The sequence below is a fragment of the Streptomyces sp. NPDC028305 genome (genome assembly GCF_055569495.1).
The window spans coordinates 115,343-173,013 of the sequence record NZ_JBVHTN010000012.1; the positions used below are offsets into that span (position 1 = coordinate 115,343).

The 57,671-nt window shown below is 70.9% G+C and carries 32 protein-coding genes and 1 pseudogene (2 of these 33 running past the window's edge); 10 read left to right on the plus strand and 23 right to left on the minus strand.

Annotated features, from left to right (window positions below; translation table 11 throughout):
* Positions 1 to 297 carry the 5' portion of an adenine phosphoribosyltransferase gene (locus ACZ4WQ_RS42415; RefSeq protein WP_311722335.1) on the minus strand. Its footprint begins 261 nt before the window's first position, so only the first 297 of its 558 coding nucleotides appear in the window; it begins with the start codon at positions 295 to 297; its stop codon lies off the left edge, out of view.
* 456 nt (positions 298 to 753) lie between these two features.
* On the opposite strand from ACZ4WQ_RS42415, the gene ACZ4WQ_RS42420 reads away from it, so the two are divergent.
* Complete coding sequence (locus tag ACZ4WQ_RS42420; protein WP_311721738.1) at positions 754 to 1,278, plus strand: GtrA domain-containing protein; 525 nt, start codon at positions 754 to 756, stop codon at positions 1,276 to 1,278.
* A gap of 22 nt (positions 1,279 to 1,300) precedes the next feature.
* Here the strand turns inward: ACZ4WQ_RS42420 and ACZ4WQ_RS42425 are convergent, their stop codons facing one another.
* Complete coding sequence (locus ACZ4WQ_RS42425) at positions 1,301 to 1,882, minus strand: NIPSNAP family protein (protein WP_398372888.1); 582 nt, start codon at positions 1,880 to 1,882, stop codon at positions 1,301 to 1,303.
* Positions 1,879 to 2,346, minus strand: a complete 468-nt coding sequence (locus ACZ4WQ_RS42430) for a hypothetical protein (RefSeq protein ID WP_311721736.1) — start codon at positions 2,344 to 2,346, stop codon at positions 1,879 to 1,881. Before ACZ4WQ_RS42430 ends, ACZ4WQ_RS42425 begins: the two co-directional genes overlap by 4 nt.
* 56 nt (positions 2,347 to 2,402) lie before the next feature.
* Here ACZ4WQ_RS42430 and ACZ4WQ_RS42435 point away from each other — a divergent pair, with 56 nt between their 5' ends.
* Positions 2,403 to 3,332: a helix-turn-helix transcriptional regulator gene (locus ACZ4WQ_RS42435; protein WP_311721735.1), complete on the plus strand. Its 930-nt coding sequence runs from the start codon at positions 2,403 to 2,405 to the stop codon at positions 3,330 to 3,332.
* A gap of 25 nt (positions 3,333 to 3,357) precedes the next feature.
* Here the strand turns inward: ACZ4WQ_RS42435 and ACZ4WQ_RS42440 are convergent, their stop codons facing one another.
* From ACZ4WQ_RS42440 to ACZ4WQ_RS42450, 3 genes are all read right to left on the minus strand, one after another.
* Positions 3,358 to 4,731: an NtaA/DmoA family FMN-dependent monooxygenase gene (locus ACZ4WQ_RS42440; RefSeq protein WP_398372885.1), complete on the minus strand. Its 1,374-nt coding sequence runs from the start codon at positions 4,729 to 4,731 to the stop codon at positions 3,358 to 3,360.
* Positions 4,732 to 4,752: 21 nt separating this feature from the next.
* Positions 4,753 to 5,955, minus strand: coding sequence for an LLM class flavin-dependent oxidoreductase (locus ACZ4WQ_RS42445; RefSeq protein ID WP_398372883.1), 1,203 nt, complete (start codon positions 5,953 to 5,955; stop codon positions 4,753 to 4,755).
* Positions 5,956 to 6,079: 124 nt separating this feature from the next.
* Positions 6,080 to 6,163, minus strand: a complete 84-nt coding sequence (locus tag ACZ4WQ_RS42450; RefSeq protein WP_385338848.1) for a putative leader peptide — start codon at positions 6,161 to 6,163, stop codon at positions 6,080 to 6,082.
* A gap of 504 nt (positions 6,164 to 6,667) precedes the next feature.
* Here ACZ4WQ_RS42450 and ACZ4WQ_RS42455 point away from each other — a divergent pair.
* On the plus strand, positions 6,668 to 7,876 hold the full coding sequence (locus tag ACZ4WQ_RS42455) for a S8 family peptidase (RefSeq protein ID WP_398372881.1): 1,209 nt from the start codon (positions 6,668 to 6,670) through the stop codon (positions 7,874 to 7,876).
* Between the two features lie 89 nt (positions 7,877 to 7,965).
* Here the strand turns inward: ACZ4WQ_RS42455 and ACZ4WQ_RS42460 are convergent, their stop codons facing one another.
* Together ACZ4WQ_RS42460 and ACZ4WQ_RS42465 are read right to left on the minus strand one after the other, a co-directional pair.
* A complete protein-coding gene (locus ACZ4WQ_RS42460) occupies positions 7,966 to 8,451 on the minus strand; it encodes an RrF2 family transcriptional regulator (RefSeq protein ID WP_398372879.1) in 486 nt (161 codons plus the stop codon).
* A gap of 53 nt (positions 8,452 to 8,504) precedes the next feature.
* Complete coding sequence (locus ACZ4WQ_RS42465) at positions 8,505 to 9,719, minus strand: acyl-CoA dehydrogenase family protein (RefSeq protein WP_398372877.1); 1,215 nt, start codon at positions 9,717 to 9,719, stop codon at positions 8,505 to 8,507.
* A gap of 298 nt (positions 9,720 to 10,017) precedes the next feature.
* Between ACZ4WQ_RS42465 and ACZ4WQ_RS42470 the strand changes: the two genes are divergently transcribed.
* From ACZ4WQ_RS42470 to ACZ4WQ_RS42485, 4 genes and pseudogenes are all read left to right on the plus strand, one after another.
* The gene (locus ACZ4WQ_RS42470) at positions 10,018 to 10,941 is read left to right on the plus strand and encodes an LLM class F420-dependent oxidoreductase (protein ID WP_311721729.1); all 924 of its coding nucleotides are present in this window, start codon (positions 10,018 to 10,020) and stop codon (positions 10,939 to 10,941) included.
* Positions 10,942 to 11,200: 259 nt separating this feature from the next.
* Positions 11,201 to 12,307: pseudogene (locus ACZ4WQ_RS42475) on the plus strand (pectate lyase family protein); the annotation flags it as partial.
* 255 nt (positions 12,308 to 12,562) lie between these two features.
* Positions 12,563 to 13,621 carry a hypothetical protein gene (locus ACZ4WQ_RS42480; protein WP_398372874.1) on the plus strand — a complete coding sequence of 353 codons (1,059 nt, stop codon included), beginning with the start codon at positions 12,563 to 12,565 and terminating at the stop codon, positions 13,619 to 13,621.
* A gap of 51 nt (positions 13,622 to 13,672) precedes the next feature.
* Positions 13,673 to 14,647, plus strand: coding sequence for an acetylxylan esterase (locus ACZ4WQ_RS42485; RefSeq protein WP_385338632.1), 975 nt, complete (start codon positions 13,673 to 13,675; stop codon positions 14,645 to 14,647).
* Between the two features lie 71 nt (positions 14,648 to 14,718).
* On the opposite strand, the gene ACZ4WQ_RS42490 is transcribed toward ACZ4WQ_RS42485, so the two are convergent.
* The 9 genes from ACZ4WQ_RS42490 to ACZ4WQ_RS42530 form a co-directional block, all read right to left on the minus strand.
* Entirely contained in the window at positions 14,719 to 16,410 is a 1,692-nt protein-coding gene (locus ACZ4WQ_RS42490) for a right-handed parallel beta-helix repeat-containing protein (protein ID WP_361181810.1), read from the minus strand.
* Between the two features lie 182 nt (positions 16,411 to 16,592).
* Positions 16,593 to 18,764, minus strand: coding sequence for a glycoside hydrolase family 3 N-terminal domain-containing protein (locus ACZ4WQ_RS42495; RefSeq protein WP_398372871.1), 2,172 nt, complete (start codon positions 18,762 to 18,764; stop codon positions 16,593 to 16,595).
* Positions 18,765 to 18,876: 112 nt separating this feature from the next.
* The gene (locus ACZ4WQ_RS42500) at positions 18,877 to 20,478 is read right to left on the minus strand and encodes an FAD-dependent oxidoreductase (protein WP_398372869.1); all 1,602 of its coding nucleotides are present in this window, start codon (positions 20,476 to 20,478) and stop codon (positions 18,877 to 18,879) included.
* 215 nt (positions 20,479 to 20,693) lie between these two features.
* Positions 20,694 to 21,737, minus strand: a complete 1,044-nt coding sequence (locus ACZ4WQ_RS42505; RefSeq protein WP_311721723.1) for a LacI family DNA-binding transcriptional regulator — start codon at positions 21,735 to 21,737, stop codon at positions 20,694 to 20,696.
* A complete protein-coding gene (locus ACZ4WQ_RS42510; protein ID WP_398373023.1) occupies positions 21,734 to 22,822 on the minus strand; it encodes an ABC transporter ATP-binding protein in 1,089 nt (362 codons plus the stop codon). The genes ACZ4WQ_RS42505 and ACZ4WQ_RS42510 overlap by 4 nt, the downstream gene beginning before the upstream one ends.
* A 50-nt stretch (positions 22,823 to 22,872) precedes the next feature.
* Entirely contained in the window at positions 22,873 to 23,931 is a 1,059-nt protein-coding gene (locus tag ACZ4WQ_RS42515; protein ID WP_398372867.1) for an ABC transporter ATP-binding protein, read from the minus strand.
* Positions 23,932 to 24,004: 73 nt separating this feature from the next.
* Complete coding sequence (locus tag ACZ4WQ_RS42520; protein WP_311721721.1) at positions 24,005 to 24,904, minus strand: ABC transporter permease; 900 nt, start codon at positions 24,902 to 24,904, stop codon at positions 24,005 to 24,007.
* A 6-nt stretch (positions 24,905 to 24,910) separates the two neighbouring features.
* Entirely contained in the window at positions 24,911 to 25,915 is a 1,005-nt protein-coding gene (locus tag ACZ4WQ_RS42525) for an ABC transporter permease (protein WP_361182093.1), read from the minus strand.
* 44 nt (positions 25,916 to 25,959) lie between these two features.
* Positions 25,960 to 27,627: an ABC transporter substrate-binding protein gene (locus tag ACZ4WQ_RS42530; RefSeq protein WP_398372864.1), complete on the minus strand. Its 1,668-nt coding sequence runs from the start codon at positions 27,625 to 27,627 to the stop codon at positions 25,960 to 25,962.
* A gap of 563 nt (positions 27,628 to 28,190) precedes the next feature.
* On the opposite strand from ACZ4WQ_RS42530, the gene ACZ4WQ_RS42535 reads away from it, so the two are divergent.
* From ACZ4WQ_RS42535 to ACZ4WQ_RS42545, 3 genes are read left to right on the plus strand one after another with little or no spacing between them, the layout of a single operon-like run.
* Positions 28,191 to 30,200 carry a beta-galactosidase gene (locus ACZ4WQ_RS42535; RefSeq protein ID WP_398372862.1) on the plus strand — a complete coding sequence of 670 codons (2,010 nt, stop codon included), beginning with the start codon at positions 28,191 to 28,193 and terminating at the stop codon, positions 30,198 to 30,200.
* A gap of 56 nt (positions 30,201 to 30,256) precedes the next feature.
* Entirely contained in the window at positions 30,257 to 32,242 is a 1,986-nt protein-coding gene (locus tag ACZ4WQ_RS42540; protein WP_398372860.1) for a hypothetical protein, read from the plus strand.
* 27 nt (positions 32,243 to 32,269) lie between these two features.
* Entirely contained in the window at positions 32,270 to 32,869 is a 600-nt protein-coding gene (locus ACZ4WQ_RS42545) for a YdcF family protein (RefSeq protein ID WP_398372858.1), read from the plus strand.
* A 25-nt stretch (positions 32,870 to 32,894) separates the two neighbouring features.
* Here the strand turns inward: ACZ4WQ_RS42545 and ACZ4WQ_RS42550 are convergent, their stop codons facing one another.
* The 6 genes from ACZ4WQ_RS42550 to ACZ4WQ_RS42575 form a co-directional block, all read right to left on the minus strand.
* Positions 32,895 to 33,899, minus strand: coding sequence for a HEAT repeat domain-containing protein (locus ACZ4WQ_RS42550; RefSeq protein WP_398372856.1), 1,005 nt, complete (start codon positions 33,897 to 33,899; stop codon positions 32,895 to 32,897).
* Between the two features lie 3 nt (positions 33,900 to 33,902).
* Complete coding sequence (locus ACZ4WQ_RS42555; protein ID WP_398372854.1) at positions 33,903 to 34,550, minus strand: HEAT repeat domain-containing protein; 648 nt, start codon at positions 34,548 to 34,550, stop codon at positions 33,903 to 33,905.
* Between the two features lie 94 nt (positions 34,551 to 34,644).
* Positions 34,645 to 35,991, minus strand: coding sequence for an RICIN domain-containing protein (locus tag ACZ4WQ_RS42560; RefSeq protein WP_398372852.1), 1,347 nt, complete (start codon positions 35,989 to 35,991; stop codon positions 34,645 to 34,647).
* Between the two features lie 48 nt (positions 35,992 to 36,039).
* Positions 36,040 to 39,258: a hypothetical protein gene (locus tag ACZ4WQ_RS42565; RefSeq protein ID WP_398372850.1), complete on the minus strand. Its 3,219-nt coding sequence runs from the start codon at positions 39,256 to 39,258 to the stop codon at positions 36,040 to 36,042.
* A complete protein-coding gene (locus ACZ4WQ_RS42570; RefSeq protein WP_311721711.1) occupies positions 39,255 to 39,962 on the minus strand; it encodes a type VII secretion system-associated protein in 708 nt (235 codons plus the stop codon). The genes ACZ4WQ_RS42565 and ACZ4WQ_RS42570 overlap by 4 nt, the downstream gene beginning before the upstream one ends.
* A 50-nt stretch (positions 39,963 to 40,012) precedes the next feature.
* On the minus strand, positions 40,013 to 57,671 hold the 3' portion of the coding sequence (locus ACZ4WQ_RS42575; protein WP_468022820.1) for a lonely Cys domain-containing protein. Its footprint extends 43,997 nt past the window's final position; only the last 17,659 of its 61,656 coding nucleotides appear in the window; its start codon lies off the right edge, out of view; its stop codon occupies positions 40,013 to 40,015.

The window sequence follows — 57,671 nt, forward strand, 5'->3', positions numbered from 1 at the left end:
CAGAACCGGCCCGGGAAGCTTGCCGGCCTTGCGTGCGGGCACGAAGCCGACGCGCGCCCGCACGGCGACGGGCGCACCGAGGATGAAGCCCCTCGCCTCCACGCCGACGATCTTGGTCGCTCCGAGCCGGACGCACACGTCCGCGAGTAACTCGACGAGATGCCCGAAGGCCACGGGGTCGGCCAGGAGGGGAGTGATGTCCTTGAACACCACGTCCGGGTTCGGATGGCCGGGCACGTCCCGGATCCGCTCGCGCAGCAGAGCGATCGCGGCCTCTTGGTCGGTGGGACTCGTCATCGTCATCACAGGCTCCTCAAAGGAGGGAAGAGCAGGACAGAAGATCGTCTCCGGCAACGGGCGGGCCGATGCCGGAGACGGCGGTGTCAGTGCGATGCGGGTGGGGCGGCGAAGGTCACAACTCTACGGCCCGCACGAAGATCCGGCTGCCAGGGGAAATCGGCCACTTGGCGAGGAAGTTCTCATGGTTCCGGCCGAACGCCGGCGTAGCCACGGTTGTTGGCGTGGGCCAGCGGCGCGCCGACTCGGCGGGTGGCAGGTGCCGCACGTTCGTCGCTGACCTGCACCTTCACGACTTCATCCACCTCGTGGCACCACCGGCGCCACGGATAGTGCCAAATACGGCCCACCATGGCGCCATTCATGTGCCATGATGGCATCACGGCAGCGCACCCCTCGGCCTCACGGGCCGAGGGGTGCGCGTTTCGCGGAGTGAGCCATCAAAGGGGTCGGATCATGGAGACAGCGCAGAGCCAGGAGCAGGCGGCGCCCGGCGCCTTCACCGCCTTCGCCCGCTTCGTGCTCTGTGGCGGTGGGGTGGGGATCGCCTCCAGCTTCGCCGTGGCGGCCCTCGCCTCCTGGGTTCCCTGGGCCCTGGCCAACGCCCTCATCACCGTGGTCTCCACGCTCCTCGCCACCGAGTTGCACGCCCGCTTCACCTTCGGCGCGGGCGGGCGCGCGACCTGGCGCCAGCATGCGCAGTCGACTGGGTCCGCGGCCGCCGCGTACGCGGTGACCTGCGTGGCGATGCTTGGCCTGCACCAGCTGGTGGCGGCGCCTGGCGCGGTGCTCGAGCAGGTGGTCTACCTGTCCGCCTCCGCACTCGCCGGTGTCGCGCGGTTCGCGGTGCTGCGCCTCGTCGTCTTCGCGCGGAACCGCTCGCAGGCCGCGGCCACCATCCACACCGCCCGTCCCGTGCACGCCACCGTGGCCCGCGTCTCGGCCCCGGCCGACCCGGGGGCGCTCTGCTCCGCCGCCTGACGGGGTCGGGCAGACCGGTGCGTCACGACGACGCACGCGGGCTTGCCGACCTCGCCGGCGTCGTCACGGGTTCCAGCCGCAGCCGCTGAATCGGCCACGGTGGCGGCTCGGCCGGGCCGAACCAGACCCGGACGTCCTCCCCGGTGCGGACGGGCAGGAGGGGATAGTCGTTCTCGGCGTGCTCGGTGCGGTGCAGCGCATGGCCCGAGCCCAGGTGCCGGGCGGCATAGGCGTCGAAGGCAGCCGCGTCGGACGGCCGGCAGATCGTCGCGACCACCTCGCGGGTGCCCGGCTCCGCGGCGAAGCACGGCCCACGCAGCAGCAGGACGTCGTCGCTGTCGACCATGGTGGCGTTGGCCTCGTCGCGGAACTTCCGCCAGACCGGGCCGGTGTAGAACGCCTCCAGCGCGCGCCGGCGGTGCACCATGTCGGGGAACGCGCGCAGCCAGACGAAGCGGTCCGGGTCGTCGAGGTCGCGGAAACGGCCGCCGAGAGTGATGCCGACCGCATGCTGGCCGATGACGAACTCGCGCTCGAACAGCTCGATCAGCGTCTCCCGGGCGCCGGGATGCAGGGTGTACTGCCGGAGTTCGACGATGCTCATGCGCCGGCCCGCCCGGTGCGCGTGAAGTCCATGGTCCAGTTGAGCTCCCAGGTTCGGCCGTCGTCGGCGGAGAACTCCTGCTCCCAGCGGGCGGCGTCCGGGCCGAGGCGGTACCAGGTGAAGTGCACCCGGATCGGGCGGCCGTCGTAGGTGTCCTCGCCGTGGAAGTCACCGCGGTCGCCCGTGAAGCTGCCGGTCACGGGGGGATCCAGTCGCCCCGTCCGGCTGTCGGACCAGTGGATCGACCAGCGCTCCGTCTCGCGGTCGAACAGTCGCAGGGTCACGCCCTGGCGGCCGAGGGTGGGGAAGGTGATCTCGTCGATGTTCCCGGCACCCCCGAACAGCGGCCGGACCACCGCGTGACCGGGGAACTCCACCCAGGTGGCGGGGCCCGGGCCGAGCGGTGCGGTGAGACGGCGGTTGGCCACGTCCCAGGAGCCGTGCAGGAAGTCGAAGTCGTCCATGCGCCGCAGGCTAGGGACACTCCCCTGACATCCACTGTCAGTGGATACTGGGCGGCATGCGCGCGAGCCGACTGGTCACCCTGCTTCTGCTGCTCCAGAACCGGGGCCGGATGACGGCCCAGCAGCTGGCCGAGGAACTGGAGGTCTCCGTCCGTACGGTCTACCGGGACGTCGAGGCGCTCGGCGCCGCCGGTATCCCGCTGTACGGCGCCGCCGGACACGCGGGCGGCTACCGGCTGGTCGACGGCTACCGGACCCGCCTCACCGGACTGACCGCGGACGAGGCACAGGCCGCGTTCCTCGCCGCGCTCCCCGGCACCGCCGCCGACCTCGGCCTCGGCGAGGCACTCGCCACCGCCCAGCTCAAACTGCGGGCCGCCCTTCCGGCGGAGCTGCGCGAGCACGCCGGGCGGATCCAGGAACACTTCCTGCTCGACGCCCCCGGCTGGTACGGCGACGCCGACCGTACGCCTCACCTGGCCGCGGTCGCCGCCGCGGTGTGGGCGCGGCGGGCGGTGCTCTTGCGGTACCGGCGCTGGCGCGCGCCGGAGGAGATCGAGCGGCGGGTGGAGCCGTACGGGCTCGTGCTCAAGGCCGGCCGCTGGTACGTGGTCGCCGGCGGGCCGTCCGGAGTCCGCACCTACCGGGTCGACCAGATCGTCGAACTCCACTCCCTGGAAGAGGAGTTCGTCATCCCGGACGGGTTCGACCTGTCCGCGCACTGGAACAGCTACCTGGCCGACTTCCGAGCCCGGCTGCACACCGGGGAGGCTCTGGTACGGCTCACACCGGAGGGAGCCCGCCGCCTCGGCGTGACACCCGCGGGTGACGGATGGACGGAGACCCGGGTGCCCATCGAATCGATCGGCCACGCCCATGGAGAGTTCCTGCGGCTGGGCACCGACGTCGTGGTCGTCGCACCGGCGGAACTCCGCGACCGCATCGCCGAGACGGTACGGACCCTCGCGACCCGCTACGAGGGGTGACCCCGGGCAGAGGGACCTCTTGGCTTCACGACGCCACCCGCTCGCTGCGTACGTCGTCCGGGTGGGCGAGGCCCAGGTGGTCACGCAGGGTCGGGCCCTCGTACTCGGTGCGGAAGACGCCCCTTTCCTGGAGCAGCGGGACGACGTCGTCGGCGAAAGCGTCGAGGCCGCCGGGGGTGATGTGCGGGACGAGGATGAAGCCGTCGGCGGCGTCCGCCTGGACGAAGTCGTCGATGGTCTTCGCGACGGTGGCCGGGGAGCCGACGAAGTTCTGCCGGTTGCCGGTCTCGATGACGAGATCGCGGATGGACCAGTTGTTGGCGGTGGCGAGCTCCCGCCATGCGCGGGCGATGGCCAGCGGATCGCGGTACATGCGCACCTGCGCCCGGCCGCGGGCGATGTGGTGCTCGCCAGGGTCCGGGTCGATGTCGGGGAGCGGGCCGTCGGGGTCGTACGAGGACAGGTCCCGGTTCCAGACGAATTCCAGGTGCTTGATGGCCGTGGCCCCGCTGACCTGTTGGCGGCGCACCTCCTTGGCCAGTTCCTCGGCCTCGGCGTCGGTGTCGCCGAGGACGAAGGTCGCGGCGGGCAGGATCAGAAGCTGGTCGGGGCGGCGGCCGTAGGTGGCCAGCCGGCTCTTGACGTCCGCGTAGAAGGCCTGGCCCTCCTTCAGGGTGGCGTGCCGGCTGAAGATCGCGTCGGCGCTCGAAGCGGCGAACTCGCGGCCCTCGTCGGAGTCGCCCGCCTGGAAGATGACCGGGCGGCCCTGCGGGGAGCGCGGGACGTTGAACCGGCCGTGGATGTCGAAGTGGCGGCCGGTGTGGACGAAGGCCCCGGCCTTCGCGTCCCGCAGGAAGGTGCCGGTGGCCTGGTCGGCGAGGATCTCGTCGCCGTGCCAGGAGTCGAAGAGCTCGCCCGCGGTGGCCAGGAACTCCTTCGCGCGCGAGTAGCGCTCGTCCTGCGGGAGGAAGCCGCCACGGCGGAAGTTCTCGCCGGTGAAGGCGTCCCAGGAGGTGACCACGTTCCAGGCGGAGCGGCCACCCGAGAGGTGGTCGAGGCTCGCGAACTGGCGGGCGACCTCGTAGGGCTCGTTGAAGGTGGAGTTGATGGTGCCGGTCAGGCCGAGATGCTCGGTGACGGCGGCGAGCGCGGCGAGGACGGTGAAGGTGTCGGGGCGGCCGACGACATCCAGGTCGTAGATCTCACCGTCCTGTTCGCGCAGCCGCAGTCCCTCGGCGAGGAACAGGAAGTCGAACTTGGCACGTTCGGCGGTGCGGGCGAAATGGACGAAGGAGCTGAACTCGATGTGGCTGCCGGCCTCGGGGTCGCTCCACACGGTGGTGTTGTTGACGCCGGGGAAGTGGGCTGCCAGGTGGATCTGCTTCAGCGGCTTGCTCATGGTCGTACGTCTCCTTCGTGCTCAGGCGGCGGCGTAGCGGTTGGCGGGGCGGGCCAGGCCCAGCAGTCCGCGCAGGGTGTCGGCCTCGTAGGCGCGGCGGAAGGCGCCCCGGCGCTGGAGTTCGGGGACCAGGCCGCGGGTGATCGCCGCAAGGTCGTGGCCGAGGACGGCGGGACGCAGCCGGAACCCGCTCAGTCCGGCCGACTGCCACTCCTCCAGCAGGTCGGCGAGTTGGGCCGGGGCGCCGGTGAAGATGCGGGCGTCGCCGGTGTACGGGGTTCCGGCGAGGGCGTCGAGGCGTGCGCGCCGGGCCGTCGCGGCGGCCGGGTCGTCGTCGAGGAAGACCACCAGGTCACCGAAGATGTGCAGGGGCTGGTCGGCGCGGCCTGCCGCTTCCTGCTCGGCGCGGATCTCCGCGACGATCGCGCGGGCGTGATCGGCGTCGCGCGGGGTGACGTAGCCGATGTCGGCCTGGCGGGCCAGCAGCCGGTACGGGACGGTCCAGTGGGCGAGGGCGCTGACGACGGGCTGGCCCTGCGGTGGGCGTGGGGTGATGGACGGGCCCTTCACGCTGAAGTGCCTGCCCTCGAAGTCGATGTAGTGCAGCTTGTCGCGGTCGATGAAACGGCCGGTGGCGGCGTCCCGGATCTCCGCGTCGTCCTCCCAGCTGTCCCAGAGCCTGCGGACGACCTCCACGTAGTCGGCGGCCTCGTCGAAGAGGTCGGCCACCACCTCCTGCGCGGCCGGGCTCTCGTAGGCGTCGATGTGGGGGATCGCGCGGCGGCCGAAGTGGGCGGCCTCGTTCGGGCGCGCGGTGATCTGTGCCCGCAGGCCCGCCCGGCCGGTGCTGACGTAGTCGAGGGTGGCGATGGCCTTGGAGATGTGGAAGGGCTCGGTGTGGGTGACCACCGCGGTCGGGACCAGGCCTATGTGCCGCGTCAGCGGGGCGATGCGAGCCGCGAGAAGGACGGCGTCCAGGCGGCCACGGACCTGGTCGGTGCGACCGTCCGGCTCGAGGAGGTGGGAGGACTGTAGGCCGAGGCCGTCTTCGAAGGTCACGAAGTCGAGCAGGCCGCGCTCGGCCTCGGCGACCAGATCGGCCCAGTACCGGGCGGCGAACAGGTCCCGGGGGCGGGCCACCGGCTCGCGCCAGGAGGCGGGGTGCCATCCGGTGCCGTCGAGGGCGACGGCGAGATGCAGTGGGGAAGAGGGCGTCGAGGACACGAGTGGGTGCCTTCCTTGAGGTCCGTACGGGGTCGCCGGCCCTCATGTGAAGAGCGGGGGGCGGCACGGCGGCCGGCGAGCGCGGTGGGAGGGGCCCCGGCCGAAGGCGGGGGGTGGGGGTGGGTCAGGCGCGACAGAGCGCGCCGGCCAGGCGCCGCAGATCGATGTGCGGCCGGGCGGCGCCTCGTGGTGGCGCCTCACACCCCATGCCGTACAGGAGCGCTGCGTTGTGCGGTCTGTGCGCCGCGATGCGCCTGCCGAGGAGAAGGCCGGCCGCGTCCGCCGAGCGGGTGTGCACGCCGGCCGGGGCGGGCGGGACGGTGGCAGTGGCGGTCAGCTACACAGCGCGGTGGCGACACGCATCAGATCGACAGGGCGCCGCTGGGTGAACCGCGAAGAGATCCGCATGTCGGCGACGCTAGCCGCGCCCCGTTTGCACGTCAACAACCGCAGTCGCCAAAGGCGCCTTCCCCATTGTGTGCCCTGTACGTACGCAGGGTTACGCGAGCGTGGCCTCCCGCCACGGCACACCGGTTTCCATGGCGAGTTCATGTCATGCATATGGCATGCCTTGCCGGTGGCTCGCGCCCCGGCAAATCCTCATCAGGCCGGGGGCGCAACCGTGCGCTCCCGGTGAACTGTGCGAGCCCGCACACCCCGTAGAGCGCGCACGCACCACAGCGCGCCACCGATCGAGGAGGAATCCCTCGCGATGGCAGTGATGCGTACCACCAAGCGGCGGATCGCCGCGGCAATCGCCACGGCGGCCGCCGCCGCGTGCATCGGAGCAGGCACCACGCTCCCCGCCCACGCCGCACCGGCCGAAGGCACGGTCCTGCACGCCGGGGCCGCCGACGCGGTCCCCGGCAGCTACATCGTCACCTTGAAGAAGACGGCCGGCCTCAAGGCCGCCTCCGCCCGCGGCAAGGAGGTCATATCCGGCTACGGCGGCGCGGTGGAGCGGACCTTCACCACCGCGCTGAACGGCTACGCCGCCAAGCTCAGCCCCACCGAGGCCAGACGGCTCGCCGCCGACCCGGCCGTGGCCTCCGTCGAACAGGACCGGAGGGTCCACGCCGACGCGACGCAGACAGGCGCCCCCTGGGGCCTGGACCGCGTCGACCAGACCAACCTGCCGCTGAGCGGCACGTACACCTACCCGGACAGCGCCGGCAGCGGTGTGACCGTCTACGTCCTGGACACCGGGGTGCGGATCACCCACTCCCAGATCAGCGGCCGGGCGTCCTACGGCTATGACTTCGTGGACAACGACACCACCGCGCAGGACGGCTACGGCCACGGCACGCACGTCGCCACGACCGTCGCCGGCAGCACCTACGGCGTGGCCAAGAACGCGAAGATCGTGGCGGTACGCGTCCTCGGCAACGACGGGTCCGGCACCACGGCCGGCGTCATCGCGGGCGTGGACTGGATCACCGCCAACCACTCCGGCCCGTCCGTCGCCAACGTATCGCTGGGCGGCGGCGCAAGCACCTCCCTGGACACGGCCGTCAGCAACTCGATCGCCTCCGGTGTGACCTACTCCATCGCCGCCGGCAACTCGGGGGCCAACGCCGCCAACTACTCCCCCGCCCGGGTACCGACCGCCCTCACCGTCGGCGCCACCACCAGCACGGACGCGAGGGCAAGCTACTCCAACTACGGTTCGGTGGTGGACCTGTTCGCGCCGGGCTCGAACATCACGGCCGGCTGGAACACCTCCGACACCGCCACCTACACCGGCTCCGGCACCTCCTTCGCCGCCCCGCATGTGTCCGGCGCCGCGGCGATCTATCTCTCCGGCCACACCACCGCCTCTCCCTCCGAGGTCGGGAGCGCGCTGGTGAACGGCGCCACCCCGGGCGTCCTGTCCGGTATCGGCTCGGGCTCCCCCAACAAGCTGCTCAAGGTCGTCCAGTGACACGCTGACCGCGACGCCGGACACCGGTGATCGCACACTGCCGCCCGCCGGATCCCACCGGCGGGCGGCAGTACGACCGCGGCGGGAGATCAGGGGTCGGTGGACAGGGGCGTCGGCCGGGGGTTCGTCCAGGCCTCGGGGTCCTCGGCAAGGACCAGGACCTCATCGGGCAACGTGGCGGTGGCCACGTCGGCCAGCGTGACCTCGCCCAGAATCTTGCGGATATTGGCGCGTACCGCGACCCACAGCGGGAGCAGCGACTCCGCGGGACCGGTGTAGGAAAGCTGGGGTGGGCGCACGCCCCGCACCGACACCAGCGGTCCGTCGGCCACCCGGATCACGTCGGCGATGGCGATTTCGTCCGCCGGGCGGGCCAGCCGGTAGCCGCCGTTCCCACCGCGCCGGCTGGTCACCAGCCCGCCCCTGCGCAGATCACCCAGGATGCCTTCCAGGAACTTGTGCGGAATGCCCTGCGCCGCCGCGATCGCCTCGGCTTTGAGCGAGGCGTCGTGTCCTGCCGCCGCAAGCTCCAACGCCGCACGCACCGCGTAGTCCGCCCTCGCCGAGATCTGCATGCCGAGATTATCCGCCACTGTCGCGCCCACCCCGCTACCGGCTGCGCACGCCGTCAGGAGGGGATGGTGAACGGAGGGTGCGCACCATTGAGGAAGTAGTCCCCGACCTCGCGGAGTCTGTCGGCGACGGGCTCGCGCAGGGTGTGTGTCCTGGCGTTGCGCCAGAAGCGGTCGAATCCATGCCGCAGGAGGGCGGCACGCGCGCCGATGACGTCCAGGGCACGTCCGGTGATCTCCTGCACGGCCCGGGAGGCGGCGGACTCGGCCACACTCGCGAGTACGGCGATCTCCGCGCACTCGTCGTCGTCGAGGTCTTCGCCCCGCGCGAAGCCACGCCCCAGGGCCTCGACCGCCTGGTCGGCGAGAGCGGACGCGGAACGTGCGGCAACGGTCAGTTCCCCGTACACGCCCAGCACGTACGGGTCCCGCGACGGACCACCAGGCCAGGACTGTTCCGTGGAGAGCTGCCAGGAAGAGTGCACCACCCTGCTGTACTCGCGCACTTCGGCGAGCAGCCCCTCGGCGACGCCGAGACAGAACTGCACGGACACCAGGCGTGCGGTCGGTGCTGCCAAGCCGGCGAAGGGGGTCAGTGCGCCCTCGTCCGCGGAGAGGGAGCCGAGCACGTCGTCTTCCGTGACCGGTACGGAGTCGAACTCCACGCTGCCGCCGGCCGCCAGGCGCTGGCCGAAGGTGTCCTCGTCGTCGACGTACACGACGCCGGGGTGGGCGGGATCGACGAGGACGGCCAGGGGATCACCGCTACCGGACCCAGTGGCGCGGACGACCAGGCGATCGGCGATTCCGACTCCGGTGACACAACTCTGCCGGCCGTCCAGCACATAGCCGTGCGCGGTGGGGGTCAGCCGGGGAGGCGGTCCGCAGGAAACGAGACCGCCTCCCCAGCACCACTGCCTCGCCGCGGACTCCTGCTCGACTCGTGTGGCGAGGGCGGGGCCGGCGAAGAACCGGGCGCTGGAGGAGAGGAAGTAGTGGCAGCCGAGGAGGTAGCCGATCGCCCCGTCGGCCGCCGAGATCGTCCGGACGACCGCGTAGGCCGTACGCCAGTCCGGGCCTCCCGTGCCATGTCCGGCCGGCGCCGGCACCGTGAGCAGCCCTGCCTCGCGCAGCCGCGCAACCTCGTCGAGCGGTGGTTTCCCGGCCTGCTCACGGTCGACCGCGTCCGTGGCCAGATCGTCCGCGATCTCCCGGGCTATGCGCAGCCAGTGGTCGTGTCCGGTCTTCTGGGCAGGTAGTGCGGTGGTCATGGGGGTCTTCCTTGCGGAGCCGAGGAGGATGAGAACCCACCGCGGGCGGTGCCCGGCGGACATGCAGACCATGCTCACCCGCCCTGGCGACCGGCGTCAACATTTCCCTACTAAATCGATAGGAAAACTGGGGAAACTGCGGCGTCTTGGCCGATTTTCACCGGGTGTTCGACGGTGCGAGGCGTACAGCTGCGGCGAACGCGCGGTCGTGGCGGGCACGGCCCCTGTACATATGACTGACAAAAACCTGTCACACACGAACCGGAATGCGGGTTCGGCCGAGCCCGTTCTGACTGGCATGACTATTGGAGTAGCGCTCAACGCCTCCGACGCGCAGAACCAGGTCGACGCCACCGTGCTGCTGGCCCAGGAGGCCGCGGCCGCCGGCCTGCGGTCGGCCTGGTTCGGCCAGACCTTCGGCGCCGACTCACCCCAACTCGCCGCGCTCGTCGGGCGCGCGGTACCCGGACTGCATGTGGGCACCTCCGCGATCCCCGTCTTCGGACGCCACCCGCTGCTCGTCTCCAGCCAGGCCCAGACCGCCCAGGCCGCGACACACGGCCGCTACCACCTGGGCCTGGCCCTGGGCACGAAACTGCTGACGGAGACCGGCTTCGGCCTGCCCTTCGACCGCCCCATCGCTCGCCTGCGTGAATTCATCACCGCACTGCGGCAGTTGACGCAGAACGGCACGGCCGACTTCCACGGTGAGCTGCTCACCGCCACCACCCCGATCCCGGCGCGCGTACCGGGCGCCGAGAGCGGGGTCCCCTTGCTGGTCGCCGCGATGGGGCCGCAGGCGCTCCGGGTCAGCGGTGAGTTGGCGGACGGGATCCTGCCCTATCTGGCGGGGCCGCGCGCCTTGGCGGAACACATCGTTCCCGCTCTCACCGCCGCGGCCGAGGCCGCCGGCCGTCCCGCACCCCGGATCGTGGCCCTGGTGCCCGGCGTGGTCACGGACGATGTGGACGCGGTGCGGGCGAAGGCCACCGAGAGCCTCGCGTTCTACGAACAGATCCCGTCCTACGCGCGGGTCATCGAACGCTCCGGCCACCGGCGTGCTGCCGACGTGGCCGTGATCGGCGACGAGAAGACCGTCGAAGCCGAGGTACGGCGGTACCGCGACGCCGGCGCCACCGAGGTGGTGTTCTCGAGCACCGAGATCGCGGGAGAAGCGGACCGCCGACGCACCTGGGCGCTCCTCGGCGAACTGGCCGGCTGACAGCGCCCGTCGGGCCGCCGGCCTGACGGGCGCCGGCCCGAGGGCCGCCGGCGAACCTCGCCTGCGCAAAGCCTTGCCGTTTCACGGGTACCGCCCTAGCCTCCCGCACGGAAAGCGCTTTCTGTACGTGTGGAAGCACCTGCGGGAACCGCCATTCACCCGGCGCAGGAGCCGCATCCGCGCCTCAATGGCCGTACCGCGAGGGGTGTCCGGCAGGCAGCACATCACCTGCGTTCGACGACGAAAGGGCAGGCCGAGGATGAAACGATCACGAGCAGCGCGGCTCCACGTCGCACTGGCCACGACGGCCCTTGCGGCCGCCGCCGCGACCGGCGCGGTTCTGCCGACGCCAGAGGCGTCGGCCGCGACCGGCAGCGCCACCGGCTACGCCACCCAGAACGGCGGCACCACCGGCGGAGCGGGCGGGCAGACGGTGCGGGCCACCACGGGAACCGCGATCCATGAGGCACTGTGCAACCGGGCCAGCAGCAGCACACCCATCACCATCCAGGTCGAGGGCACCGTCAACCACGGCAACACCAGCAAGGTGTCGGGCGACAGCTGCAACACCGCCGACGACAAGATCGAGCTCAAGGAGATCAGCAACGTCACGATCATCGGGGTCGGCAGCGGAGCCGTCTTCGACCAGCTGGGCATCCACATCCGCAACGCCAGCAACATCATCATCCAGAACGTGACCGTCCGGAACGTCAAGAAGTCGGGCTCCCCCACCTCCAACGGCGGTGACGCCATCGGCATGGAGAGCAACGTCCGCAACGTCTGGGTGGACCACACCACCCTGGAGGCGTCAGGCGGGGAGTCGGAGGGCTACGACGGCCTCTTCGACCTGAAGAACAACACCCAGTACGTCACGCTGTCCTACAGCATCCTGCGCAACTCCGGCCGCGGTGGGCTCGTCGGATCCAGCGAGAGCGACACGTCGAACGGCTACATCACCTACCACCACAACCTGTACCAGAACATCGACTCCCGCACGCCGCTGCTGCGCGGCGGCATCGCCCACATCTACAACAACCACTACGTCGGCCTCAACGAATCCGGTATCAACTCCCGCGCCGGAGCCCGCGCCAAGGTGGACAACAACTACTTCGAGGACTCCAAGGACGTCCTCGGCACCTTCTACACCGACGCGGCCGGCTACTGGCAGGTCAGCGGCAACATCTACGACAACGTGACATGGTCCAGCCCCGGCACCGAGAACAACCCGGCCGGCCCCGACCCGAAGTCCAACACCACCGTCACCATCCCGTACTCCTACAGTCTCGACGCGGCCAGTTGCGTGCCGAGCGTCGTCAGCACGACGGCCGGCGCCAACAAGGGCCTACGAGTCTCGGACGGCAGTTGCTGACGGCAGCTGCTCCCCGTAGCCCCCTGCACCGACGCCGTGCGCGAGGACCTGCCAGGTCCGCAGCGCGCCAACACCGACGATGACGAGGGTCTCTCCGGCTACCTCGAGGACGATCCGCGCCGCCCGGGCACGCTATTTCAGGCAGGGACGAAAGACGTTGCCCTTGCCCCCGCTCCGTCACACAGTGTGCGGGGGCGGCGACGGGCACCACGCTGCCCGGAGTCTTCGAATCACCACAAACCGGAGAGAATGATGAGACGCACACCTGGCAGCGCTCGCGTCCTGTTTTCGGCGGCGCTGATGGCGTCGTTGGTCGGCGCCGTGGCACCCACCGCCGCTGCCGAGCCGAGGGCCTGCGCGTGGACACCGGCCATCCTGCCGCTGCCCGCCGGCGCGCTCACCGGCGACGTGGCCGCGGCTGACGGAAGTGGTGGTTACGCGGGCACGATTTCTTATGGCGCGAATTCCGCACAGGGCGGCCGCGCCGTGCTGTGGAAAAACGGAGAATTCACCGACTACGGCAACCTGGACGATCCCGAATACCAGAACTGGGTCAACGTCGCAGGGGTGAACGACGCCGGGACGGTCGTCGGAGCCGCCTACCGGGAGGCTGACGGACTTCCCGGCGCCGTCCGCTCGCGCAACGGCAAACTGGAGCGCCTGCCCGAACTGCCCGATGCCTATGCTTCGACGGCGGAAGGCGTCAACGACCACGGTGATATCGTCGGCGCCGTCGGGACGGCGGACGGCGACGCGCTGTACTGGCATCCGGTCATCTGGCCCGCCGACAAGCCCGGAACCGTGGTGGAACTGACCGGATCGCCCGACACGGAGGCTATCGCCACCGGCATCGACCAGGACGGCACCGTGCTGGTCGAGGCGGACTTCGACGGCGACCGGGTGCCATATCTGTGGAAGAACGGCGAGGCGCGCCAACTGCCCCTGCCCGACGGAGCTTATGACGTCATCACGCGCGGAATATCGAACGGCCGTGTCATCGGCCAGGTCTCCTACGATTCCGGTGACGACGGGCGAAGCGTACTGTGGGATCGCGACGGACAGCCGCGCGTTGTGGAGCGGGGCGAGGATGTCCGGGGCATCAACCGCGACGGTCAGATCGTCGGTCGCACCGATGATCCGAGCTGGCACGAATTCGGCGTGTGGCAGCTGACGACGCCCGGTTCCACATTGAGCTACGCCCCCGATCGCGGGCTTGAACTCACGGTTTCCAGTGACGACGGCACGATCGCCGGCCAGAGCTGGAAGATTCCCGGTGGCCGGGACGAGCCGACCGTCTGGACCTGCCGCTGAGCGAATTCGTTGGCTGCGCCCATGTTGTCGAGGGTGATCTACGATCACCGTATGCCGCGCTTCGCACACGACTTTCCATTCGATCCGTCCTACGGCCGAGCGCTCGACGAACTGCTGGGGATTGCGGCACCGGCCGCCCCCGCCGACTTCGACAGGTTCTGGCGCGACAGATACGAGGAAGCCCGCCGGGTCGAGCCGGAGTCGCGCATCGGCGCACTCGTGGAAGAGCGCGATGGTGTGCGGATCTTCGACGTGTCCTACGCGTCGACACGCGGCCGGCGCGGCGGCTGGCTGGTCTTCCCTGTCGACGTGGCATCGGTGCGCCACGGTTTCGTCATCGGCCATGGCTACGGCGGCCGGGCCCAGGTCGGCCAGGACATCCCGCTGCCCCTGCCCGCCTCGGCGGCGATCCTGCCGTGCGTGACCGGCATGCCGAGCAAGGGACTGCTTCCGGGCGTGCCGAGCGTCGCCGACGACCATGTGCTGCACGGCATCGACTCACGTGACGGCTATGTCATCGGCGACTGTGTCGCGGACCTGTGGTGCGCGGCCTCGGCACTCACCGAGCTGGTCCCGGCGCTCGCCGGCCGCGGACTCGGGTACCTCGGGGAGAGCTTCGGCGGCGGTCTTGGCGCCCTCGGGCTGCCGTGGGACGAGCGCTTCGCGGCGGCACAGCTACGGGTCCCCACCTTCGGCAACCACCCACTGCGCCTGACGCTTCCCTGCGTCGGCAGCGGCGAGGCCGTGCGTCGCCACCACCGAGAACACCCCGGCGTCGTCGATGTCCTCGCCTACTACGACGCGGCCACCGCGGCGACACGGATGGACATCCCGGTGCTTGCCGCCCCCGCCCTCTTCGATCCGGTCGTGCCGCCGCCGGGCCAGTTCGCGGTGTACAACGCTCTCTCGGACCCGCGTGAACTGCACGTCCTGCAAGCCGGCCACTTCCCCTATGACGGGGAGGACGTCGAGGCACAGGCGCTGCGTGCGGCCACGACGGAGTTCTTCGCCAAGCACCTGGCATGACATCGGCACCGGTTTCCCTCGCCGTGGGCGTGGGAGACCGGTGCCGATCGCCAGTGCGGGTCAGTCAGGGCCTATGAGGCATCGGCCCCGATGTTCGGCGGGCTGGGGATGGTGGCCCCGTAGTAGTCCACACCGCCGTTGCCGGACACGGCCGTTCCCGCTCCGAGGGCCGGGGAACCCGACTTGAGCGTGTAGGCCTGCGGACACGGCTGCGGCCCTGTGCCCGAGGTCGGAGACCACGAGCAGGTGCCGCCTCCGCCGGGCGAGGTGAACAGCGGGTCACCCCACACCGCGCCCGACTCGAGCCCCGTTGCCTTCCATGCGGCGAAGTCGGCGTAGGTCGTGCCGCTCCAGCGCCAACCGCCGGTGTTCGTGCCGTAGTACAGGTTGTTCGACAGGGTCATGCCGGTCTGCCCGTACGGGTTGTAGTACATCTGGCCGGTCTTGCCGTACGTGCCCTTGTTGGCCATGTGGCAGATGTTGTCCTTGATCTGCGAACCGCTGGCCCATGTGCCCGAGGCATAGCCGAACAGGAAGCACGCGCTCGCGCCGGCCTTCTTGTTGGCACTTTGGTCCTTGTTGGTGAAGAAGGTGTTGCCGTAGATCGACAGAGCGTTCTTCGGAGCGCTGGGCACCACGTCGAACAGGCCGCCCTGGGCGTTCGCCCAGTCGTCGTTCTCGGAGATGTTGTAACGGTAGGTGTTCGGCCCCCACACCCTCGAACTGGCGGTCGAGGTGTAGGCCAGGTAGCCGCTGCCCGCGTTGTCGTGGGTGTAGTTGTACTCCACCACCGAGTTCGTGGTGCCGCCGTCGAGGTCGATGCCGTCCCAGTCGCAGCCGGCGGTGTACGCCGGCGACGGCTGCACGTTGTACACCTCGTTGTGGCGGATCGTCACATCATTGGAGGTGTACGTCATGATGCCGCTGGCCCCGCCGCACGAGGTGACGTTCGCCCCGATGTCATGGACCACGTTGCGCTCGATGACCGCGCCGTTCCAGCCGTTCCCGGTCAGCCCGGCCCCGACGCTCTGGGGGGACATACCCAGGTTGTAGACGGAGTTGCCGGCGACCCGGACATTGGTGATGTTCACCCCCGAGCCCCAACCGTAGAGGCCGGGGCCGGCGGTCGAGGTCACGCTGGAACCGTGCAGCTTGTTGTCGAGGATCTGCACATCGTCCAACGGTCCGCTGTTGCCGTTGACCGCGTAGCCCAGGACCATGATCTGTCCGCCGAAGGTACTGCTGCTGCCACTGGGCGTCGCGAACCCGGAGATGTCCGAACCCGTCACCTTCAGGCCCTTGGTCGCCGTCGACGACTTCTGGTTCTGGAGCAGCACACCGGCCGCGGTCGTGGTGCCGTTGACCAGCGTCAGATTGTTCAGCTCGAAGCCGCTCACGGCATCGGCGGTGACCGCCGCCGAGTACTCCCCCGTGCAGGTGGACTTCAGCGTGGCCTTTCCGGTGCCGTACGACGTCACCTTGAACGGCGTGGACGCCGACGACACCGGCACGTTCGTCGAGTTGAAGACCAGGCAGCCGGAGAACCACTCCTGGCCCTGGAACGCCACGGTACTGCCCTGCGGGAAGGCGAATCCGTTGACCTTGCCGACCGACTTCCATGCTTGGTCCGGCGACGTTCCGCTGTTGCTGTCACTGCCGAACGTCGACACATAGTACGTGGTGGTGGCGGCGTGCGCGGTCCCGGTTGCGGCACCCGCCAGCAGCAGGCCCAGCATTCCCTGGGCCACCACTGCTGCACACATTCTTGCTCTCATGCTTACTCCCCACTGAGTGACCATGACGACGCACGGACACGCAGATGACGACTCGTGGATGAGGCATGTCCGACGCACCACGCACGGCGCAGCCGACGTGGCGTCGGACGCGATGTACCGACTCGCTGCATCACTCCCTTCGACCGGACGACAGACCGCCCCGCCGGCGGTCAGGTGATCAGGAGGGTGCGCCGGGCGCGGGTCTGTGAGCTGTTGCCCGTGTGGATGTGGATCTCGCCCGGCTCCACCGTGAAGACTCCGGCCGGGTCATTGGTCCAGAAGCCGACGTCATCCGCGCCCAGGGTGAAGCGCACTTCCCGCTCCTCCCCCGCCGCCAGCCGGATCCTGCGGAAGCCACGCAGTCGGCGAACCGGCTGGGCGATGCTCGCGGCGGGGTCCTGGACGTAGAGCTGGACCACCTCGTCGCCCTCGCGGTCGCCGCTGTTGCGGACGACGACGGACACCTCCACCGTCGCGCCTGCCCCCAGCTCCTCCGCCCCGATCCGTTCACGGCTCAGCACCGGGTCGCCCAGCGAGAAGGTGGTGTAGCTCAGGCCGTGGCCGAACGCGAACTCCGGTCCGTCGGCGAGGTCGAGGTACTTCGACACGTACTTCACGTCGGGCGCGGCCGGGTCAGAGGGGCGGCCGGTCCGCTCGTGGTTGTAGTAGAGCGGGAGCTGGCCGACCGTGCGCGGGAAGGTCACGGGCAGCTTGCCGCCCGGGACCACGGCTCCGGTCAGGACGTCCGTGACGGCGGGGCCCGCCTCGATGCCCGGGTGCCAGGCCATCACGATCGCGGACACCTTGTCCGCCCAGCCGCCGATCGTGAGCGGGCGCCCGCCGACGAGCACCACGACGCAGGGCTTGCCGGCCGCGGCGACCGCGTCGATCAGCTCCTCCTGGGCGCCGGGCAGGCCGAGTTCGCTGCGTACGGCCGCCTCTCCGCTGATCGCGGGCGGTTCGCCCACCACGAGCACGACAGCGTCGGCGGCCTCGGCAGCCGCCACGGCCTCCGGAATGCCACCGGTGTCGAACCCGTCCGAGGGCACCCCGACGGCGTGGCGGATGTCGGTGTCCGGCAGTGCCGCGCGCAGGCCGGCAAGAACCGGGACCGCCGCGGGCGCGCCGGGCAGGGTCCAGGTGCCCAGCAGGTCACCGGAGTCGGCGAAGGGGCCGACGACCGCGAGCGAGCGCAGGGCCTGCGCGTCGAGGGGCAGGACGTTGTTGTCGTTCTTCAGCAGCACCATGCAGCGCCCGGCGACCTCGCGCGCCGCGGCCCGCGCCTCGGGGGTCGGCGTCGTCAGCGCCGCGGACTCCTCGACGTACGGGCTCTCGAACAGGCCCAGTCGCAGTTTCAGGCGCAGCACCCGGGCGACGGCGTCATCCAGCCGCTCCTGGCTCAGCGCCCCGGAGGCGAGCAGGTCCCGGCCGTGGTCGACGAAGGTGGTGGAGACCATCTCCATGTCCACTCCGGCGGTCAGGGACCGCCGTGCCGCCTCGGCCTCGTTCGCCGCGTTGCCGTGCGGGATCAGTTCCTGGACGCCCGTCCAGTCGCTGACCACGACGCCGTCGAAGCCCCACTCCTCCTTGAGGATGTCCGTCAGGGTGTGCGGGTTGGCGTGGGCCGGGACGCCGCTGATGGTGTTGAAGGCCGCCATGACCGTGGCGGCGCCGGCGTCGACGGCGGCCCGGAACGGCGGCAGGTAGAGGTTGCGCAGCCGCTGCTCGGACACGTCGACGGTGTTGTAGTCGCGGCCACCCTCCGCGCCGCCGTAGGCCACGAAGTGCTTGGCGCAGGCGGCGATCCGGTCCGGCGCGCTCAGGTCGGCGCCCTGGTAGCCGCGCACCTTGGCCACCGCGTAGCCGGCGGTCAGATACGGGTCCTCACCGATACTCTCCGCGATCCGGCCCCAGCGCGGCTCCCGGGTGACGTCCATCATCGGGGAGAACGTCCAGTGGGTGCCGTTGGAGCGGGCCTCGCGCGCGGAGACCTCGGCGTCCTTCTCCGTCACCGCCGGGTCGAAGGCGGCGGCCTGGGCGAGCGGGATCGGGAACGTGGTGTGGTAGCCGTGGATCACGTCCAGGCCGAAGACCAGCGGAATGCCCAGGCGGGACTCCTCCACGGCGATGCGCTGGAGAGCGTTGCTCGTCTCGGCGCCGACGATGTTGAGCACCGAGCCGAGCAGTCCCTTGCGCGCGGCGGCCTCGGCCTGCTCCGTGTCGGCGCCGCCAGGACCGGTGCCCCAGGCCCAGGCCAGCTGCTGTAGCTGGCCCAGCTTCTCGTCGACGGTCATCTGCCCCAGGAGTTCCTCGATACGGGACTGGTGGTCATGGCCGCTCATGGCGGATTCCTCTCAGGTGTGAATAGAGCCCGCGCCCCCGGCTGTCAGGGGACCGAGGACGCGGGAGACAAACGTGCCGTCGGAATCACGGCTCGTGGGGTGCGACTGATCCTCAGTAGTGGTGCGCTCGGCTGCGGATCTCCTCCGGCCAGGCCAGTTGAATCCCGAGCGTCTGGCCGAGCAGGTGCTGGTAGTCGGCGAGCTGGGCCTGGTCCGAGCGGACCTTGCGGGGCGGCAGGGCCCGGTCGAGGCAGAACCCGGCGAGGGCCCCCACGGCCTCGCCGATGGCCCACTCCACGGGGTGCAGCCGGTAGCAGCCGTTGGTGATGTGCGTGGTGCCGATGTTCTTGTTGGCCGGCAGGAGGTTGTCGACGCGTACGGGGATCAGGGCACCCAGGGGGATCTGGAAGGGGTAGGACTCGATGTCGATGTAGGTGCGGCCCGCGGTGCTGGGATGCAGGTCGATGCGGTAGCTGCCGAGGCCCACGCTGTCGTGGAACACCTCGCCTCCGGCGCCCGGCGGACGTGCCTCGACGCCCACGTGCTGTTCGAGGACGGTGAACTCGGCCCGGATACGCCGGGATTCGCGGATGTACGGCGTCTTGGCCAGGCCGTCACGGGTGCCGGTGACGTCGGGCCGCAGACGCAGCCCCGGCCAGCCGGTGCCGCCGTCGGGGCGAGGAGCCTCGGTCTGCAACCAGTGCAGGAAGGACAGCGACAGGTCGCGGCTGGCCGCGAGCGCCGCCTGCCGCTGCTCGGCGTCGACGCCCAGTAACGGCGCCTCCCAGTAGTCGATCTGGGGCCAGTTGACGACGGTGAGGTCGGAGCCGGAGGCTTCAGCAGCCAGTTGCTCGCGGGCCAGGATGCGGCGGAACTCCCACAGGCCGAAGTGCTCGCCGGCCTCCCGGCCGCCTCCCATCAGCGGCCAGGTGCGCTGCTGGAGGGTGATCGGGACGATGTCGGTGAAGGAGAGTTGCGGGCCGGGCCAGAACGGGGCGACGGTGGTGCGCCAGTGGTCGTAGGAGGCGGGCCGGTCGATCACATGGTCCTCGCCGGGCCGGTGCTCCAGGGCGAAGCACCAGGACACGGCCTGCTGGTCGAGGGGGTCGGCGGTGTCGGGCGCGTGCGGCTCCCCGGTCTCGTCGCGGCCCTCCGCGCCGAAGACATGCTCCACGTTGGCCAGTTCCAGCAGGTCGCCGAGTTCGGTGGCGTCGGCGACGTAGGAGGCGTGGACGGTGATCTCGTGTCCGTCGTACCGGTCGGTCAGCGTGACCGCCTCGACGCGGTCGCCGTCGGTGTGTGCGGCGACGGGCTCGTACCCGGTGAGGACGGTTATCGCACCGGAGGACCGCCACGGGGCGAGCATCTCCTCGATGACGGCCACGGCCACCCGCGGTTCGTGGCACATCCGGCTCACGATGCCGAGTCCCGGGTCGAGGAGCGGGTCCTGCGCGGCCTCCGGTCTGAGGGGGTAGTTCCGGCGATAGTAGTCGCGTACGCGACGCCGGAGTTCGGCGTAGCCGGGTGGCGCGGCCGGGCCCTCGATCCAGGGATGCTCGTCGGGCGGCACGGCCTGTGCGGTGAGCTGTCCGCCGAGCCAGTCGGTGGCCTCGGTGAGCACCACCGTCCGGCCGAGCCGGGCGGCGGTGAGCGCCGCGGCCACGCCGCCGAGTCCGCCGCCGACGACGAGGAACTCGGTTCGTATTTCTCTCATGGGCTCGGGGCTCCTTCTGCCGGTCGAAGTGGCCAGTTCGGGGGCGTACCCGAAGGGCCGGCCTCGCCGGTGGGTGTGGGTTAGGTTCGGGTATCCGTGGAGAGACGGTGTGCGGGCGGCTCCCGCCCGCCGTCCGCCGGGTTTCAGGACAGGCCGGGACCTACGGACGGCGCCGCTCATCTCTCGGCTCGTCCGGCGACCCCGGGCGTTCGGCCCTACTCGCTCACCGCCGCGATGGTGGTGCCCCTGATCAGCGGACACGGCACCAGCAGGCTCCCCGTCCGCTGCTCGGGGTCGTCGAGCGTGGCCTGGAGCCGGTCCACCGCGAGGCGCCCGATCTCGATGCGGGGAATCACCAGGGAGTCCCACTGCCCGGACAGGTCCGCGGGCGCCCGCTCCAGCACGGCGACGGACACGTCATCGGGAATCTTCCGCCCACGGGCCCCCAGTTGCTCGCGCAGCGACTCCGCGAGCCGCACACTCTCCGCCACAATCGCGGTCACCGCGCCACGCGCGACCTCGTCGAGCCAGGAGCCCTCGATGTCCGGTGTGCCATGGAAACCTGGGGAGGTGTCCGTCAGGCCGAGCCGCTGGACGGCCTCCGCGTAGCCTGCGCGGCGGTCCTCGTACGGCTCCATTTCCATCCACTCGCGTACGTAGCCGAACCGCCGGTGGCCGTGTTCCGCGAGCCGTTGCACGATCTGCCCGCTCGCCGACCGGTAGTCGGGGATGATCTGCGGGATCTCCGCGCCGGGCACCTCACGGCGGCCGATGTGGAGAAAGGGATAGCCCTCGTACCAGAGCCGGGCCAACTCGCCGCGGTCGGTGGAGACACCGAGCAGAATGCTGGCGTCGGCCAGGTTGAGCCGATTGGTGCCGTTCCGGTAGACCTTCCGTCCGCCGTCGTTGCCGGACCCGGTGGAGGTGAACAGCACCAGGTCGAAGCCCGTCTCCTCGGCCCGCTCCTCGATCCCGAGCAGGAACTCGAAGTAGAAGTCCTCGTGTGCGCGGGGGAAGACGCGCTCGAAGGTGTGCACGCCCAGCAGGTTGTTCCGCTTCTTGCGCATGGCCCGGGCGGCGGGGTTGGCAACGTATCCCAGCTCGCGCACCGCTTCGAAGACTCGCTGCCGGGTTTCCTCCGGGATCCGCGCCGTCGCCGCGTTGCCGCTGATCACCCGGGACACCGCTGACTGGGACACGCCTGCCAGCCGAGCCACGTCCGCCTGGTTGGGCGCCTTGTCGCGCCGTCGTCCTGTCACGATGCTCCTCGCAGCGTCTCCCGCCGGGCTGTGGTGGCCGCGGCGTGTGTCGTCTCGGCCAGTTCCCGGGCCCGGCCCTTGACGTGCAGCCAGCACGTCGCCCAGTGCCCGTCGCCCAGCTCGGTGCGCGGCGGCGCATCGGTGACGCACTCTTCCATCGCGAACGGGCAGCGGGGGTGGAAACGGCAGCCTGCCGGCGGGTCGATCAGGCTGGGCGGCTCACCCAGCTCGTCGGCGCCCGCGAAGAGCGCGTCGCGGTCGCCCACTCCCCGCTCGGGGTCCGGGGAGGACTCTATGAGGAGTTTGGTGTACGGGTGCTGCGGTGACGCGATCACATCCTCTTTGGGGCCGGATTCCACCATCTGCCCGGCGTACATCACGGCGATCTCATCGCACAGATAGCGGGCACTGGCAATGTCGTGTGTGATGTACAGCAGTGCGAGTCCGTCCTCGGTCCGCAGCCGCTGGAGCAGATTGAGCATCTCCAGCCGGATCGACACGTCCAGCATGGAGATCGGCTCGTCGCCGAGCAGGACCTTGGGCTCCACGGCGAGCGCGCGGGCGATCACGACGCGCTGACGCTGCCCGCCGGAGAGCTCGTGCGGGAACTTCGCCGCGAAGTCCTCGGCCGGGGTGAGGCTGACCCGCTCCAGCAGCTCGGTGATCCGCTGCCGGCGCCCGGTGGCGGTGAGGTGGGGCTGGTGCAGGCGCAACGCCCGGTCGAGGTTGTAGCGGACGCGGTGCAGCGGGTTCAGCGACCCGAAGGGGTCCTGGAAGATCAGCTGCACCTCGGAGTGGTAGGAGCGCTGTGCCCGCCGGCTGCCGTTCACGGGCTCGCCGCGCAGGGCGATCTCGCCCTGCGTCGGTTCGTGGAAGCGGGCCAGTATCCGGGCCAGGGTCGTCTTGCCGCTGCCGCTCTCCCCCACCAGCGCCAGTATCTGACCGGGCTTGAGGCGGACGGTGGCGTCCTCGACGGCACGGACGACCGAGGTGCGGCCGAGCGGACCGCGGACGGTGAAGTGCTTGGAGACATTCCGTGCTTCCAGGACGTATTCCGTCTCCGTCTCCGCGGGCGCCTTGGGCACCCGCGCCGCCCGCCGGCCTGCCGAGGATGTCGCCTCGCGTAGGGGGTTGCTCACCGGTTCTGCCCTCCCGTCTCGCCGTCGGTCTCGTTCAGCAGGCACGCGGCCTCGTGCCCTGGTTCCGGCCCCACGGGCAGCAGTGCGGGCAGCCGCTCGTCGCAGCCCTCCGTCCGCCGCGCGCAGCGCGGATGGAACGGGCAGCCCGATGGTGGGCGGGCCAGGTCGGGCGGGGTGCCGGGGATGCCCCGCAGGGTGCGCAGCGGGGCGCGCAACGGCGGGAAGGAGTCCCGCAGGCCCTGGGTGTAGGGGTGCTTCGGCGCGCTGTAGAGGGCCGCCGCCCCGCCCACCTCGACGATGCGGCCGGCGTACATGATGGCGATGCGATCCGCCAGCTCCAGCAGCAGCGACAGGTCGTGCGTGACAAAGATGACCGCGAAGCCCAACTCACGTCGCAGACGCAGTACTTGAGCGAGGATCTGTCGCTGCATGACGACGTCGACGGCCGTCGTCGGCTCGTCCATCACCACCAGTTCGGGACCACAGGCCAGGGCCAGGGCGATGGCGGCGCGCTGGCGCATCCCGCCGGAGAGCTGGTGCGGATAGTCCCGGACCCGGTCGGCGGAGATCCCGACCAGGGCGAGCAGCTCCGCGGCCCGCGCCCAGGCGTCCTGCTTGTTCATCGAGCGGTCGCGGGCCCGCAGGACGTCGGCGAACTGGGCGCCGATCCGCATCACCGGATTCAGCGCGTCCATCGCCGACTGGAGCACGATGGACAGCGCCGTCCACCGGTAGCGACGCAACTGCTTGCCGTCGAGCGCGACGAGGTCGACGGGCGGGGCGCCGTCCCGGCCGTGGAAGAGGATCTCCCCGGCGGTGGTGACGGCGGGCGGGCGCTGGAGCCGGGTCAGAGCGGTGATCAGAGTGGACTTCCCCGAGCCCGACTCCCCCGCGACCCCGAGGATCTCGCCTCGGCGCAGGGTGAAGGAGACATCGGAGCAGGCGCGCACGGGGACGCTGCGCGTGGCGTACTCGACAGTCAGGCCGCGGACCTCCAGAACGGCCTGCCCGGCCGCGGCCACGGACGGCCTGTGCTGCTCAACCTGTACGGTCATCGGAATCCCCCTCCGGGCCGAGAAGTCGTGGTGCGCGAGGTCATGGGAGGCGGTGGCGGGGCACACACGGTGATCACGCCCCGCTTCCGGCTCGCGCCAGCCGCTTGGCGCGCCGGACCGACGCCGGACGGGCGGCCCGCAGCTTGGGGTTGGCGAGTTCGTCGACGCCAAAGTTGACCAGGGCCGACGCCGTACCGATCAGGGCGATGCACAGGCCGGGCGGGACGAACCACCACCACAGGCCGCGCAGGACGGCGCTCTGCTGCTGCGCCGACTGGATCATCGTCCCCCAGCTGATCGCCGAGGAGTCGGAGATGCCGAGGAAGGCGAGTCCGGCCTCGGCCATCACCGCGCCGATCATCGCGTGCAGGAACATCGACGCGATGAGCCCGGTCAGATGGGGCAGTACTTCGGCGAACACCAGTCGGCGGCCGCGTTCGCCGAGCATGCGCATGGCCCGTACGAAGTCACGGTTGGCGATGGAGAGCGCCTGAGCGCGCAGGGTGCGCGCCCCGCCGGACCAGCCGAAGAAACCGATGATCAGGGCGATGGTGGTCAGCCCGGTGCCCTCCAGATAACCGGCCACGATCAGGATCAGCGGCAGCACCGGCATGACGAGGAACAGGTTCGTGAGGAAGTTCAGGGCGGCGTCCACCCGGCCGCCGTAGTACCCGGCGGGTACACCGACCAGGATGGCCATCGCCGTGCCGACCACCGCGCCGACCAGCCCGACGTACATCGAGCCGCGGGCGCCCTCGACGATCTGCGCGAGGATGTCCTGCCCGAACTGATTGGTCCCCAGCAGGTGTTCACCGCTGGGAGGCTGGGCGATGACACTGATGTCGTTGGCGCGCGGGTCGAGACCCAGCAGGGTGTCCACCACCCAGGGGCCGAACAGGGCCAGCAGGCAGAAGAAGGCCAGGATGCCGAGGCCGATGCGGACCTTCCAGCTGGTCAGGAATGTGGTGCTCAACGCCCGTCACCCTCCTTCTCTGATGCGCGGGTCGAGCAGGGCGTACACCGAGTCGGCCAGCAGGTTGGCCAGCAGGACGGTCAGCATGATGAGGAAGAAGACCCCCTGCATCACCGGGTAGTCGCGCTGCTGGAGCGAGGTGTAGAGCAGATAGCCGATGCCCGGGTAGTTGAAGACGACCTCGGTGAGCAGGGCACCGCCGACGACATGGCCGAGGGCGAGGGCGAAGCCGGTGAAGTTCGGCAGGACGGCGTTGCGGGCCGCGTAGCGGAGCATGACCCGGCGGCCGGACAGGCCCTTGGCCTGGGCGAGCAGGATGTAGTCCTCCCGGACGGTGGTCACCGTCATGTTGCGCATGCCGAGCAGCCAGCCGCCGAAGGCGGAGAAGACGATGGTGGCGGCGGGCAGCGCCCCGTAGTGCAGCACGCTCAGGACGAATGACGGGGAGAAGCCGATCGAAAGGTCGGCGTCGTATCCGCCGGACAGCGGGAACCAGCCCAGCTGGAAGGCGAAGAGCCACAGCCCCAGCAGCGCCATCCAGAAGTACGGGATGGCCGAGACGAATGTGGTGAGGGGGGTGACCACCGTGTCGAAGCGGCCGCCGGCCTTCCAGCCGGCCACGGCGCCGATGCCGGTGCCCAGCACGAACGCGATCACCGTGGTCGAGCCGACCAGCAGCAGGGTCCAGGGCAGGCCCTGCCACAGCAGGTCGCTCACGGGCACGGGGTAGTTGCTGACCGAGACACCGAGGTTGAAGTGCGCCAGCTGGCCCAGGTACTCGAGGTACTGGCGGCCCATATTGGCATCCGGCTCGCCGAGGACCTTCTGGATCGACTCCAGGGCGCTCGGCGACACCTGCTGACCACTGACCCGCTGCAACTTGTCGACGATGCCGGCCGACGGGTCGCCCGGCATCAACCGGGGCAGAAAGAAGTTCAGGGTGATCGCCGACCAGGCGGCGGCCAGATAGAAGCCGAGGCGACGCCCCAGGAACCGCCAGCGGCGGGGCACCCTGGCCGGGCGCGCGGCATGCGCGGCGGACACGGTCGCCGCAGTCACTTGCCGGCCTGCTTCAGGTTCATCAGGGTCAGCGTGGTGTCGGGCCCCAGGCCCGGGAACGGCACGTGGGAGAAGTGCTCGGGGGTGGGCCAGCCTTCCCAGTGCGAGGCGTTGATGGCGATGAACCAGTAGCTGTTGTAGATGGGGCTGTACGGAACCTGCTGCGCGACGATCTTCTGGAGCTCCTCCCCGGCGCTCTTCGTCACCGCGGGCTCGTTCGACCCCAGCAGCTTGCCGAGCGCCGCATCGGTGGCCTGGTCCTTCCAGCGCCCGTAGTTGGTGGCGGCCTTCTCCCCCAGCGGGCGGTAGGCCCGGCCGCTCAGCCCACTGTAGATGCCGCCGACGCCGCCGCCGAGCGTGAAGTTGATGGTGAGGTCGAAGTCGCCGGCCTGCTGCTGCTCGTACAGGTTGGCACCGGGGGCACCGACCGGCTTCACCGTGATTCCGAGGTGCTTCTGCCAGCTGCGGATCATGCTGTTGGCGTACGGGTCCCAGCCGTAGTCCTGGTTGAACGAGAGCTTCGGAGCGTAGGACTTGCCGTCCTTGACCAGCTTGCCCCCCTGGACCTTGAAGCCGCTCAGCGCCAGTTCCTTCTGCGCTCCGGCGGCGTCCACCGGCTGCACCTTGTGGCGGTACTCGGGCAGGATCACATCGCCGAAGACCTCGTCGACCAGTCCCGTGGGACCCGCCTCCGTACCGGGACGCTGAAGCATGGTGACGATGTCCTTGCGCGGAATCGTCATCGCCAGCGCCCGCCGCAGATGGACATTGTCGAAGGGAGCCTGAGCGGTGTTGAAGAAGAGAGCGTAGGTGCCACCGGTTGCGTACTTCTGATACAGGTGGCGCTTGGGATCCTTCGCCTCATACTCCTTCTCCGCGCCGTTCCAGGCGATGAGCGCCCAGTCCACGTCACCGCGCAGCAGTTGCGCCTGCACGGCGTCGCCACTGGTCGGGACGACTTTGAGCTCCTTCAGGGCGAACTTGCCGCCCCAATAGTCGTCCCTGGCGCGGAGGGTCACCTGCTGAGCTGCGAACCGCTCCAGGGTGAAGGGGCCGGTGCCCACCGGATCGGGATTGGTCCAGCTCTTGAGGTCCTTCCCCGCCCAGATGTGCTTGGGCACCATCGGAACCTGGATCGAGGCGAGCTGACCCAGTTCACTGAAGGCCGGCTGCTTCCAGTGGAGGGTGACGGTCGTGGCGTCCTTCTTGGCGACGCGCTCGTAGGTGGTGCCACCGGTGTTGAACGAGGAGTCCTTCAGCGGGATGCCCAGCGAGAACACCACGTCGTCGGCGGTCATCGGCTTGCCGTCCGAGAACTTCACATCGTCGCGCAGCTTCACCGTGAGCGTGGTGCCGGACTCGTCGAACTCCAGGCTCTTGGCCAGCCAGGGCTTGACCTTCGCACCGTCGCTGTAGTCGATCCGCGCCAACGGCTCGTAGATCAACTCGCTGTTGGGGGACTTCTGGGTGGCGGGGCCGAACATGTTGTAGTTGCGGACGAACATCGTCCCGCCGTCGGTCTTGCCGAACACGAGCGCCTGCGCGCCCTTGCCGCTCGTCCCGGCTCCGCCGGCGCCCGTCCCGGCCGTGCAGGCGCTCGCTCCCAGTGGTACGGCCACGGCCGACGCGGCGGCCCGCACGATGAAGGCTCTTCTGGTGGACATGGCTGACTCCTGGCTCCTCGTGAGGGCGGTGCAGGACGCAAAAAGACGTGCTCATACGTATGAGCAATAGCAGGAAGGGCTCCCGGGCCTCTGCTTCTACGTATGACCAGGGAACGTACGGACGTTACGAGAGTGCGTCAAGAGTGTGACGTGAAGAGGTTTTTAGGACACTGATCCACTACGGACAGCTCAACGGAGGGTTGTTGGCGGTGACGTGAGCGATCAGTTGGTCAACCGTGCTGATCGCAGGGCCGCTTGACGTCGAGAGACCGTTCTGAAGGGCCGCTGCCGGCACGTGCGCCCGCATTGACACCCCCGTGCGGCCAGCCTAAGTTGAACGCGCTTCCGGTGCGCAGCGTCAACTGCCGCCTCCCAGCTTCCGCATTGCGCATCACGACGGGACGTCGTGCATGCCTGCCTCTCCCCGCTGACGTCCAATCGTCCGATCCCGCACGTTCTCGTGGACAAGCGGGTTCCCCATCGGTCCCCCACCTCGGCCCGCCCGCGCCGACGGCTGCCCCATCGACCCCACACCTCGTAGCTCAGAGCTCAGGAGCTTCGCCATGCCGCGATCCGACCACCCGCACCTCGCATGGAGCCGAATCCCGCGCCCCGCCTACGGTGCCGACTACAACCCGGAGCAGTGGGACAGAGCCACCTGGGAGGACGATGTCCGCCTGATGCGCGAGGCCAACGTCAACCTGGTGACCCTCGGTGTCTTCGCCTGGTCCTGGATCGAACCCGGACCGGACGCCTTCGACTTCTCCGGCCTGGACGAGATCATCGCGCTCCTGCACGAGTCGGGCATCGCCGTCGACCTGGCCACTCCCACCGCGGCACCGCCGCTGTGGTTCTCCCACGCTCACCCCGAATCGCTGCCTGTCACAGCCGACGGGCGAACGCTCGCGCCCGGCTCCCGTCAGGCGTACTGCCCATCGTCACCGGCCTATCGGGAACGCGCCGCGCTGGTCACCCGCCGCCTCGCCGAACGCTACGGCGAACACCCAGCCGTGGTGATGTGGCACATCAACAACGAGTACGCAAACGGCAACCCTCACTGCTGGTGCGCGACCTCGGCCGACGCGTTCCGCGACTGGCTGCGCGCCACGTACGGAGACGACCTCGATGCCCTCAATGACCGCTGGGGCACGACCGTTTGGGGCGTGCGTTACAGCGACTGGGAGCAGGTCATTCCACCGCGCACCAGCACCAGCAGCCTCTCGCCGGGGCTGTGGTTGGACTTCTATCGCTTCAGCGACGCCGAACATCTGGCCTGCTTCCGCGCCGAGCGCGGCATCGTGCGCACCCACTCCCCCGGCCGCCCCGTCACCACCAACTTCATGGCCAGCGCGCTCCGCTGGAGCGACTACTGGCGCTGGGCGCCGGAGGTCGACATCGTCTCGAACGACCACTATCTGCCGTCCGAGGACCCCCATCGCGCCGCCGACCTCGCCTTCGCCGCTGACCTCACCCGCGGTCTCGCGGACGGACAGCCCTGGATGCTCATGGAACACTCCACCTCCGCGGTGCAATGGCAACCCCGCAACGTCGCCAAAACCCCCGGGGAGATGGCCCGCAACACTCTGACCCACCTTGCCCGCGGAGCGGACGGCGCCATGTTCTTCCAATGGCGCCAGTCCACCTACGGCCCGGAGAAGTGGCATTCGGCCATGGTTCCCCACGGCGGTGAGGACACCAGAATCTGGCAGGAGACCAAAGCCCTCGGCGACACCGTGGCCGCCCTCGCCGAGATCGCCGGCAGCACCTGTCCGCCGGCCGACATCGCCCTGCTGCTGGATTACGAGGCCATGTGGGCCCTGCAACTGCCCCACCGGCCCAGCGGCGACATGACATCCTCCGGCATTCTTCGCGACTGGCACCGCGCTCTGTGGGATCTCGGTCTGTCCTGCGATCTCGTACCGGCCCCCGGAGCACAGCGCCTCCTGCTGGTGCCCTCGCTCTACGCCTTGTCCACCGAGGCGGCCCGGGCGCTGGAGGACTATGCGGCACGCGGCGGCCACCTGGTCATCGGCCCGTTCAGCGGATTGGTCGACCCACACGACCGGGTCCACCCCGGCCCGTATCCCGGCGCGCTGCGTGACCTGCTCGGACTGCGGGTGGACGAGTACCTTCCGCTCGCTGCCGGTGAATCGGTCGGCTTGGACGACGGCTCGACCGGCCACCTGTGGGCCGAGCGTGTGCTGCCCGACCCGGGAACCGAGGTGGAGAGCCGATTCGTCGACGGGCCCGCGCAAGGAGGCCCGGCCGTCCTCCGCCGCGGCAACATCCGGTACCTGGCCACTCGCCCGGACATCTCCTCCCTGCTACGGCTCCTTCCCCAGTGGGCAGCGGCCGCCGGCTGCGCGACCCCGGTCCAGGGGGCCGGCCATGGAGTGGAAGTCACGCGCCGATCCACCCCCGACGGCAGGACCTGGCTCTTCGCCGTGAACCACACCAGTCACCCCGCGCAGGTGGCCGCGGCAGGGGTCGACGTCATATCGGGCGCCCTTTCACCGGGCGTGATCACCATTCCGGCGGGCGAAGTCGCCGTATTGGCAGAGGGTCCTCAGTGACCTCGCCGGCCGAGTCGCCGCATCTCAACCATCACATCGAAACAGTGAGGTGACCCATGAAGGTCCGTTTGCTCGCAGCTGTGGGCGCGCTTGTCCTGGGAGCGGTTCCAGGCACGGCCGCTGCGGTGACTGATTCCGCTTCCGCCAGAGCGGTGGCAGGGGACCCCACGGCCGCACAGCCAGTCCTGCTCAACCAGAGCGGCTTCAACCTCGGCGAGTCCAAGCGGTTCACTGCACCGCGGGCCGAGGACGGTGCCACGTTCACCATCACCGACACATCCGGGCGGGTCAGATACCGGGGCAAGGTCAAGGGCAGCATAGGAGATTTCACCAAGTTCAATCCGCGCGACACAGGGGACTTTGTCGTCACCGTCACAGGGGCGGCCGGCACGGGCGCGTCGGTTCCCTTCGGGATCGGTGCGTACTGGATTGACCGGGTGTCCTATCGGCGCGCCATCGAGTTCATGGCGGGCAGCCGGTGCTACTTCGGTGACTACACGCGCAAGACGGCCGATCCCGCCAGCGACGAATACGGCGCGCGCGATTGCATGAAGGGAGTGACCTGGCGTGATTCGGCTCACTATTCAAGGGAGATCCAGACACTGGTCGACATGTACCTGGCCAACCCGAGCGCATTCGACCAGATCCATGTAGACGCCGATGACAAGGGGCTTCCGGTGACACTGCCGGAAGGCACTCCGGACATTGTGCGTCTCATCTACTGGGGCGTTGAGCTGCTTTTGCAGGAGAAGGTCAACGATCCGCAGCTCAAGGAGCAGTTGGCCGCGTTCATATACGCCTATCCGCAGCTGGAAAAGTATATTCCGGCCTCGGTTTACCAGCGCGCTCGCGATCACCTCTTCGACTCGTGGGGTGACCCGGCTCGCGATCGGTACCACTGGCAGGCTTTCACCCCCCACACCGGGGACCTGTTCCAGGTGTACACACAGGTGGGAACCGGTAAGGGAGAGCTCGCACCGGGGCACTCGGTGTGGCCGAACCTGATGATGTACGAGGTGGCGAAGCGCGAAGGCCGCGATGATGCCGGCCGTTACCTGCATGCCGCTCGGAGCCAGGCCGACTGGCTGATCAACAATCTGGACGTCAAGGATCCGCGCGTCAGCAAGGGACAGCGGCAGAGCGAGTACGTGCTGATCACCGGCCTGGTGCAGTTCGCCGAGACGTATCCGGACAAGGCTCCCCACGGCATCGAGGAGTTCGTCAGGGACTGGGCTCGCATTGCCGTCGACCGCTCGGACAATCTTTGGGACTTCCGCCGGTACTCCGACGACCGCTGGACCATTCCAGCCTTCAACGGGGGCGGCGCCGACGACCCCAACGAGGTCGGAAACGTAGCCGGCTTCTCCGCGCCGGCACTCGCCGCTGCGCGGCTGCTGGGGAACGATCCACTGACCGGCCGACTCCGCGAGATCGCCACGGCACAGGTGGACAACATCTTCGGCCGCAACCCCACCGGGCGGCACGCTTCGTACGACGCGCCCAGCAAGACGGTGGGATTCGAGGGTGTGGAGCACGGATGGTTCTCCGAATATTACGGCGGCGCGGGACTGTTGGAGAATGTTCCCGGCGTGCTCGACGGGAGTCCCAAGAACGGGCACTATCCCTTCAATCCCGAGCAAGGCAATATCGGCCACACCGAGGGCTGGGTCGCCTTCAACACCGCATGGAACGAATCACTGGCCTGGCGGGCAGCCGACCAGACACAACTCAAGGTCAGCACCCGGGGCCGGGTCCCCGCACGTGTCGTACCGGGAGATACGGAGGTGCGAATCGACCTGGCGGCACCCCTGAACCTGGACGCCGACACCCTCGGCCAGGGCACGGTCGATGTGCGCGTGGGCGACCGCGCCACCAAGCGTCTGACCGTCACACAGACAGAGAAGAACTCGAAGACGTTCAGCGCCACCGTCAACCTGGCGACACTGGGTGCAAAGCCGCGCGATGCCATTACCGTGACGTACGGCCATGGGCCATTCGCGGTGTCGTACTCCTTCACGGTGGCCGGGGCGGGCCCTCAATGAATGCGTGAGGTGCCCTAAAGTCGCCGCATGAGACTGTGGACAGGGGTGGCGGTGGCTGGGGCAGCGGCCCTGGCCTGGGGCGAGTGGCTGAACTGCCGTTGGTCGCGCGCTCTCGTGGGGAACAGTGGGGGCGCTGTCGAGGCCGTGGTCGTGCTGGGTTACCGGAACCCCCAGGCGACAGCGAACCTCATCAACCGCTGGCGAGTCCGTGCTGCGATCCGCTCCGTCGACGCTGACCGTGCGCACGGCACTCGCGTGATCTTCAGCGGCGGTGCGACCAGCGGTGGGGCCGCGGAGGCCCAGTTGATGGCCGACTACGCGAAGTCGGTGCTCGCGTTCGACGGCACAGTGGTCCTCGAAGACCAGTCCAGGACGACTTGGGAGAACATCACGAACGTGATCCCACTGCTTGAGGACGTCGACCGCATCAAGATCGCCTCCCAGCCGGCTCACGCCCTCAAGGCCCGCGCGTACTTGCGGCGACAGCGCCCTGATCTTGCCGAGAAGCTGGTGCGCGCGGATGACTACCACCCGGGTGAGTGGATGGTCGTCAAACCGCTGCTGGCTCTGTACGGGCTGCGGACACTCCGCGGTCTCAAGGCCGACGAACGGAAGGTCTCGCTCTAGACAGCCGCTGTCGCGTCGGGGTTCGCTATCGTCCGTTGCGCAGCTTGAGAATGTATGTCGCGGTAAGCGCAACGGCACGGTCTTCGTCATGTGACAGATCCGCGAGGGCACGTGCCGTCGCGTTCCCCGGGATGTCCGCGAGCGCCTGTGTCAGCCGTCGGCGTACGGACGATCCAGTGGTGGCGTGGGCGAGACGGTCGACGAGCCCGGTGGCGATCTGATCCGCCAAGGCGGGATCAGTCGCCAGCGTGCTCAGTGCGTCGGCTGCGTCGGCGTCGCTCCTCTCCTCGACGATCATGTCGATGAGCGTCGGGACGGCGTCGGCCACGCCACGTGTCCCGAGCGCCAGAGCGGCGTACCCGCGGACCACGATGTCGGGGTTCGTGAGCGCGCCCCGCAGCAGCGCGGTCGCCTCACCGTTCGGAATCTCGGCGATGGACTGGACGGCACGTTTCCGCACCTCGGCCGCGGGTGAACCGAGGCCCTTCGCCAGCAGTGCCGCCCCGTCCTCGCCCGATTGCGCCAGAGCCCAGCGAAGGGCTCCGGCGACGTTCGGGTCCGACTCGCTCAGCACGGCCTCGACCAGTGCTTCCACCGGCACGGGAACCTCCTCGACCGCGGACAGGGCCGCGCGCTGCCGCACCCCCGCGCTCGATGACCCCAGCGCCTGGAGGAGCGCGACGATCTGGAGGACGCCCTCCCAGCCGGCGGGTTCCGCGGCACCGATCCGACGGAGTCGTGTGAGCAGCTCCGTCTCCGCCACGATGCGGTCTCGCGTCTGGCGGATGAGGTCGTCGACGAGCTCCGCGGGCGCGAAGCCGGGGTCATCGAGCGCGCGCTTGACGTCGCCCAGCGACAGCCCCAATGACCGCAGGCTCTCGATGTGGAAGATTCGCCGGATGTTGTCGCTGGAGTACTCCCGATAGCCGGATTCGGTACGACCCGTTGGCCGCACCAGGCCGAGCGATTCGTAATGCCTGAGCATGCGGGCGCTGACCCCGGACCGCCGCGCGACATCACCGATCAGCACCGCCTACCGCCCCTCCTGGCCGGGCCCACCGAGCGCTACGGTGCGCTTCGCCTCCTCGATCGCGAACTCGAATCCGGCGTCCGGGTCGCGCCACAGCCGTTCCGTGGCGATCGCGTGCGCGCGCACGCGAGGGTCGGGATCCTTCGTCGCGGCGCCGAGTGTCGGCAGCATCACCTCCCCGAGCGCGATCAGCGCCCGGCTGAGGCTCAGCTGCGTCTCGCGTTCGCCGCGCCCGAGCTGTGCCGCCAGCGCTACGGCCAACTCGTGCTCCTCATCCTCGGGCACGAGCACGACCGCCGCCCGCCAGGCGCTCCGGGCCACCTCGTCGTCGGCGTCGGACAGCAGCGCCGGTGTGATCGCCGGCCACGCCTGCCGATCCCCGATCTTGGACAGCGTGTGCAACGCCTGGCTCCGCGCCTGCACACGCTCCGAGCGGACTTCGTCGAGAAGCAGCGGGACCGTCATCGATGCCGCATGGCGGGTGAGTGCCCACGTCAGCATTTCACGCACGGAGAACTCGGGTTCGACCGCGCATCGCCCGATGAGCGCACCGATGAACCCCGGGTCCGGGGTCGTGCCGACCGCCAGCGCCGCCTGTAGCCGGACCGACGGGCTGTTGTTCTCCAGCGCCTGGAGAGCCTGCGAGGTCATGAGGACCACCTCCTTGACACAGTGAAGGCCTTGTCACTGTGTCAAGGTCAAGCGGAGCCAGGGGTGCGTCGGCGTCAGGGGCGACGCGTGGCCGTCATGACTCGCCCTTGGAGATCAGCCGCCACTCGTGGTCATCAGTGGGAGAGCACTTGTAGATGCCCAGACGTGCGTCGTTGCCGCCGAAGTCGGGCTTCTCGCCCCAGACCTCCAGGCACCGCTGGTCGCTGGCGTAGTTGTGGATCCAGAACGTCCGGTTGCCGCCCAGGTTCTCGACCCACCACAGCTGGTTGTCCTGGAGCGTGAGGTTGCAGTGGGTCTGGTTGAGCCCGGTCCTGCTCGGCTGGCTGCCGCGGCCGGGCAGGTCCAGGCACAGGCCGCTCTTCCTGTTCTTGATCACGACGAGATTGCGGCCGTTGGGTCCCTTGCCCTTCTGTGCCAGGACGAAGTCCCAGACCTGGTTGTCCGCGTCCCAGTCGTCAAGGCAGTCGTGCTGGAGGACCACGCCGTCGAGCTTGCCTGTGCCCGAGCCGGGCAGGTCCGCGCACCGGCCGGTCGAGACGTTCTTGAGCTGGAAGTTCGTACGCTGGTCCGGGGCGATCACATAGGGCTTGCCGGCCGTCACCACCTTCTTCGCCCGAGGCTTCGGCGTCTCGCTGCTCGGCTCGGGCTCGGGCCGGGACTTCGGCTGCTCGCTGCTCGGCTCGGTCCGGGGCTTGGCCGTCGGCGAAGGGGACTCGCTCTTCTTGGCGGTGGGCGGGGCGGGCGACTGGGCGGTGTACGTACCGGGGCCCTTCTCCTCGAGCTTCGGGACCGTCATGCCCGAGGTGCGTTCGGGCGCCGCCTCGGTCTTGTCATCGTCGTCATCGGCCCCGAAGGCCAGGAACGGCAGGGTTATCAGCAGCGCGCCCGCGATGGCGGCGGCGGCAAGCAGCGCCTTGGTGGGACGGCCCGAGGGGGGCTCGTCCTCCTCGCCGACCCCGGTGTCGGCGCCCGGGGGGTAATCACCCACGGCCGACGCCATGGCGTCGGCGGATCCGCGGCCGTCCGCGTGGCCGTCGGCCTCGGCGGGCGGTACGTCCGGAGCCGCGGGAGTGTCCGGCGCCCCGGCCTCGGACGCCGTGGTGGCCCCGGCGGACGCCGTGGTGGCCCCGGCCGCGCCTGGTGTCACGGACGGGGCGGACTCACCAGCCGACGCGGACTCGCTCGACGAGACCTTCGGCTGCTCGGCGGTGTCCGCTTCGGCCGCGGCGCCCACGGCACCGGCAGCGCCGGCCGCGCCCGCCTTACCGACCGGATCGGTCGCGCCGGTCTCCGTGCTCGCCGTGCTCACCGTACCCAGCGGTGTCAGCGCGGAGGGATCCGGCGCACCGGCGGTACCCGGCAGGGTGACGGCGCGGCGCACCACGGGCCCCTTGGGGTTCGTGGGTTCCTGACTGGACATCATGTCTCCTTTATCCGTTCGTGTTGTCCATGCGTGGCGGCCGACCGGTCATCGGCCGACGCCGGGCCGGGGTCGGGCGGCGGGGTCCCCGCTCTCCCCCAGCGGTCCGTCGCACATCTCCGGCCATGGGAGGAGCCCCGGTGCGACGGGGTGACGGCGCAGCGCCTCGTCCAGGCGGTCGAGCGCGGCGCGGTCGTGGTCATCGAGCCGCGCGTCCTGCGGTACCGCCCCGGCGGCGGACGGGGAGGACGCGGTGGCGGGTACTTCTCGCAGCAGCACCAGCGGGGCGCCGTCGGTCTCGCGGACATCGAGCACCCGAAGCAGCGTCCCGGGGGCGAAGACGACCTCGTCCCCGCCGGAAGCGGAGCCGGGGCGGCCGGTCAGCTGGCGCGTGCGGCGCCCGGTGACCGACCAGATGGCGTACTGCGCGCCGGCCGGGCGCGGCGCCCCGGCCCCCAGCGGCAGCGCACACACCGGCCCCGGGTCGCGCAGCAGGGTTCCGGGGACCAGCCCGCCGTCCGCCTCGTGGGTACGGCGGCACGCCAGGCCCCGGTAGGACGGCAGGCGCCGCAGCGCGGAGGCCACACAGGCGGCGTACGGCAGCAGCCGCTCGTCGCCCGTACGCAAGCCGCGGGCGAGCGCGGCATGACTCAGCCGCGCCGCCGGGGTGTCCGGGGCATCGGGGTCGTACGAGGTCTCCAGGTACACGTGGAGCGCGATCAGGTCGATGCGCGCCGCCTCCTGTTCCGCCCCGCGCAGCGCGGGCATCCGGGTGAGGGCGCGGGTGACCGCGGCGCTGTGCCGCTCCCACACCGCGTCCGCGAGCGCCCGGAAGGCGGTCCGCTCGGCCTCCGTACTGACATGTCCCGGCAGGAACGGAACCGGCGGCAACGGCCGGAGGGGCACGGACGGCGTACGAGCGGCCAGGGGCTCGGGAGTCGCGGGGGTCACGGGAGTCGTGGGCCCGGGCGCCGTGGCCGACGGGGGCCCCTGCGTGGACTGCGACACCGTGGTGGACAGTGGGGCCGCCGGGGGTACGGGGGGTGCCGGTGGCTCGGCAAGCGCCGGTGGCTCCGAGGACTCCGGGCTCGCCGACGGGGTCCGCGTGGCCGGGGTCGCGGGGGTGTTCCGCGCCGTCTGGGGGGCCTGGCCCTGGGATGGGCGCGACAGCGGGGTACCCGGTTGGGTGGGCCGACGGGTCAGGGGGGATGCCGACGGGGCGCTGTCCCCGTCTCCGGCACCGTCGGGCGGGCTCTGCGACCGGAGCAGGTCCAGCATCGCGTCCAGTCCCATCGGGGGCAGCGACTGGCTTGGCTGGTCCGGCTCCATCGGGGGTGGGGGCGTGTTGCTCCCCGTCCGCAAGGGGCGTCCCGCTCCCGGGGGTTCGGGCCGCTCGGGGTCCCGTACGCGGCCGGAGCCCGGCGCCTTGCTCAGGCCAGAGCCCCCCGTTCGCGGCCTGGGGGGCTCCGGGGATCCTGCCCCTGCCCCGGATGTGGCGGACGCGGCAGGCTCGTCGGGCGCGGCGGAGGTGTCGCGCGCGGCCGGGGCCGGGGCCGCGCTGACCATCGACGGTCGCGTCGATGGGAGCGCGGGGCGCGGATCCTCGGTGGCTTCCGGTGGCGTTGCTTCCGGGAGCGTTCCCAGGGACATCGGATCGCGCTCGTGGTCCGGCTCAGGCTCCGCCTCCGCGGCCGGGGCGGACGCGACCGGCGCCGGGCCGGACTCCGTCGGCGCCTGGGCGGACTCGGCGGGGGCCGGGCGCCGCACCTCGGGCCTGGCGGGCGCGAGGCCGGCCCCGAAGCGGAGCGTCCGCAGGCCGTGTTCCGCGGCTGTGCGGCGCAGTTCGCGGCCACCGTCCGCGCACGTACCGAGCACGAACAGCCTGGCCCGGCCGCACACGTCGGCGCCGAGTCCGCCGAGCAGTTTGGCCAGCACGGGGTACAGCGTCGCGTCGATCGGCCGCCCGGGATGGCCCAGTTCGATCGCCGGTCCTTCGGGGTCCACCGCGCGGGCGGTGGCCGGTGGCGGCTCGCTCTCGGTGTCAGTGATCCACAGGCCCGCCCGGGTGACCGTGACCCGCCACTGCTCGGAGAGGCGTATGGCACCGTGTTCCGCGCTGCCGCGGCCCGGAACGGGCGGGCTCCAGCGCGACAGGCGGGGGCTCGGGGCGGTCTCGCCCTCGCGCGCCGGGGCGCACACCACCGTGTCCACGAACGGCTGCCAGCGGGGCGCGCCATCGGCGCCGACGAGCACGGACCGCACCGTGCCGGGCTCGGTCGGGATGCCGTAGGACATCAGCGGCATGCCGGTGCGGACGAGGAGTTCGACGCCGAGCGAGTCGGCAACCGACTGGCTGGTGCGCAGGATGTCCCGAGGGCCGCCGGGTGCGAGCCGGACGCGGGGCCTGACGGCCTCGGGGAGGGCGGTGAGGAGTTCGGTGAGGTCGCCCGCAGGGATGTCCTCGTCGTGTGGCGCGCCCAGCAGCACGGTGGGGCCGCGCGGGTCGGCCGGTACGGCGTAGCAGAGGTCGTCGGGGTGGGGCGGGATCGCGTCCCGGGACCGGACCAGCACGCCCGCCGGGATCTGCTCGACGGCGTATCCGCCGGAGGTGCCGACCGGCAGGTACTCGACCGCGGGCTGCCACGCGGGGGCCGGCTGGCGCGAGCCGATCCGCACCGGTTCCGCCCCCGGCGCGAAGCGCCACCATCCGCCGCGCTCGCCACCGCCGCGCCGGCCGCCCCGGCCCGGGCGCCGCTCCGGTACGAACAGACTGCCGCCGGGCACCACGACGGCGACGCCATCGGGGGCGATCACCTCGATCTCCCAGGCGTCGGCGATCCGGCGGGCCACGGCGGGCTCGTCCGGCCGGTCGTCGCCCGCTGCCGCCAGGACGAGCCGGACCACTCCGACGCCGTCCGAGCGGAGCGAGTCGAGCACCCTGCCGAGCCGCGGCCACAGCTCACCGGCCGACGACGCGTCGGCTCCGGCGACCACCGTCACGGTGTGTTCCGGGTCGGCGGAGAGGGCCCGGGCCAGGTCGGCGACGTCGGAGGTGGACAGCGTGTCATCCGCGGGAGAGCGGAGCAGCATGACACCGCCGTGCTCCTCGACGAGCAGCGCCCCGCCCCGCCCGCGGCTCTCGGGACGCTCCAGCGTGTCCAGCGTCGTGACGGGCGCGGACGGCGCGGGGTCGGCGGCGGGCCCGGTACGGGCTCGGGCACCCCGCCCGCTGAACCAGCGGGCTCGGGCGCCCCCGGAACGGCTCACGCCTGTCCTCCTCGTTCTTCCCGGGCACCGGCCGATGTGGCTTCGGCCTGATCCGCTTCGGCCTGATCCGCATAGGCCCGTTCGCCCCCGTCCGTCTCCTCCGCCGGGGCGCTTTCCACGGCCGCCAGCGCCGCCACCAGCTTGTCCGTGACCAGCACCATGCTCACCGCGGCGGAGCTGTTGACGGACAGGTTGTGGCCCTCGGGGATCCGGTCGAGGACGTCGGCGATCCGCACCCGCTCGAACCCCAACGGGCCGGTCTTGTGGAGGTGGCGCGCCGAGGTGTAGATCGGGACCACTGCCGTGCCGTCGGCTGCCGACGCGCTCACCGGCCGGCCGTCCGCCGTGACCAGCATCGCCAGTTCGGCCTTGGCCAGGGCGGCGGTGACGTCGTCCGCCGGGCCGTAGCCGGTGGTGGCGAGCTGGACGGCGCGGTCCACGTCGTCGGTGGGCTCGGGCCAGCCCCGCGCCCCCGGCGATGGCACGTAGTCCTCGTTGGCCTGCCACTCGACGATCTCGCCGTTGTCGTCGGAGCGCCACTGGCCGACCACAGCGAACTCGGGCGGCGGGGCCTCCCCGCGCCAGGTGGGGTCGGTCAGGTAGAGCCAGTGGTTCGGCGCCGCCTTGGCGGCCTGGACGAACTCCTCCGGCGGTGCGGGGTCAACCGTGGCGGGGGTAGTGGCCTCGCCGTTGGACTCACTCATCGTGTCCTCGCTTACTGTCGTGCTGTTCTGACGCCCGCGTGGGCGTCCCTTCACCGGTCTGAGCTGTCATCGCCGTCGTCGCTCTCCGCCCCCTCCTCGGCCCCGTCGTCTCCGTCGTCCAGCTCGGCGAACAGCGCCAGGGCGTGCTCGTCGGGGAAGAGCCCGTCGCGCGCGACATGGGCCCGCAGCTCCTCCTCGGTCAGCGGATAGACGTTCCGGTACCGGTACCAGCCGTCCACGTAGTCCGGGACCTCCGGGTGGGCGACCTCGTCCAGGAGGAGCTGGGCGCCGGCCATCACCTCGTGAAAGCTGTGGTGGTCCGCGGCCCCCATGACGCTGACCAGCCCGGCCCTGATCAGGCCGAGGTCCACAGGGAGGCCCGTGAGGCCCGACATCCGGGCGACGCACACCAGGATGAAGTAGGAGCTGCCCGAAGTACCGGTCAGCACCAGACCGCCACTCTCCTGGGCACGCGCCTGGAGTTCGGCGGACATCGGCAGTTCCTGGGACAGCCCGGCGGGCCTCCAGCGCAGTTTCCCATCCCTCACCCCAAGCAGCCATTCGTCCTGGCTCAGCGGGGGCCGGACGTCCTCCGGCCGCAGCGGCGTCGACACCATCGCCACCAGGTCCTCCATCTCTTCCGCTATGTCCTCCTCGTCAAGGCCCGCCGCGCGGAGTTCCGCCTGCATCTCCTTGTAGCGCGTGTACGCCTCGGTGTTCCGCCGGTCGTCGCGCTCCGCCTTGATCACGGGATGCCTGCGCACCTTGCCCCCCGTGAGGTCGGGGATGAGCCCGTTTTTCGCCCCGGAGAAGATGAAGTCCACCCTCTCGCGCACATTCCCTGACTCCACGACCCTTGCCAGGCTTTCGAAGGACGCCCCGACCGCCCCGACTTCCGCCGGATTGTCGCTGCCGAACTTCCGGTAGTCCGCCCCGTTGTGCAGGGCAAGGACCCAGAACGCCCGCACCACCTTCGCAAGCTCCGCGTTGATCCGCTCGTTGGCCGCCAGGTACGTGGCCAGCCGATGCTCGTAGTCGAAGGCTTCCTCGGCGTAGCGGATACGCGCCATGTCCCAGGGCGACGCAGGGGACGCCTCGGCCGGCGCGGATCCCCCAGGCGCCTCGGGTTCCCCGGGCGCGGAAGGCATCCCGGCGTTCAGGAACGACTCGAAGTCCGGGAACGACGCCGGGTCCGGGGACAACACGAGCGGCGCCACAGGGGCGGTCGTCGCCTCCGGCTTCTCACCCGGCGGTGTGGCGGAGGAGGCGGCAGCGAGCCCTGACGGAGCTGCCGAGCCCAGAGCCGTCGGTCTGGTCGTCGTGGCCGTGGTGGGCGGAGCCGCCGTGGGGGCAGCAGGCCCGGGGGGCCCGGAGCGCGGGTACGGCTGTGGGATGGGGCGCGGGGCGTTGGGGACAGGCGGCTGCGGGGCCTCCACCTCCGCCTTCTGCCAGACGGCGTCGGAGGCGGCGAGCACGGTGAGCACCGACCGGTTCTGATCGTCCGTGCCGGACAGGTCCGTCGGGGTGTCGGTCCAACCCACGTCACGGCCCACCCGCTGCGCCAGCCGCCTGGCCACCTCGCCGATGCCGGGAGCCGGCCAGGCGTGCGACAAGACGATCAGGGTGTCCTCTTCCTTGTCGGTCAGGGTGAGGTCGTTCGCCATCAGCTCCAAGAACTCACGGACCGGCATCTGGAGCACACTATCGCCGATGATCAGCATGATGCTGTCCGGATCCAGCTCGTCCAGTTCGATCCGCACCAGGTAGGGGGCCGGCTCGGTCGCCTGCTGGTTCGGGCCCTGGTGCCGCCACGGCGCGTCCTTCAGACCGCCGGGCGCAAGGATCTGCGCCAGGCTCACCACCCCTGACCGCGGCTGCCCCGTGAAGTCACGACCGCTCCCCCGGGCCCCGTCCTGGACCGTGTCCAAGCCGGTGCCCGTGAACGCCCCGTACTCCTCCTCCAGGTCGTATGCGGCCGCCACGTCCGGGTCGGACGCGTCCCGCCCCACCGCGAACGCCTGGGTGAGCCTGGCCCGCAGGCGCTCGCGATGGCGCGGCTCAACGTCGAAGTCCGGGTCCAGGTGGAGCACCCGCACGGCCAGCTTGTCCACTTCATCCACGTCCATGCCGGGTGCGCTCAGCAGATCCATGGTCTTCACCCACGCCCAGAACATCCGCGACCGCTCCACCTCGCCCAACTGCTGATCTGGGCCGGACAGCTTCAGGGCGTCGACGGCCTCGGACTGCGCACCACCCCCGTTCAGCCACCCCGCGGCCAGCCACACCACCGGCAGCTCCACGAAGTCCCGGAACGGCACCCCCGCCTTCCCCGCCGTCGCCGCCGCGGCCAGCACCCGGCGAACGACGTCCTGATCCACCATGACCCCGGGCCCGGCATGTGCAACGATCACCCGCCGCAGCAGATCCAGCGTCAGCGGACCCGCCTGCTTGAAGTCGTCGTCCGCCAGCCACATCCCCTCCACCGCCGCCACCCCCCGAAGCAGCTCCCCGAAGTCGGCACGGTCCTCCGCATAGACCCCGAACATCGACTTCAGCGCCCGCAACCCATACAGCGTCCGCTCCAGCATCTCCGCCGGCACCGGACCATCCCCTGAGTGCAACTCGGCCGCCCGCGCCAGCCGCTCCAACTCCGCACCCTCCGGCTCCGGCCGCAGCAGATCCCACCCCCGGGCCCGCCCCTGAGGATCGGCGAACAGGGCCCGCATGTACTTGCCGTTCTCCTTCCCGAAGCCCTGCGGGCCGTAGGAGACACGCGCCCAGCGCCGCGCCCCGTTCACGATGTGCTGCCCCACAGACACCACCCGCAACGGATCGGCCACGGACACCTCGGGAGCGAAGTAGCCCCTCGGGGCGGGACCCGGCCTGTTGCTGTCCTTGGGGGACCCGATCCAGCAGCAGGAGATGTCCAGCCAGCGATCCTTGGGCAGCCGGGACATCAGCCACGTCACCCACGCCACCGCATCACCCTCGTCGATGAAGCGTTCGGCCACGCCGCTCCCGCTCCACACCGTCAGCACCAGGTAGCCCGGCACGCCATGCAGGGTGATGCGGTACGCGTCGGCCTCCGGGAACGGACTGCCCTCGGGACCCGGACGCGGCAGCTCCAACTCCGGCCCCAGATCGTCCAAGACGAAGTGGTAGTCGAAGTACGTGGTTATCCGGTCGCTGTGGCGGCCCGGCTTCTCGAAGTCCTCCGCGTACTCGGCGGGGTCGAACGAGGCGTCGCCGATCCGCTCTCCGCTCGCCTCGCTGACCGTCGGCAACATCACCACGTCGGGGTACCAGTCGGGCTCGCTGCCATCGAGAACCGGCCCCTGGCCCGGCCGGAGCGGGAACCAGTCGCCCGTGGGAACCCCCGGCCGCCCGGCAACCGTGTCGATACCGCCCCGCTGGGTGACCTTCGCATCACCGCTGTGCGGCCACACCACCAGACCCGTACGGTCCGCAAGCCTCTGCAACAGCGCACTGTGACGGCCCAGGAAGGGAACGGCCACCACGATCGGGGTGCCCGGCGGCAGACCCGCCCGCGCCACGTCCGCCGCCACCAGCTCCACGAACTCCTCGATGTCCACGTCCCGCGTCGAACCGTCCGGCAGCCGCACCACCACCTTCTTCTTGTCCTCGCGCCAGTCGGCCCCGACGACGTACGGCCACTTCCCCTTCGGCCACGGTGTCTCCCGCCTGGGGCGGCCGATGGGGGCCAGGGAACCGTCGGACTGCGGCGTCAGGACCTCGCTCCAGTCCGTGTCCAGCTCCAAGGCGTCCAGCCCCAGCCAGTTCAGACCCGGAACCCGGCGCCCCCACAGCGTGAAGTGGCCGCTCTGGGCCGACCCGGTCGCCCCCAGCCTCTCCAGATGGAACGCCCCCAGCTCCGCCAGACTCCCCGCCCGACCATCCGCCTCCGCATCCCGCACCAGCCCGAACAACTCCGCACGCACCGTCTGGTCCACCGGCGCGCCCTTCGGCAGACGCAGCACATGACGGGTCAGCACGTCCACGTCGAACGGACCGCTCCGGAACCGCCGGTCCCGCCCGTGCATGGCCTCCAACAGCCGCTCTGCCGCCGCTTCGTCCGGGGACTGCGACGCGGCGGCTGTCTCCGGGGCGAGCGGGGCTGGCGACTCGGCCGTCTGCGGGGCGACCGGCGCGACGAACACCCGCGAAACGGAGTCCCCCGGCGCGGATGTGGACGGCCCCGACGGCGCCCGCGCCGCCACCCGCGCCACGGCATCGTCCGCGCCGGAAGCACCCGGGTCCGCGCCCTCGCCGGAGCCACGGGACACCACCGTCCCACCCACACCCGCCAGGGCCGCGGGCGCGGTCGCGTCGCGCCCGGCGGATTTGGGGAGCGGCTGCGGGACCGAGAACGGGGCGTCGTGGAGGTACCGCGGCGGAACGGGAACCGCCTCCCGCCAGCCTCCGTCAGGGTCGGATCCGGCGGGCGCGGTGAGCACCGAAAGTCCCTCGTCGCCCGTCTCGGACAGGCTCGTCGGGAGATCGGTCCACCACACGTGACGGCCCAGCCGCTGCGCCAGCCGCTGCGCCAGCGCGCCCATGCCAGGCCCCAGCCCGGAGAACGAAAGGACGACGCGAGTGTCCAGGGCGCAGGAGAGCAGGCCGCGGTCGTTCGCCATCACCTCCAGGAACTCACCGACCGGTATCACCTCCGTCCGGTCCCCGAGGACCACTTCAAGAAGGTCCGGGTCCTGCCCGTGCGGCTTGACACTCACCAGATAGGGGGGCCACTCGTCCTCCCGCCACGGCGCGTCCACCAGACCAGCGGACGTGTGAATCTCCGCCAGATCCACCTTCTCCGGCCGCTCACCCGTGAAGTCACAGCCGCTCCCCGGCTCCCCGTCCATGTCCGTGTCCACGGCGATGAATTCGAGGACCCCGTGCTCCGCCAGGTCGTACGAGGCCGCCACGTCCTGGTCGGACGCGTCCCACCCCGCTGCGAACGCCCGGGTGAGCAGCAGCCGCAGGTCGTCACGTTCCGACGGGTCGACGTCGAAGTCCGGGTCCAGGTGGAGCACCCGTATGGCGAGTTCGTCCACGGCCACACCGGGCTCATCCAGCACCTCCCCGGCCTTGACCCGCGCCCAGAACATCCGCGACCGCTCCGCCTCATGCACCTCGCCGGAACCGGACAGCCGCAAAGCGTCGACAGCCGCGGCCTTCATGTCAGGCGAACGCACCCACCTGGCAGCCTCCTGCACCGCGGGCAGCGCCACGAACTTACTGAACCGGGCCTCGTGCAGTCCGGCATCGCGCCATGTGTCCCACTCCGCCGCAGCCGCGGCCAGCACCCGGCGGGCGGCCTCCTGGTCCACCCCGGACGCGGCCTCGGGACGCGCCTCCACCACCCGCGACAACAGATCCAGCGTCAGCGGACCCGCCTGCCGGAAGTCCGCGTCGGCCAGCCACATCTCATCCACCGCCGCCGCCCCCCGCAGCAGTTCCGCGAAGTCGGCACGGTCCTCCACCCAGACGTCGAACATCGACTTCAGCGCCCGCACCAGACGCAACGTCCGCACCCGCACCGCCGCCGGCACCGCGCCACCGCCCGAGTGCAGCCCGGCCACCCGCGCCAGCACATCCAGCTCCGCGTCCTCCGGCTCCGGCCGGAACAGAACCCACACCCGGTACCGCCCCTGGGGATCGGCGAACAGGGACCGCACGTACTTGCCGCCGACCGTGTCCATCCCCTGTGGGCCGTCGGAAGCGCGCGCCCAGCGTCGCGCCCGGTTCGCGATGTGCTGCCCCAGAGAGACCTCCCCCAGCGGATCGGGCACGAACACGCCGGGCAGGGCGTTGGTCACCCGGCCGGGGTTCGGCACGACACGGTTCTTGGGAGACCCGGCCCAGCAGCAGGGGAGGTCGATCCAGTGGTCCTTGGGCAACCGGGACATCATCCAGATCGCCCACGGGACCCCCTCGTCCTCGTCGACGAGGCGAATGCCGAGGCTGCCGGTGGCCCTGTCCCGCACCACCAGCGAGAGGTAACCCGGTCTGCCGTGCGTGCTCAGGCGGTACGCCTTGTCCTCTGGGAACGGACTGGCCTCAGGCCCCGGACGCGGCAGCGCGTAATCCGGGGTGACCGCGTTCACGGCAAGGTTGTAGTGCTCGAACGTCGTCGCTTGGTCGAGATGGCGGTCGCCCTCCTCGAAGTGCTCCGCGTACTCGTCGGGCTCGAACGAGGCGTCGCCGATCAGCTCCCCCGTCGCCTCGCTGACGATCGGCAACATCACCACGTCGTGGTACCAGTCGGGCACGCTGTCATCGAGAACGGGCCCCTGGCCCGGCCGGAGCGGGGCCCAGGCGCCGTTGGGGACTCCCGGCCGCCCGACGACCGTGTCGATACCCCCCTTCCCATCGGGTCGCGGACTGACCGCCACCTCACCGCTGTGCGCCCACACCACCAGGCCCGTGCGGTCCGTGAGCTTCTGCAGCAGCTTGCCGTGGCGGCCCAAGAAGGGAATGGCCAGCACGATCGGGGTGCCCGGCGCCAGACCCTCCCGCTCCACGTCCGCCGCCACCAGCTCTATGAACTCCTCGACGTCCAGGTCCACCGTCGAGCCGCCCGGCAGCCGCACCACCACCTTGTCGTCACGCCAGTCGGCCCCGACGACGTACGGCACCCTCCCCTTCGGCCACGGCGTCTCCCGCCCGGGGCCGCGGATGGCCAGGGAACCGCCCGGCTGCGGCACATAGACCTGACTCCGGGTGGTGTCCAGCTCGATAGCCGCCGGCCCCAACCAGTTCAGGCCCGGAACCCGGTCACCGTCAACCGTGTAGTGGTCACTCCGGCCCGGATGGATCACCCCCAACTCGGCGAGGCGAAACACCACCAGCTCCGCCAGGCTCCTCGCCCGCCCAGCCTCCTCGGCGTCCCGCACCCACTCGAACAACCGCGCACGCACGGCTTCGTCCACCGGCACGCCCTCCGGCAGACACAGAACATGACGGGCCATCACGTCCACATCCAGCGGACCGCTTCGGAACCGCCAGTCGCGCCCACGCAGAACGTCCAGCCTCTCCAGCGCCGCCGCGTCCCCGGGCAGGGTCACCCCCACCGTCGCCCGCCGCGCCAGGTCCTCCCGCTCCACACCGGCGAGCACAGCCGCATTCTCGGACGGCCACCCCAAAGCCTGCGCGGTGAGCGCGAAATCCCGCACGCCCAGCCGTCGCTCACCCGAAGGCAGCCCCTGCTGAAGAGTGCGCAGCGCATCGTCCAGGAAGCCGGTGAACGCCTGGTGCGCGTTCCGCGCACGCACCTCCTCCTCACCGCCGGTGCCGTATCCGGTGATCTGGACGCTCGGCAGCGCGACACCCGCCCGCCGGTTGCGCAAACCGGCCAGCGCCACCTCGAACGCCAGCTTCCTGAGAGTCTCCCGCTGCTCTCCGAGCAGATGCTCCGTTCCCTGGGCCCAGAACACCACCGGGGTCAGCACCGGCAGCGCCCGAAGCGGCCCGTCCAACCGCGACGCGACCGACGGTGGATCAACCGGTGCGGTGAACACCCGCCGCGGGGCGGACTCCTCCAGACCGGGCATCTCCTGCCCCGACGACGCCCGCGCCACCGGCCGCGCCTCGCCCGCGTCCCCCAGCGGCTCCCACGCCGCCACCCCGTCCGCAGGTCCCGCCGGCTCCCCATGACCCAGCTCCCGGAGGGCCGGCACCGGCCCGGTGGCCGGGTTCTCGGAAGCGAGATCCGTGGAGGTGTCCGTGACCGTGGCGGTGGGGCCCCCGTGGGGCGCCGCCGTCCCCTCCGCGTCCGCCACGACCGGAGCCGCCAAGGACAGGGTCGGCAGAGCCGTCGTGGCCGGAGTCATCGTGGGAGCACCAGGTCCGGGGGGCCTGGAGTTCGGGAGCGGGTACGGCCGCGGGGCGGGGAGCGGGGCGGGCGGGACGGGCGGCGGCGGGAACTCCACCTCCGCCTTCTGCCATTCGGCACGGGAGGCGCCGAGCACGGTGAGCACCGGCGCGCCCTGATCGTCCGTGCCGGACAGGTCCGTCGGGGTCTCGGTCCACCACGCGGGACGACCCAGTTGCGTCAGCCGCCTGGCCACCTCAGCGATGCCGGGAGCCTGCCGGGCGTGCGACAGGACGACGGTGCTGCCCGGCCTCTTGTCCGTCAGGGTGGGGTCGTTCGCCATCAGCTCCACGAACTCACCGACCGGCATCCGGAACACGCGGCTGCCGATGAACAGCGTGATGATGTCCGGCTCCCGCTCGTCCAGTTCGATCCGCACCAGGTCGGGGACCGGCACGGTCGCCTGCTGGTTGCGGCCTTGGGGTGGACGCTGGTGCCGCCACGGCGTGTCCTCCAGACCGGCGGGCGTACGGATCCGCGCAAGGTTCACCTTCTTGCTCGGCTTCGGCTCCCCCGTGAAGTCACGACCGCTCCCCTCGACTCCGTCCAAGGCCGTGTCCATGGCGGTGTCATCGAACGCCCCGTACTCCTCCACGTCGTACGCGGCCGCCGCGTCCGGGTCGGACGCGTCCCGCCCCACAGCGAACGCCCGGGTGAGCACGACCCGCAAGCGCTCACGTTCCCGCGGGTCGACGTCGAAGGCCGGGTCCAGGTGGAGCACCCGCACGGCCAGCGCGTCGCGCTTGGTCTCGTCCATACCGGGCGCGTCCAGCACCTCCCCGGCCTTGACCCGCGCCCAGAACATCCGCGACCGCTCCGCCTCCCGCACCTGACCGGGGCCGGACAGCTTCAGGGCGTCGACGGCCTCGGACCGCGCACCATCCCCGTTCAGCCACCCCGCGGCCTCCCGCACCACCGGCAGGACCACGAAGTCCCCGAACGACTCCCCCGCCGCCCACGCCGTCGCCGCCTCGGCCAGCACCCGGCGGACCACATCCTGACCCACGCCGACCCCGGGCTCCGCACGTTCAGCGATCACCCGTCCCAGCAGATCCAGCGTCAGCGGACCCGCCCGCTCGAAGTCGTCGTCGGCCCGCCACATCGAATCCACCGCCGCCGCCCCAGCCAGCAGCTCCCCGAGGTCGGCGCGGTCCTCCGCATAGATCCCGAACATCGCCTTCAGCGCCCGCAACGCATCCAGCGTCCGCACCAGCACCGCCGGCGGCACCGCGCCGGGGCCCGAGTGCAGCCTGGCGACCCGCGCCAGCCGGTCCAGCTCCGCGCCCTCCGGCTCCGGCCGCTCCAGGGCGAACTCCCGCGGCCGCCCCCGGGCATCGGTGGTCAGGCTCCGCATGTACTTGCCGTTCTTCCGCCCCTTCCCCTGCGGGCCGTAGGAGACCCGCGCCCAGCGCCGCGCCCCGTTCACGATGCGCTGTCCCACAGACACCTCCCGCAGCGGATTGGCCACGAACACATCGGGAGCGAAGACGTCCCTCCCGGCGGGCCCCGGCCTGTTGCTGTCCTCGGGAGACCCGATCCAGCAGGCGGGGAGGTCCAGCCAGCGGTCCTTGGGCAGCCGGGACACCAGCCACGTCACCCACGCCACCGCCTCACTCCCGCCGACGAAGCGGTTGACCACGCCGTTCCCGCTCCACACCGACAGCACCATGTAGCCCGGCACGCCATGCATCGAGATGCGGTACGCGTCGGCCTCAGGGAACGGACTGCCCTCGGGGCCCGGGCGCGGCAGCTCCAACTCCCGCCCACCGGCGCGCAGGGTGAAATAGTCGTTGACGTACGTCGTCATCTGGTCGATGTGGCGATCCGTCTCCTCGAAGTCCCGCGCGTACTCGGCGGGGGCAAACGAGGCGTCGCCGATCTGCTCCCCGGTCGCCTCGCTGACCATCGGCCACAGCACCACGTCGGGGTACCAGCCGGGCACGCTGTCATCGAGAACCGGCCCCTGGCCCGGCCGAAGCGGGAACCACGCACCCTCGGGAACCCCCGGCCGCCCGACGACCAAGTCGATGCCGCCCTTGTCGTCAGGCCGCGGGCTGACCTTCACCTCACCGCTGTGCGGCCACACCACCAGACCCGTACGATCCGCCAGCTCCTGCAACAACGGGCCATACCGGCCCAGGAACGGAACGGCCACCACGATCGGGGTACCCGGCGGCAGACCCGCCCGCGCCACATCCGCCGCCACCAGCTCCACGAACTCCTCGATGCCCGCGTCCCGCGTCGAACCGTCCGGCAGCCGCACCACCAACCTGCCGTTACTGCCGTGCTTGCCGTCCCGCCAGTCGGCCCCGACGACATACGGCACCCGCTCCTTCGGCCACGGCGTCTCCCGCCTGGGAGCGCCGCCCATGGCCAGGGAACCGTCCGGCCGCGGCATCAGGACGTCGCTGAAGTCCATGTCCAGCTCCAGGGCGTCCAGGGCCCCCATGGCCTCCGGCCCCAGCCAGTTCAGACCCGGAACCCGGTGGCCCCCCACCGTGAAGTAGCCGCTCTGATCCGGCCCGGTCGCCCTCAGCCGTTCGAGATGGAATGCCCCCAGCGCGGCCAGACTCCCCGCCCGCCCGTCCGCCTCGGCCGCCTGGACCAGCCCCAGCAGCTCCGCGCGCACCGCCTGGTCCACCGGTGCACCCCCCGGCAGGTGCAGCACCTGACGGGCCACCGCGTCCGCGTCGAACGGACGGCTCCGCAGTCCCCGGTCCTTCCTCTGCAGAGCCTCCAACCGCTCCACCGCCGCCGCGTCCGGGGAGAGAGCGAACCCGACCGTCGCCTGCCGCTCCAGCACCGCACGCGGCACACCGGCGAGCGCGACCACCTCCTCCGAGGGCCCCTCGGGAGCCCACCGCACGGAGACCGGGAAGTCCTCCGCGGCCAACCGCCCCGCCCCCTCGGGCAGGCTCTGCTGAAGGATGTCCAGCACCTGGTTCAGATGCCAGGTGAACACCGCGCGCAGAGCCCCCGCGCGCCACTCGCCACCATCAGCGACGTCGGCGCCGTACCCGATGATGTCGGTCCGCGGCAGCGCGGCGCCCGCCGGCCGGTTCCGCAGACCGGCGGTCGCCACCTTGACCGCCAGCGTCCTGATGGCCAGCTGCCCGTCCGGGGACGGGCCCGTCTCACCCGGCCCGAACTCCACCACGCTCAGCGTCGGCAACTCGGAAGACGGCGCGGCCGTCCGCGGGGCGGGGGGCGCGGCCGTCGGCGGGGCGACCGGCCCGATGAACACCCGCGAACCGGATTCCCCCCGCACGGATGTCGACGGCCCCGACGGCGCCCGCGACCCGGCGCCGTCCGCGCCGGAGCCCCCGGCCGCCTCCGGGGCGGCGCCCGCCCGGTCCGCCGCCGGGGACTCCGGAGCCTGCGCCCACGCCCGCTCAGGGGCATGCCGCGGCGTCAGATCGAAGTCGCGCAGGTCCAGGTCCGTCCTGACCTCGTCCGCGGCCCACGCCAGGAGCGCCGGCAGCGCCTGTGCCAGTGGCGGGACCGGCTGCCCGAGGGAGACGAAGTGCTCGTCGGTCAGGGCCCGCAGACGGCTCCAGGTCAGCAGGGAGTCATCGCCCTGGTCGGCCCGCCACTGGTCCAGCGCGCGGAAGCCACGCAGCAGGGCCTCGAACGCCGTCTCGTCGTCCTCCTCGGACATCGACTCGTCGTCCTCCTCGGACATCGACTCGTCGTCCTCCTCGGACGTCGGCTCGTCGTCCTCCAGCAGCGGCCCGTACACCAGCCGGACCGCCCGCCACCACCGCGCCACATCCCCAGCCCGGTCCCGGTCACCGGTCACCCGCTCGGCCCACGCGGCCAGCTGAACCGACGACGGCTCCCGGCGGAACCCCGCCAGCCAGTCACCCTCCGCCAGCTGAAGCCGCACCACCCGCTTCTGCCGGACCACACCGTCCTCGTCCGCCACCTCCTCGACATCCGAGGCGAACCCGAACTCCAGGCCCAGGGCGGAGGTCCACACCCACCGGTCGAAGCCCGTACCGTTGGCCAGCACCTGACCGGCCACCGGCCACTCCAGCGGATCACGGCCACGCGCATGCGGACCCGCCACATCCGCGCCCGCCACCAGCACAGCCGTATCCCACGGCGCTGCCGTCAACTCCGGTGCGCGCGCGAAGAGATAATCCACCACCCGCGGGTAGCCGACCGCCACGCCCGAACCGTCCCGGACCCGCAATTCCGCCGCGGTCCCGTTCCCGTCCATACCGACCAGGAACACCCTGTCGAACGGCGCCTTCTTCCGCGGGCCCTCCGCCACCACTGCCGGAGTCCCGGCCACACCTCCGGGCACCGGCCCCCGCCGCACCCGCGTGACGTACTCCACCCCGGGCAGCAGACCGTAGGACCCCTGCCGATACAGCCACGGTCCGGCTACTGCGCCACCCCGCAGCGACACCCCCACCTGCACACCCGACGCATTCAGGTGCTGCACGTGCGACACGCGGTCCACCGGAACCCGGGTCCCGTCCAGCGCCTCGATCTCCGCCTTCCACTCGATCGCGGGCGGCGGCGGCCCCTCGAGGACAGCCGTCAGCACCCGCTCCGCGCTCCTGACGGCCCCCTCGACACGCGCACGCAGCCCGGCGGGAACGGTCCCGCTGCCCAGGAGAGCGGACGCCCGCCCCGCCGCCGTGGCCATCAGCTGATACGCCGGGCTGTCCGCGGGCAGCCGGATGTGCCCCAGGGCGTAGCGGGCCAGCGCCTTGGCCACGGTCATCCCCTCCGCCGCCGTCAGCAGCGGCCGGGGCGGGCCGTCCGCCCGCGGCACACCATTGGCGGCCAGCCACATGAGCGGGAGGGATCCCCGGACCACCGGATGGTTCACGATCCGTTCCAGCGACCGGATCAGCACCTCGGGCGACAGCGGGACCCGGGCCGCCACCGCCTCCTCGTACATCTGCCGACCGAGTTCCACCAGCTCGGCGCCGGCCCGCTCGATCTCCTCCTCGGTCATCGTCCTGCCGTCGAACCCGTACCCCCGCAGCTCGTCCACCGCCAGCGGGACCGCCAGCGTGCCGTTGCCGGTGTCCAGGCCCGGGAGTTCGTTCATGCCGACCGACTCGTACTGGCCGATCCGCCTCCCCTGGGACGTCAGCCCCGTCAGCGCGGCGGTCAGATGCTCGCGAGGGGACGGCACTTCGTCGGCGTCGAAGAACCCGTACGGGACGGCCTCGCCCGGCCGGTGGCGCGCGAAGGTGCGCTCCATCTCCTTGGTCAGTGCGGCGTGGGCGATCACGCTGAGCTGGTCGTGACGCTTGTCGAGGAAGTCCCGCGAGTCAGGCCGCAGAGCCCGCCTGACGCTGTCGAGCGCGGACCGGGACACCACCGCCAACCGGTTCTTGAGCAGGTCCGAGGTATCCGTGAACGCGGCGTTGACCGGTCCGGTGGCGACCTGGTTGAACGTCATCCACGCGTATCCCCAGACCTCGTTCACATCCGGAATGGCGGCCAGGAACGGCAGAAGGTCCGCGACCGCCGGGTCGCGGTAGCCGAGCCGGCCCACCAGTTCCTGGGCGGCCTGCCCCCCGAAACGCCTCCCCGCGACGAACAGGGGAAGCGTGTCCTTGCGCCACAGCCGGTTGATGGCGTGATCCCAGAGCATCATGCGGCCCACCGCGGGGGGACCCAGGGAGAACTGCGCGTAGGGGCGGCCGTCGTAGTCCAGGGCGAGGGGATGGACGGTGGTCGCCTGGCCGATCTCGGTGATCTCCCACCCCGGAAGATCCCCCAGAAGCTCCACCAGCGGCATCGGACGCCCGCCCCGCTCGGCCGTGCCCGTCCGCGCCAGCCGGTCACGAACCAGCTTCCGCTTGGCCTCCGCCTCCGCCCAGGACTGCCGCCGCTCACCCGGAATCACGGCCGCCGGATCGGTGTCGACCTCCGGGATGAAATGCACGACCCCCTCGAACCTCGCCCCCGGGGGCTGTTGCGCCGTCGGATCGAAGAGCCGGTCCGTGGCGCGGTCGAGCCAGAACTCCGTCGCATCGACGGTGACCCTGATTCCGGGGCCATGCGCCAGCACCTCCTTCCGCAGATCGGGCCGCTCCCCCAGGCGCTCCGGGATGCCGAGCCTCCGCAGAAGGTCGGGGGTGACGGAGATGTCGAGCGGATAGCGGTACTCGATCTCCGGGCCGATGGCCCCGTACTCATCACGCACCGACCCGTCCAGCATCGCGTGCGCCACCGACGACGACTCCACGAACGGCTCCAGCGCGTTCGCCACCACCCGCCCGGACGGACCGACCACCACCGCTTGCGCGTCAAACAACAGCGCCACATCCGGCGGATCCATCGACACCCGGTGCCCCTTGCGCATCGACGCGTCCACCCACACCACACCATCCGCCGTGTGATACGCCGCAAACGCATGCCCCAACCCGTCCTCCGGCCGCCGCGCCAACACCAACGCCACCGAGCCCGGCCCCACACCCTCCGCGTCCCGCAGCGCGTCCGCCACCGCACCCCACGACCCCACCCGGCCCCACCCAGGACCCACCACCAAACGGGACGCCGCACCCGGCCGGTCCAGCACCGAGTCATCCACCACACCCCCGGCCCGCACACCCGAAGGAAGCAACACACCCGGATGCAACTCATCCCGCAACGCACCCAACAACTCCAAACACCGCCGCTCCGACACACCACCCGACGGCAGCCCCACCGCCACACCATCCACAAGGGCCGTCAGCTCCCCACGGGTCAGCACCCGGGGAGCGGAGTCCGGGGCAGCGGCCTGGCCGCCGTGAAGCGCCGCCATCCCCGCCGCCTCCGCCCCGTACCGAGCCACAGGGGGCAGAGTCGTAGTCGTCGTGGGCGGAGCAGTCGTGGGAGCACCAGTCCCGGAGGGCCCGCGGAGCGGGAGCGGGAGCGGCCGTGGGACCGGCCGCGGGGCGTGCTGGACATTCGGTGGCGGGAGCTCCACCGCCGCCTTCTGCCAGACGGCGCCGGAGGCCGCTCCGGCGGACACGGTGAGCACCGGATTGCCCTGGTCGTCCTTGCCGGACAGGTCCGTCGGGGTGTCGATCCACCACACGGGAGCGCCCAGCCGCTGCGCCAGCGCCCACGCCACCTCGCCGGCGTCGGTACCCAGCCCGGCGTGCGAAAAGAGGACCTCGGTGCCCCTTTCCTTGGCTGTCAGGGTGGGGTCGCTCGCCACCACCTCCAGGAACTCACCGATCGGCCCCCGGAAGCCACTGCCTCCGATGGTCATCAGGATGGTGTCCGGGTCCTGCGGATCCAGTTCGGCCCGCACCAGGTGGGGGACGCTCGCGGCCGCCTGCTGGTTCGGATCCTGGTTCCGCCATGGCGCGTCCACCAGATCGGGCGTACGGACCTGCGCCAGGTTCACCCTCTTCTGCGGGCGCGGCTCCCCCGTCAAGTCACGACCGCTCCCCTTGGCCCCGTCCAGGACCGTGTTCATAGCGGTGGCGGTGTCATCGAACGCCCCGTACACCTCCAGGTTGAACGCGGCCGCCGCGTCCGTGTCGAACGCGTCCCGCCCCACGGCGAACGCGTGGGTGAGCACGGCCCGCAGCTCGTTGAGGTCCAACTCGTCCACGTCGAAGTCCGGGTCCTTGTGGAGCACCTGCCGGGCGAGGTCGTCCTCCTCCATCTCGGTTGTGCTCAGCAGTTCCATGGTCTTGACCCGCGCCCAGAGCATCCGCGACCGCTCCACCTCAGCCATCGGACGGGTGCCGGACAGTTTCAGGACGGTGACGGCCTCGGCCGCCGCCTCATCCCCGTCCAGCCACTGGGCGGCCTCCCGCACCACCGGCAGGTCCACGAAGTGCCGCAACGGCAGCTCCACGCGCTCCCCCTGCGGGCCAGGGGGCCGTGTCTCCCATGCCTTCGCCGCCGCGGCGAACACCCGGCGGGCGACGTCCTGGTCCACCCCGGACGCGGCCTCCGGACGCGCCGCGATCACCTGCCGCAGCAGATCCAGCATCAGCGGACCCGCCCGCCGGAAGTCCGGGTCGGCCAGCCACATCGAATCCACCGCCGCCACCCCCCGCAGCAGCTCCCCGAAGTCGGCACGGTCCTCCACATGGACCCCGAACATCGACTTCAGCGCCCGCACCGCTATCAGCGTCCGCTCCAGCACCTCCGCCGGCACCGGGCCATCCCCCGAGTGCAGCCTGGCCACCACCGCAAGCCGGTCCAGCTCCGCACCCTCCGGATCCGGCCGGCCCAGGTCGAACTCCCGCAGCCGCCCCTGGGGATCGACGAACAGGGACCGCACGTACTTGCCGTCCAACACTCCCAGCCCCTGCGGGCCGTAGGAAATGCGCCCCCAGAATCGCGTCGCGTTCACGATGCGCTGTGCCAGAGAGATCTGCCGCAGTGGATCGGCCACGAACACCTCGGGGGCGAAGACGCTCCTGTGGACGGGCCCCGTGCTGTTGCTGTCCTTGGGGGACGCGATCCAGCAACAGGGGAGGTCGAGCCAGCGGTCCTTGGGCAGCCGGGACACCAGCCACTTGACCCATGCCACCGCCTCATCCTCGCCGAGGAAGCGTTCGACCACGCCGTTCCCGTCCCACAGCGTCAGAACCACGTAGCCCGGCAAGCCATGCATGGTGATGCGGTACGCACCGCTCTCGGGGAACGGACTGCCCTCGGGACCCGGACGCGGCAGCTCCTGCTCCAGGCCATGGGCGTTCAAGGCGCTGTGGTAGTGGGTGAACGTCGTTATCCGGTCCGCGTGTCGGCTCGGCTCCTCGAAGTCCTTCGCGTACTCGCCGGCTCCGAACGAGGTGTAACCGATCTGTTCTTCGATCGCCTCGCTGACGACCGGCCACATCACCACGTCGTGGTACCAGTCGGGCACGCTGTCATCGAGAACGGGCCCTTGGCCCGGCCGGAGCGGGACCCAGTCGCCCTTGGGGACTCCCGGCCGTCCGGTGACCGTGTCGATGCCGCCCGTCCCGTAGGTCCGCGGACTGACCTTCACCTCACCGCTGTGCGTGCGCACCACCAAACCGGTACGATCCGCGAGCTTCTGCAACAGCGGGCTGTGGCGGCCCAGGAAAGGAATAGCCAGCACGATCGGGGTGCCCGGCGGCAGACCCGCCCGCGCCACGTCCGCCGCCACCAGCTCGATGAACTCCTCGATGTCCACGTCCACCGTCGAACCGTCCGGCAGCCGCGCCACCACCTTGCCGTCCCGCCAGTCGGCCCCGACGACGTACGGCCGCGTCCCCTTCGGCCACGGCGTCTGCCGTCCGGGGCCGCCGATCGCCAGGGAACCGTCCGCCTGCGGCGTGAGGACATCGCTCCAGTCCGTGTCCAGCTCCAGGGCATCCATGTCCCCCATGACGTCCGGTCCCAGCCAGTTGAGACCCGGCACCCGGTGTCCATCCACCGTGAAGTAGCCGCTCTGGGCCGGCCCGGTCGCCCCCAGCCTCTCGAGGTGGAACGCGCGCAGCGCCGCCAGGCTCCCCGCCCGCCCGGCCGCCGCGGCATCCACCACCAGCCCGAACAGCCACGCACGCACCGCCTGGTCCACCGGCGCACCCTCCGGCAGGTGCAGCACACGACGGGCCACCACGTCCACATCGAACGGATCGCCCCGCAGCGCCCGGTCCCGCCGGTGCAGAGCCTCCAGCCGCTCCGCCGCCGCCGCGTCCGGGGGGAGGGCGAACCCGACCGTCGCCTGCCGCCCCAGCACCTCACGCGGCACACCGGCAAGCGCGACCACCTCGTCCGAGGGTTCCCCGGGAGCCCACTGCACGAAGAACGGGAAGTCCTCCGCGGCCAGCCGCTCCTCCCCCTCGGACAACACCTGGAGGATGTCCAGC

Excerpts from the sequence above, each read along its gene's own strand:
- ACZ4WQ_RS42420 (WP_311721738.1), top strand. The coding sequence starts at position 754 with ATGGAGACAGCGCAGAGCCAGGAGCAGGCGGCGCCCGGCGCCTTCACC.
- ACZ4WQ_RS42425 (WP_398372888.1), bottom strand. The coding sequence starts at position 1,882 with ATGAGCATCGTCGAACTCCGGCAGTACACCCTGCATCCCGGCGCCCGG.
- ACZ4WQ_RS42430 (WP_311721736.1), bottom strand. The coding sequence starts at position 2,346 with ATGGACGACTTCGACTTCCTGCACGGCTCCTGGGACGTGGCCAACCGC.
- ACZ4WQ_RS42435 (WP_311721735.1), top strand. The coding sequence starts at position 2,403 with ATGCGCGCGAGCCGACTGGTCACCCTGCTTCTGCTGCTCCAGAACCGG.
- ACZ4WQ_RS42440 (WP_398372885.1), bottom strand. The coding sequence starts at position 4,731 with ATGAGCAAGCCGCTGAAGCAGATCCACCTGGCAGCCCACTTCCCCGGC.
- ACZ4WQ_RS42450 (WP_385338848.1), bottom strand. The coding sequence starts at position 6,163 with ATGGGGTGTGAGGCGCCACCACGAGGCGCCGCCCGGCCGCACATCGAT.
- ACZ4WQ_RS42455 (WP_398372881.1), top strand. The coding sequence starts at position 6,668 with ATGGCAGTGATGCGTACCACCAAGCGGCGGATCGCCGCGGCAATCGCC.
- ACZ4WQ_RS42460 (WP_398372879.1), bottom strand. The coding sequence starts at position 8,451 with ATGCAGATCTCGGCGAGGGCGGACTACGCGGTGCGTGCGGCGTTGGAG.
- ACZ4WQ_RS42465 (WP_398372877.1), bottom strand. The coding sequence starts at position 9,719 with ATGACCACCGCACTACCTGCCCAGAAGACCGGACACGACCACTGGCTG.
- ACZ4WQ_RS42470 (WP_311721729.1), top strand. The coding sequence starts at position 10,018 with ATGACTATTGGAGTAGCGCTCAACGCCTCCGACGCGCAGAACCAGGTC.
- ACZ4WQ_RS42480 (WP_398372874.1), top strand. The coding sequence starts at position 12,563 with ATGAGACGCACACCTGGCAGCGCTCGCGTCCTGTTTTCGGCGGCGCTG.
- ACZ4WQ_RS42485 (WP_385338632.1), top strand. The coding sequence starts at position 13,673 with ATGCCGCGCTTCGCACACGACTTTCCATTCGATCCGTCCTACGGCCGA.
- ACZ4WQ_RS42490 (WP_361181810.1), bottom strand. The coding sequence starts at position 16,410 with ATGTGTGCAGCAGTGGTGGCCCAGGGAATGCTGGGCCTGCTGCTGGCG.
- ACZ4WQ_RS42495 (WP_398372871.1), bottom strand. The coding sequence starts at position 18,764 with ATGAGCGGCCATGACCACCAGTCCCGTATCGAGGAACTCCTGGGGCAG.
- ACZ4WQ_RS42500 (WP_398372869.1), bottom strand. The coding sequence starts at position 20,478 with ATGAGAGAAATACGAACCGAGTTCCTCGTCGTCGGCGGCGGACTCGGC.
- ACZ4WQ_RS42515 (WP_398372867.1), bottom strand. The coding sequence starts at position 23,931 with ATGACCGTACAGGTTGAGCAGCACAGGCCGTCCGTGGCCGCGGCCGGG.
- ACZ4WQ_RS42530 (WP_398372864.1), bottom strand. The coding sequence starts at position 27,627 with ATGTCCACCAGAAGAGCCTTCATCGTGCGGGCCGCCGCGTCGGCCGTG.
- ACZ4WQ_RS42535 (WP_398372862.1), top strand. The coding sequence starts at position 28,191 with ATGCCGCGATCCGACCACCCGCACCTCGCATGGAGCCGAATCCCGCGC.
- ACZ4WQ_RS42540 (WP_398372860.1), top strand. The coding sequence starts at position 30,257 with ATGAAGGTCCGTTTGCTCGCAGCTGTGGGCGCGCTTGTCCTGGGAGCG.
- ACZ4WQ_RS42545 (WP_398372858.1), top strand. The coding sequence starts at position 32,270 with ATGAGACTGTGGACAGGGGTGGCGGTGGCTGGGGCAGCGGCCCTGGCC.
- ACZ4WQ_RS42555 (WP_398372854.1), bottom strand. The coding sequence starts at position 34,550 with ATGACCTCGCAGGCTCTCCAGGCGCTGGAGAACAACAGCCCGTCGGTC.
- ACZ4WQ_RS42560 (WP_398372852.1), bottom strand. The coding sequence starts at position 35,991 with ATGTCCAGTCAGGAACCCACGAACCCCAAGGGGCCCGTGGTGCGCCGC.
- ACZ4WQ_RS42570 (WP_311721711.1), bottom strand. The coding sequence starts at position 39,962 with ATGAGTGAGTCCAACGGCGAGGCCACTACCCCCGCCACGGTTGACCCC.